The organism is Marinilactibacillus kalidii (genome assembly GCF_017599325.1).
Lineage (GTDB): Bacteria > Bacillota > Bacilli > Lactobacillales > Carnobacteriaceae_A > Marinilactibacillus > Marinilactibacillus kalidii.
This window is the reverse complement of record NZ_JAGFVM010000050.1, coordinates 1-41,964: the sequence shown is the minus strand read 5'-3', so window position 1 is coordinate 41,964 and position 41,964 is coordinate 1. Positions and strand designations below refer to the sequence as shown.

At 36.5% G+C, this 41,964-nt stretch carries 38 protein-coding genes; 2 read left to right on the top strand and 36 right to left on the bottom strand.

Annotated features, from left to right (window positions below; genetic code table 11):
• The 21 genes from J5J05_RS11915 to J5J05_RS11815 form a co-directional block, all read right to left on the bottom strand.
• Positions 1-749, bottom strand: a 749-nt coding sequence (locus J5J05_RS11915) for a flagellin N-terminal helical domain-containing protein (RefSeq protein WP_208560890.1), incomplete at its 3' end; no start/stop codon positions are given.
• Positions 750-896: 147 nt separating this feature from the next.
• Positions 897-1,736, bottom strand: coding sequence for a flagellin N-terminal helical domain-containing protein (locus tag J5J05_RS11910; protein ID WP_208560889.1), 840 nt, complete (start codon positions 1,734-1,736; stop codon positions 897-899).
• Positions 1,737-1,948: 212 nt separating this feature from the next.
• A complete protein-coding gene (gene flgL, locus J5J05_RS11905; protein ID WP_208560888.1) occupies positions 1,949-2,863 on the bottom strand; it encodes a flagellar hook-associated protein FlgL in 915 nt (304 codons plus the stop codon).
• A gap of 3 nt (positions 2,864-2,866) precedes the next feature.
• On the bottom strand, positions 2,867-4,354 hold the full coding sequence (flgK, locus tag J5J05_RS11900) for a flagellar hook-associated protein FlgK (RefSeq protein WP_208560887.1): 1,488 nt from the start codon (positions 4,352-4,354) through the stop codon (positions 2,867-2,869).
• A gap of 14 nt (positions 4,355-4,368) precedes the next feature.
• Entirely contained in the window at positions 4,369-4,734 is a 366-nt protein-coding gene (gene flgN, locus J5J05_RS11895; RefSeq protein WP_208560886.1) for a flagellar export chaperone FlgN, read from the bottom strand.
• 6 nt (positions 4,735-4,740) lie between these two features.
• Positions 4,741-5,025: a flagellar biosynthesis anti-sigma factor FlgM gene (flgM, locus tag J5J05_RS11890; protein WP_208560885.1), complete on the bottom strand. Its 285-nt coding sequence runs from the start codon at positions 5,023-5,025 to the stop codon at positions 4,741-4,743.
• A gap of 213 nt (positions 5,026-5,238) precedes the next feature.
• Positions 5,239-6,348, bottom strand: a complete 1,110-nt coding sequence (gene fliY / locus J5J05_RS11885; RefSeq protein WP_208560884.1) for a flagellar motor switch phosphatase FliY — start codon at positions 6,346-6,348, stop codon at positions 5,239-5,241.
• The gene (fliM, locus tag J5J05_RS11880; RefSeq protein WP_208560883.1) at positions 6,341-7,345 is read right to left on the bottom strand and encodes a flagellar motor switch protein FliM; all 1,005 of its coding nucleotides are present in this window, start codon (positions 7,343-7,345) and stop codon (positions 6,341-6,343) included. Before fliM ends, fliY begins: the two co-directional genes overlap by 8 nt.
• Entirely contained in the window at positions 7,345-7,761 is a 417-nt protein-coding gene (locus tag J5J05_RS11875; protein WP_208560882.1) for a chemotaxis protein CheW, read from the bottom strand. The genes fliM and J5J05_RS11875 overlap by 1 nt, the downstream gene beginning before the upstream one ends.
• A gap of 83 nt (positions 7,762-7,844) precedes the next feature.
• Positions 7,845-8,207, bottom strand: a complete 363-nt coding sequence (locus J5J05_RS11870; RefSeq protein WP_208560881.1) for a response regulator — start codon at positions 8,205-8,207, stop codon at positions 7,845-7,847.
• Between the two features lie 22 nt (positions 8,208-8,229).
• Positions 8,230-8,832 (bottom strand): chemotaxis protein CheC, encoded by a 603-nt coding sequence (locus J5J05_RS11865; RefSeq protein WP_208560880.1) that lies wholly within the window; start codon positions 8,830-8,832, stop codon positions 8,230-8,232.
• Positions 8,829-10,853, bottom strand: coding sequence for a chemotaxis protein CheA (locus J5J05_RS11860; RefSeq protein ID WP_208560879.1), 2,025 nt, complete (start codon positions 10,851-10,853; stop codon positions 8,829-8,831). The genes J5J05_RS11865 and J5J05_RS11860 overlap by 4 nt, the downstream gene beginning before the upstream one ends.
• Before the next feature lie 24 nt (positions 10,854-10,877).
• Positions 10,878-11,657, bottom strand: a complete 780-nt coding sequence (locus J5J05_RS11855; protein ID WP_208560878.1) for a CheR family methyltransferase — start codon at positions 11,655-11,657, stop codon at positions 10,878-10,880.
• A 4-nt stretch (positions 11,658-11,661) separates the two neighbouring features.
• Positions 11,662-12,672, bottom strand: coding sequence for a chemotaxis-specific protein-glutamate methyltransferase CheB (gene cheB, locus J5J05_RS11850; protein ID WP_208560877.1), 1,011 nt, complete (start codon positions 12,670-12,672; stop codon positions 11,662-11,664).
• Positions 12,673-12,715: 43 nt separating this feature from the next.
• Positions 12,716-13,198: a chemotaxis protein CheD gene (locus J5J05_RS11845; protein ID WP_208560876.1), complete on the bottom strand. Its 483-nt coding sequence runs from the start codon at positions 13,196-13,198 to the stop codon at positions 12,716-12,718.
• Positions 13,199-13,233: 35 nt separating this feature from the next.
• Positions 13,234-13,710 carry a chemotaxis protein CheW gene (locus J5J05_RS11840; protein WP_208560875.1) on the bottom strand — a complete coding sequence of 159 codons (477 nt, stop codon included), beginning with the start codon at positions 13,708-13,710 and terminating at the stop codon, positions 13,234-13,236.
• A gap of 26 nt (positions 13,711-13,736) precedes the next feature.
• The gene (locus J5J05_RS11835; protein ID WP_208560874.1) at positions 13,737-15,983 is read right to left on the bottom strand and encodes a methyl-accepting chemotaxis protein; all 2,247 of its coding nucleotides are present in this window, start codon (positions 15,981-15,983) and stop codon (positions 13,737-13,739) included.
• Between the two features lie 245 nt (positions 15,984-16,228).
• Positions 16,229-17,464 (bottom strand): GTPase HflX, encoded by a 1,236-nt coding sequence (hflX, locus tag J5J05_RS11830; protein ID WP_208560873.1) that lies wholly within the window; start codon positions 17,462-17,464, stop codon positions 16,229-16,231.
• Positions 17,465-17,468: 4 nt separating this feature from the next.
• Positions 17,469-18,404, bottom strand: a complete 936-nt coding sequence (gene miaA, locus J5J05_RS11825; RefSeq protein ID WP_208560872.1) for a tRNA (adenosine(37)-N6)-dimethylallyltransferase MiaA — start codon at positions 18,402-18,404, stop codon at positions 17,469-17,471.
• Between the two features lie 117 nt (positions 18,405-18,521).
• Positions 18,522-18,869, bottom strand: a complete 348-nt coding sequence (locus J5J05_RS11820) for a GRAM domain-containing protein (RefSeq protein WP_208560871.1) — start codon at positions 18,867-18,869, stop codon at positions 18,522-18,524.
• A gap of 104 nt (positions 18,870-18,973) precedes the next feature.
• Positions 18,974-22,258, bottom strand: coding sequence for a DEAD/DEAH box helicase (locus J5J05_RS11815; RefSeq protein WP_208560870.1), 3,285 nt, complete (start codon positions 22,256-22,258; stop codon positions 18,974-18,976).
• Positions 22,259-22,424: 166 nt separating this feature from the next.
• Between J5J05_RS11815 and J5J05_RS11810 the strand changes: the two genes are divergently transcribed.
• A complete protein-coding gene (locus J5J05_RS11810) occupies positions 22,425-23,066 on the top strand; it encodes a pentapeptide repeat-containing protein (RefSeq protein ID WP_208560869.1) in 642 nt (213 codons plus the stop codon).
• A 54-nt stretch (positions 23,067-23,120) separates the two neighbouring features.
• Here the strand turns inward: J5J05_RS11810 and J5J05_RS11805 are convergent, their stop codons facing one another.
• The 15 genes from J5J05_RS11805 to J5J05_RS11735 all read right to left on the bottom strand — a co-directional run bounded on the left by J5J05_RS11805 (position 23,121) and on the right by J5J05_RS11735 (position 40,320).
• Positions 23,121-24,398, bottom strand: coding sequence for a glycoside hydrolase family 27 protein (locus J5J05_RS11805; protein WP_208560868.1), 1,278 nt, complete (start codon positions 24,396-24,398; stop codon positions 23,121-23,123).
• 21 nt (positions 24,399-24,419) lie between these two features.
• A complete protein-coding gene (locus tag J5J05_RS11800) occupies positions 24,420-26,369 on the bottom strand; it encodes a glycoside hydrolase family 127 protein (RefSeq protein ID WP_208560867.1) in 1,950 nt (649 codons plus the stop codon).
• Between the two features lie 243 nt (positions 26,370-26,612).
• Positions 26,613-26,834: a hypothetical protein gene (locus J5J05_RS11795; RefSeq protein WP_208560866.1), complete on the bottom strand. Its 222-nt coding sequence runs from the start codon at positions 26,832-26,834 to the stop codon at positions 26,613-26,615.
• A 16-nt stretch (positions 26,835-26,850) separates the two neighbouring features.
• On the bottom strand, positions 26,851-28,452 hold the full coding sequence (locus tag J5J05_RS11790; RefSeq protein WP_208560865.1) for a xylulokinase: 1,602 nt from the start codon (positions 28,450-28,452) through the stop codon (positions 26,851-26,853).
• Between the two features lie 76 nt (positions 28,453-28,528).
• Positions 28,529-29,953: an L-arabinose isomerase gene (araA, locus tag J5J05_RS11785; RefSeq protein ID WP_208560864.1), complete on the bottom strand. Its 1,425-nt coding sequence runs from the start codon at positions 29,951-29,953 to the stop codon at positions 28,529-28,531.
• 26 nt (positions 29,954-29,979) lie between these two features.
• On the bottom strand, positions 29,980-30,675 hold the full coding sequence (locus J5J05_RS11780) for an L-ribulose-5-phosphate 4-epimerase (RefSeq protein ID WP_208560863.1): 696 nt from the start codon (positions 30,673-30,675) through the stop codon (positions 29,980-29,982).
• A 174-nt stretch (positions 30,676-30,849) separates the two neighbouring features.
• Positions 30,850-31,965, bottom strand: coding sequence for a GntR family transcriptional regulator (locus J5J05_RS11775; protein WP_208560862.1), 1,116 nt, complete (start codon positions 31,963-31,965; stop codon positions 30,850-30,852).
• A 173-nt stretch (positions 31,966-32,138) separates the two neighbouring features.
• Positions 32,139-32,375: a DUF6171 family protein gene (locus J5J05_RS11770; protein WP_208560861.1), complete on the bottom strand. Its 237-nt coding sequence runs from the start codon at positions 32,373-32,375 to the stop codon at positions 32,139-32,141.
• Between the two features lies 1 nt (position 32,376).
• Positions 32,377-33,825, bottom strand: coding sequence for an alpha-N-arabinofuranosidase (locus J5J05_RS11765; RefSeq protein WP_208560860.1), 1,449 nt, complete (start codon positions 33,823-33,825; stop codon positions 32,377-32,379).
• 22 nt (positions 33,826-33,847) lie between these two features.
• Complete coding sequence (locus tag J5J05_RS11760; RefSeq protein WP_244244740.1) at positions 33,848-35,482, bottom strand: glycoside hydrolase family 43 protein; 1,635 nt, start codon at positions 35,480-35,482, stop codon at positions 33,848-33,850.
• Between the two features lie 24 nt (positions 35,483-35,506).
• Positions 35,507-36,472: a glycoside hydrolase family 43 protein gene (locus tag J5J05_RS11755; protein WP_208560859.1), complete on the bottom strand. Its 966-nt coding sequence runs from the start codon at positions 36,470-36,472 to the stop codon at positions 35,507-35,509.
• Between the two features lie 16 nt (positions 36,473-36,488).
• The gene (locus tag J5J05_RS11750) at positions 36,489-37,109 is read right to left on the bottom strand and encodes a DUF624 domain-containing protein (RefSeq protein WP_208560858.1); all 621 of its coding nucleotides are present in this window, start codon (positions 37,107-37,109) and stop codon (positions 36,489-36,491) included.
• Between the two features lie 23 nt (positions 37,110-37,132).
• A complete protein-coding gene (locus J5J05_RS11745) occupies positions 37,133-37,969 on the bottom strand; it encodes a carbohydrate ABC transporter permease (RefSeq protein WP_244244739.1) in 837 nt (278 codons plus the stop codon).
• An 11-nt stretch (positions 37,970-37,980) separates the two neighbouring features.
• The gene (locus tag J5J05_RS11740) at positions 37,981-38,910 is read right to left on the bottom strand and encodes a carbohydrate ABC transporter permease (RefSeq protein ID WP_208560857.1); all 930 of its coding nucleotides are present in this window, start codon (positions 38,908-38,910) and stop codon (positions 37,981-37,983) included.
• A gap of 105 nt (positions 38,911-39,015) precedes the next feature.
• Positions 39,016-40,320: an ABC transporter substrate-binding protein gene (locus J5J05_RS11735; protein ID WP_208560856.1), complete on the bottom strand. Its 1,305-nt coding sequence runs from the start codon at positions 40,318-40,320 to the stop codon at positions 39,016-39,018.
• Positions 40,321-40,775: 455 nt separating this feature from the next.
• On the opposite strand from J5J05_RS11735, the gene J5J05_RS11730 reads away from it, so the two are divergent.
• A partial coding sequence (locus J5J05_RS11730; protein ID WP_208560834.1) for an IS256 family transposase occupies positions 40,776-41,964 on the top strand: 1,189 nt, incomplete at its 3' end.

The window sequence follows — 41,964 nt, the reverse complement described above, 5'->3', positions numbered from 1 at the left end:
GAATTCGCTTCAGACAAGTTTTCTTTAGTTGTTGTTAAGTTATTGATCGTGTGATCTAAACGGTTTTGGTTCGCACCTAAGTTTGAACGTTGTTCAGATACTTGTTTGATCGCTTCGTCTATAACTTGAATCGCTTCTGTGTGATTTCCAGTTACTGCTGGATTTCCACCCTCTGCCGCTTTATCAACAACGCTAATATCAGAAAGCTTAGTAGCTGTTGTTCCTAAGTTAGCAGAATCCATTGCTGCGATGTTTACAGTCAAAGTATCATTAGCGCCTGTGTTTGATCCAATTTGTAATTTGAATGTTGATTTTCCATCTGCTGGAGATACTTGTCCATCCAATAAAGTTTTACCATTGAATTGAGTTGTACTAGCAATACGGTCTACTTCTTTATTTAATTCATTGATTTCTGATTGAATCGCAGATAAATCATCTTCACTGTTTGTTTCGTTACCCGCTTGAACAGAAAGATCACGCATACGGTTTAGAATTGAATGTGTTTCGTTCAATGCACCCTCTGCTGTTTGGATCAATGAGATCCCATCTTGAGCGTTACGAGTTGCTTGGTTCAAACCTGAGATTTGGTTTTTCATTTTCTCAGAGATTGAAAGACCTGCTGCATCGTCGCCTGCTTTGTTGATTCTTAATCCTGATGATAGTTTAGCTAATGAACCACTCTTTGCAGTATTTGCTTGTGACAAACGAGAGTATGTATTCATCGCTGCTGTATTTGTATTTATACGCATGTTGTTTTCCTCCATTTATAATTAGGTTAATTTCTTTCTAATTACATAATCGGTTTAATACAATATAAGTTAAGCACTAAATGAAAATAAAAAAGATAAATAAAGTGTTTACTATTCAAAGCGTTAATCGTCCTAAAATTGATCATGTTACCCTAATAATTGTAAAACGCCTTGAGGTAATTGATTCGCTTGTGCAAGCATAGCTGTTGACACTTGTGAGAAGATATTTGCTTTTGTAAAACTCATCATTTCATCAGCCATATCGACATCACGAATACGTGAATGGGCTTCTGATAAATTTTGCATGGTTGAGGATAAAGTATTACTCGTGTAGTTAAGACGATTTTGATGTGCACCTAAATTAGTGCGTTGCTTCGATATTTGCTCGATTGCTTCATCGATAACGCCAATAGCTGATGATTGAACAATATCGAGATTCGCTATTTTTGCATTCTTTTCACCTAGATGTGACGTACCCATCGCAGAAATTTTAATGGTAAGCGTTTCATCAGCATCTGAACCAATTTGAAAGGTAAAAGATGAAATATTTTTACAACCACAAGTTTTTACTGTACCGTCTAAAAGATTTTTACCATTAAATTGCGTCGTACGAGTTATGCGTTCAATTTCTTTTTTTAAATCGTCTACTTCTGATTGAATAGCTTTTAAGTCGTTGTTATTATACGTGTCATTGGCTGCTTGAATAGATAAATCACGCATTTTATTCAAAATAGAATGCATTTCGTTCAACCCTCCTTCTGCAGTCTGAATTAATGAAATACCATCTTGAACATTACGTAAAGCTTGGTTCGAACCTGAGATTCGATTTTTCATCTTTTCAGAAATCGAAAGTCCAGCTGCATCATCGATTGCTTGATTGATTCTTAGACCGGATGATAATTTTGTTAATGAACCCTTTTTCGATTGATTTGCCTTTGTTAAATGCGCGTATGTATTTATTGCTACGATATTTGAGTTTATTTTCATTTTGATTTATCTCCTTAATTCTTATTATGACAGCCATTTAAATATACATTAAGTAAGCTAAACGCCTCAAATGAAATGCCTCGAATTCGTTCCTTATAGAGTAGACTACTAGAATTAAAATCAAATAAAAAAAGCATCATCGAAAGAATCGACAACACTTTTTAATATCAATAGCTTTGAAACATTAGATTAGAATCAAAAAAATCATAACCTTATCTAATGTAATCTAATAAATTATTTTGTAGAATTTTTGTACCCATTTGTAATGAAGCTTCGTAAGAAACCATTTCCATTGAATACTTCATGTACGTTTCAGCTAAGTCTATATCTTGAGTATTTGAAAAAGTTGTTTTTAAATTCAAATATTCTGATTCATTACGATCTTTAGCAGCTACTAAACGATTTTGAGTGGCACCTATATCCGTACGCAAATTGATAATATTGTTCATTTGTTTATCAACAGTGCTCAATAAATCTCCACCTAATTGCTCAGTATCTCCACTATCAAGTGCTGTTAACAAATCATTAAAGAAAGTCCCTAGATCGCTACCATCTTCACCCGTTAACATCAACTTGCTACCGTCAGTTTTAAGTTCTATTGTAACGCCACGAGCGATTTCTTTAGACGTATTATCAGCTGTACCATTGTATGTGACTTTAGGAATCGCGCCATCAACTGACGCTTCTTTTGTAAAAGGTTTAGTAGTTGTATTATTCCCAGCAAAGATATAACGGCCACCGAAGCTTGTATTCAATGAATCCATTAAAGTATCGATCTCATTTTCGACTTCAGCTTTTATAGCCTGTCTATCTTGATCGTTGTAGGTGCCATTGGCAGCTTGTTGCGTTAAAGTATAAATTCTTTGAATAGATGTAGTCGCGTTACCCAAGGCAGAATCTTGTACGTTAGCAAAATCGATTGAATCATTGATTGTTGTTTTATATTCATCATTTTGCTTGATTTCGTTATTTAAGTCTAACACTTTAGAGACTTTTAATGGATCGTCACTTGGACGACTTACTTGTTGCATGGTGGAAAGTTGTTCCTGATAGGTATACACATTTTTCATATTATTATTTAAATTACGCATAAAGCTTTTTGACATAAGAGCATTCGTTACTCGCATCGGTTACACCCCAGTTCTGTTGATCAAGGTATCCAGCATGTCTGATAATGTCTGAAGGACTCTTGAATTGGCTTGGAAAGCACTTGAATATTTAATCATATCAACAACTTCATCATTCACATCTACACCAGAAACTGAATCACGACGTTGTTCCAATAAAGCCATCAAACCTTCTTGCGTATCTAACATATTATCAGACTGTTGTTTGATGATCCCCATATTCGTAACCATACCATTATACTTACTAAATAATGTAGAGCTATTTTGACCTGATGATATCGTCATTGTATCTTTTGAATACCAGTCCGTATTGATAGAGATTGGTGTGTTTTTCAAACTAGAAATCAATTGCGCTCTAGAACCGTCACCTGCTATGGTATTATTCATATCTTTACCTGTTACGACCAGATTATTGTCTTTTTTGATTTCTTGATTGACTTGAATCGTACTAGCAGCATTTTCTTGCGATACATCGAAGAAGGCTCTTCCTTCTCCATCATTACTATGAATCGTATTCACTGCTGTAGCAAAGCTAAATACAAATTCATTCAAATCTTCTTGCATGCCATCAATAACAGCGAGTGCTTCTTGTGTACCTTTTACATTACCAGATTCCAGTGTGATAGGTTTATAAGTCACATCAGTATCTACTCCTGATTTAACAACAAATTGTCCTAATTCAGCGGGATCTTCAAGAACTGTTCCATCTGATAATACAGCTTGTCCAGATTCACTTAAGCTAGTAACAGTCATGATTTCATTTCGTGTGTTTGCATTTAGTAAATTCTGTCCATCCATTGATACGAATGCACGATTATATTTATCTCTCTCAACTGTAATGTTTCCTTGGCTTGCCAATTTATTTACTAGTTGATCTTGTGTATCAAGCAAGTCGTTAGGTGCAAATCCTCTAACAGAAGCTTGCCAAATTTGTTGGTTTAGGTCTTCTAATTGTTTTAATGTAGAATTCGCATCTACTGCAGATTTTTCTAACCCTTGAACCGTATCTCTTTTTAAAGCTGCCATTGAATTAGACATATGCTTCACGGTATCGACAAAGGTTTCACTTGTTTGGACAAGCATTGTTTTTGAAGCTGCTTGTTCTGGATTAGAAGCCAAATATGTCCACGCATTGAAGACTTCAGAAATTTGATTGGCTAATCCTGTAGAAGAAGGTTCGTTAAATGTTGCTTCAAGCTGACCGATCGTATCCGAAAGGGCTTGATGGCGACCAGTTGTTGAATTTCCGTTCATTAATTGGTTCATAACAAACTGGTCTTGCATACGTGTGATGCTACCAACTTGAACGCCTGTTCCAACTTGTCCAACACCAGGTATGTTTTGAGCAACGTTTGTCTGTAAATTCACTCGTTGTCTAGAGTAACCTGGAGTGGTCATATTTGATACGTTATGACCGATCGTTTGAAGAGCATTTTGTTGTGCACGTAAACCACTTGTGGCTGTTCCTAATGTACCGAATAATCCTGACATATGTATGGGCTCCTTTATAAAGACTGATCTAAAAATGCAGTCTGACCAGATTTCTCAAATGTACCTTTTTTAGAGTAGGTATTTTTCTTTGTGACATTTTTTTGAATATTTGAAATGAGTTGTTCTGTAAAACTCAATGATTGTTCTGTAAGCATGATATTCGTTTCTTGTAGTTCTTTGATTTCCTTTGCTGCTTCAACTAACTCATCAATGTTGATCTCATTTTCGTCAAATGAAGCGAGTTCTAGCATAAGCGCCTCTTTTTCTGAAACGAGTTCAAGCAGTCTTTCACCATCATTATGGATTAAGACTGCTCGCTCTTCTAACAGTAAGGTTTTAAGATCTGACATCTTCGTTAAAACGATTGTTGTCTTAGACATGCTTCGTTACCCCTTTTGTGATTGAATCGTGCGAACAAGCTCTGAAGAGATTTTACTTGCATCTACTTCATACTCACCATTTTGTATGGCAGCTTTGATTGATTGAACTTTTTCAGAAAAAGCTGTTTTATCTGCATCGTGTAATGCTTGTGCTTCTTTAGAAATATTCACTTCTACATGTGATTGGCTTTTTGCAGTGCCTTCAGCTTTTGTTTGTTTAGTGGATTGACCAGATTTTGTTTGGTTTACAGCATTTACGTAATTTTTATGTTGGTTATTGATTTTCATCATGATCGCCTCTTTTTATATTATTTTTAGTTAGATTCAGCGTGTTATATCTTTAGACTTTATTATTGTCTTATACATTATTTACTATCGGCAGTCTTTTATTTTTATTAAGGCTATTTTTTAAGTTATTAACTTTTATAGTATAGCTTAAACCTAAAGATAATTAAAGTGGACAAAAAAAGACACGAACAAAAGTCCATGTCTGGTAACGCTAGATTAATTCAAATGATTGATTCGTTGTTCTTTACTTAATATATTTGTGATACGGATACCAAAGCTTTCATTGATGACCACGACTTCACCTTCGGCGATCAACTTACCATTAACATAAATTTCTAATGGTTGATCCGTCATTTTATCTAATTCAACAACTGATCCAGTGCCTAAAGATAAAATATCTTTGATTGTTTTTTTACTTTTTCCAAGTACAACACTGAAATCAAGTGGCACATCCATAATCAAATCCAGATTTCTTGGAGAAGATTTCGCGCCAGTTTGTTCAAGATCCTGGAATTGAGGTTTTTGTATATTAACAGGCTCTTGTGGTTTCGAAGCTCTAGGTGCTTCTGGTTCAGGAGCTGCTTGTCTTGGTGCTTCGTTAACAGCTTCTTCCTGTGTGCGTCCTTGAAGAACTTCTGCTTCATCGCCTAACATGATCTCAACGATCTCATTTGCTGTTTTCATTGGTAGAATTTGCATGATTTCACTTTCAAGTAAACCTTCAACACTTAAGTGGAAAGAAGTTTTGCACATAAGCTCACCATCAGTGAGATTATCTAACTTGGCTTCTTCAGGACTTTCCCACATTTCAACGATTGGCGGTAAGATATCTATTTTTTTGCTAAACATCGTTGCCATTGCTGTTGAAGCGGCTCCCATCATCTGATTCATCGCTTCTGCTACAGCACTTAATTCTAATTCTGTAAATTCTTTGTCTTCTACATCTTTGCCATCATTTCCCATCATTAAATCTGCAATAATCACTGCATCATTAACATCAATCATCAATACATTATTTCCGACTAATCCTTCTTTAAATCCGATTGTCGTTACAACTTTTGGTACTTCACATTGATCTACGACTTGCTGCAAAGTGATTCCTGATACCACAGGTGTTGTGATTTTGATTGAACGATTTAATAACTGAGAAAGAGTGGTAGCTGCTTGAGACATCGAGATGTTTCCAACTTCACCGAGAATATCTTTTGTATTCTGATTAATTTCATCAGAATAATCAGGTGTTGTTGGTTCATCGGGTTCGCTAGATGAAGCATTACCATTTAACATTGCATCGATTTCTTCTTGTGACAATTGACCGCTACTCATCTGTACTCTCTCCTCCCATAAATTTCATTACCTCTACTGCTAATTTATTTTCAACTATTCCTGGTTTCACCTTGTAATATGGTTTATCTTCAACATACATGGTTAATGGTTTGGATGTCTTTTCATTCAGTTGAATGATGTCTCCCTCTTCCATACCAAGGAAGTCTGAGATTTTCATGTTTGATTCGCCCAATAATACTTCCAGATTCAAAGGAACTTGATCAAGATTTTTGGTCATCTGTCCACGTTCTGAAGCATCAAACTCTTTTCCAGAATGGAACCAATTACGGAAACTGAGTTTATCTAAGATATCTTCAAAGAATATATATGGTACACACATATTAATAAACGTTTTTTGATCATCCAGTGTGACTGAGAATGTTACCAGTAAAACAGGTTCATTCGGAGACATTGTTTGTAGTAATTGCGGGTTGGTCTCAGTGTTTTCTAAACTGACCGTTAATTCTACTATATCTTTCCAAGCAGTTTCGAAAGAGCGAATAAACACTTTCGTAACATCTTCTAATATTGCACGTTCGATATCTGTGAAGCTATCTTTATCCGATGGGAAATCATCTTCGGATACGACATTATAGCCGCAGAGTAATTCGATCATCTGCAAACTAAAATGCGGATTGATTTCGATGATTTGCATTCCACTTAGTGGTTTGCTCTGATAGATACCCATCATGGTAAAACTAGGGACCGAATGAACAAACTCGTCGAACGAGACTTGCTCAATAGCCGCAATTTTAATATCCACGGGTTTTCTCAATTGGGTAGACAATAAATTGACTGCGATTTTTGCAAAGTCTTCGAATACCATTGTAATCGTTGATAAGTATTCTTTTGACAAACGAACGGGTCGACGAAAATCATACGGTTTGACTTTAGGGGAATCCAGTTCCTCTACCATTTGTTCTGTATCAATTTCGCCACTGTCCATTGCATCCAACAACGCATCAATTTCTTGTTGTGACAGGACTGTTTGGCTCATTATACTTCCTCTTTCTCCTTAAAGATCTGATCAAGTTCAATAATGCTAACGATACTGTCATAGACAGATAGATAGCCAGAAATCACAGAATCTTCTTCCCCGTTAGACTGCACCTCATCTTCTTCTACATCCGTAACACCGATTACAGGCCCAACTTTTAAGGCTATCGGGTTATCTTCTGTATGTACAATGATTGTATTCTTGTACCACTCATCGTCCGTAGAACTAGGTTCATTCAAGCGTTTATCAAGATCGACAAGTGTCATGACCTGTCCTCTCAAGTTAACAAGACCAACTGTCCAGTCCGGTGAATGCGGTACATTTGTCGTTGTAAGGGTTGTTGTAATTTCTTCTACTTTATCAGTTGAAAATCCATAGGTTCTTTCTCCAAGACGAAATACGATAACTTGCATCATTTCATCCCTCCTTATTATACATAGTATAAAGCGGTGTAGGTGTGACAATATTATGACTGCACAGCTTCACCGCTTTAATTATTTTACTGACTTGCTTTATCTAAGGCTTTAATAACACGTTCTGTATCGAAAGGTTTAACGATAAAATCAATTGCTCCTGCACGAATAGCGTCCATTACCATTGACTGTTGTCCCATTGCTGAACACATCAATACCACTGCGCTAGGGTCTAGTGCTTTAATTTCTTTTAGTGCTTCTACGCCATCTTTTTCTGGCATAGTGATATCCATTGTTACCAAGTCAGGTTTTGCTTCTTTGAATTTTTCAACAGCTTCTACACCATTTTGTGCCTCTGCTGCTACCTCATATCCGTTTTTTTCTAAAATATCTTTTAATTTAATTCGCATGAATGCTGCATCATCTACAATTAATACTCGTTTAGCCATTTTTAAATTTCTCCCTTCGATTCTATACGCCTAAGTGACGCAATAATAATTCTAACACACCAGGCTTGGGTACAAAATACAAACTTCCTTCAATTTTGTGTCCAAGACTATAAAATTCATTTTTTATGATAAAAATGTTCTGATCATATTGTTCTTGTTCCATATAAACACTGCTGACGATTGATCCAAACATATCTTCCAACATGATCGGTACAGTGGAAATGATCATTGTGTCAATCACTTTCATGACTGCTGTGATAAAAGAGTGAACCAGTATATTTACTAATTCTGAAATGGAAGAGTCTATCAACTCATCCGTTAGCTCTATACCTTCAGGCATAATCATACTAGCCAATTGATCAGCATCACTAGGATCAACAACGAATAAGAAAATTCCGTATTCTTCTTCGTCTCCTAGTGCATTCATCAAGACCGCTTTGACTACTTCTTCTTCGCCGCGTATCTTTTGAAAAACCTCATCGTAATCCATGATCTCAAGTGTCGGAACATCCATTTCTACTTTTCTGTCAATCAGTTTTGAAAGACTTGTTGCTGCATTTCCGCCGCCTATATTGACCAATTCTTGTAATGCATCTAAGCGGAGTAAAGAATCGTCTGGTGTCATATATTAACTTCCTTTCTATCCTTACAAATAGATGTTAAGTCAAGAATTAAGCTAATACTCCCGTCACCCATGATTGTGGCACCTAGGAATTGATTCATATCTCTAAGCTCTTTTCCTAGTTTTTTAATCACGATTTCTTTTTGTTGAACGAGCTCATCAACAATGAGTCCATGTTTTTCGTCACCGATTGAAACGATAATGATGTGTGAGTTTCGATCATCCGTTTCTTCCATATTTAATGCTCTTGTCAAACGAGTGATTGGAATGGTCGCTCCATCATAACGATAGACTTCTCTCTGATGAACTTGTACCGCTTCTTCTTCACTAAAGCGATTAACTTTATCAATGATCGCTTGAGGTACAGCAAAGGTTTCTCCACCTGATTTAACTAACAATGCTTGAATAATAGAAAGTGTTAACGGTAGGATGATTTTAAAGGTTGTTCCTTTACCTACTTCACTAATGGTTTCAATCGTGCCGTTTAAGCTAGCAATTTTTTGTTTAACGGCATCCATTCCTACGCCTCGTCCAGATATGCCGGTTACTTGAGCAGCAGTTGAAAATCCTGGGTGGAAAATCAGTTGTTGCAACTCCTCATCAGAAAGACCTGCTGTCGGAATCCCTTTTTTCTCCGCACTAGCTTTTAACATTTGCGGATTCAATCCCTTACCGTCATCACTTAAAGTCACAACGACTCGGTTACCTTCTGGATAAGCGGCCAACTTAACTGTTCCTTGTCTTGGCTTACCTAATTTTTCTCGTTCATCCGGCATTTCGATCCCATGATCCGCTGAATTTCTCAATAAGTGGATAATAGGCTCGCCAATTTCTGAGATAACTGTACGATCGAGTTCGGTATCTTCACCCTCTGTAACGAGTTGGATCTCTTTACCCAATTCATTGGCTAAATCCCGTAGCATTCTTGGGAATCGTTGTAATACAACGTTGAATGGTTGCATCCGTAATTGCAAAACAAGTTCCTGAAGTTCAGTTGTGATACGGCCAACTTCTGTCAGTGGCTCTGTTAGTTCGTGAATTTTTTGTTTTTCAGTCAAATCTTCCAGTCTTGTTCGATGAATAACCAGTTCCGAGACTAAATTCATGAACTGATCCAGTCTTGTTAAGTCGACTCGAATCGTTTGTTTAGAAATCGATTTTTTAGGTGCAGCTGATTTTTCTTGTTCTGTTGATGCTACATTCTCTTCTACTGTTGGTTCGATCGTTTCTTCTTCAGAAGCAGCGCTAGGTGTTTCAACGAGTACTTCTTTTTTGAATTGCTCGATCAAGACTTCTTCTATTTCACTTGTTTCAAGAATTTGTTCTTTTAACTCAGCTTCTCCTTGCTTACTGAGTAAAAGCAATTTGAAATGTTCTTCAAATTCTCCTTCTTCGATTTTATCTGCAGAAGGTTCAGTGTGAATAATGTCCCCTTCTTGTTCCAATTTATTAATGACAAGAAATGCTCTAGCTGCTTTCATAAAGCTTTCGTTATCAACTTTAACAGCGATCGCATATGCTTTATACCCTGATTGTTCAGCTTGTTCAATAACAGTCAAATCAGAGAGATCTAAGTTTGACAATTCTAAATTCATACCTTCTTCTTGAACAGGTGCTGGGGCTTCTTTAGGTACCTCAGTATTTCGATCTGAAACGGCTTCTAATCTAGAAACAAGTGTTGAAATATCTAATTCGTCACTTTCTCCTGCTCTAAGGGCTTCTACAATATCCGTTAACGTATCTAAGCAGTCAAAAATCAGAGAGACTGTTCCTGTATCAACTTTGGCTGTTCTTGATTTAAATAATTCAAATACGTTTTCCACTGAATGGGTGAGTTTTGCCATCGTATTATATCCCATTGTAGCGGCCATCCCTTTCAAGGTATGGGCTGCACGGAAAATAGAATCTATGATTTCAGTATCATCTGGGTTTTGTTCAAGTCTCAAGACTTCTTCGTTTAGTATCTCTAAGTTTGTGTCTGTTTCTTCAAAAAACAGGTCACGGTAGGCACTATTATCTTCCATACTCATTTCCTCCTACATTCTTGGTTATTCTATTTTTTCATAAATAAATGAAGCAACTTTTCTTAGGTTATATTTTTCTGGTTGATAAATCGTTTCTGTAGCACCAGTAAATAGTAGACCGCCTGTAACAAGTGATTCAGACATTTTTTTATAGATCTCATCTTTAACATCAGATTTAAAATAAATCGTAACATTTCTACAGACAATTGCGTGAAACCCTTTTTCATAACGATCTTGAACCAAGTCATGTTGCTTGAATTGAATTTTTCGTTTAACTGATTCTTGAATATAATAATAGCCATCTTTCAGTTCGAAGTAAGTTGCTTTATCTGTCAAAGAAACATTTTTCAATTCATTTTCTCGGTAATACCCTTTAGCTGCTCGATCTAGAATCGTACGATCGATATCCGTAGCAATGATTTTTTGCTGAAGCTTAATGTCATTTTTCTGAATGATCATCCCTAATGAATAAGGTTCAGCACCGATAGAACAAGCTGCACTCCAAATTTTCAATTCTTTGAATCTAGGTGATAAATGAGTATTCAACATTAATTCAAAATTCTCAAAAAGATCTTTGTTTCTAAAAAATTCCGTTACATTAATTGTGATATAATCCAAAAATTGTTTCTTGATTGCTTCATCTGTGGAAATGATTTTTGCATACTCTTCAAGAGTCGTTGAACCTGACTGTTTCATAATTGTGCCAATTCTACGTTGTAATTGTTTTTCTTTGTACGCGTCAAGGTTGATATTTAAATTACTAAGAACCCATTCGTAAAAGAAATCGAAATTTAAAGTCGCCATGTCATCATCCAATCATATTTTTTAGTATATTTCCAATATCATAAAGGCTCGCTACGTTGTCAGAATACCCTTTTTCTTCGACATTCCTTGGCATACCATAAATGACTGAGGTCTCCTGATTTTGCGTAATCATATATCCGCCGCTTTCTTTGATTGCTTTACTGCCTATTGCGCCGTCATTCCCCATCCCCGTCAGTACTACACCGACAAGATGGTGACCGTATTTGATTGCTGCAGTTTCGAATAGATAGTCGACTGCCGGCCGAACACCGTGAATCTTATCTTCTTCTGTCAGCAAGATACGATCTTTATCAATTAGCATATGTTTCCCACCAGGAGCGAGATAAACGGTATCCTTCTGAATTCTTTGTCCATCTTCCGCCTCCACGATCGTTAAGCCTGATAAAGCATCTAATCGTTTTGCAAAAGAAGTGGTGAAACCTTTAGGCATATGTTGGACAATAAAAATGGGAATACCAATCTTCGCTGGCAACTCACGTACGACTTCGACCAATGCCTTTGGTCCGCCAGTCGAAGCACCGATAACGATCGCTTCAACTGGCATCGTAAATTGGTGATTTGTAGCTTTTCTCACCGTACTCACACGTTCAATTGGTTTGGTTTTCGATTTCACAAATAAACGAATCTTTTTTTCTAGCATTTCTTGAAAAACAGTCCAGTCTTTATTTAACTCCTGTGGTCTTAATAGAAAATCCACTGCTCCGACTTCAAGTGCTTTCATTGTTGTTTCTTTTTTACTATCCGAAGAGCTTATCATAATTGCTGGAATATTATTTTTTTGAATTAATTTTTTTAGGTCACCTGTTTCGGTCAAATCTGCTACTTGTGCATCAATCGTGATCAGGTCTGGTAAAGGGCTTTTTAATTTTGCGACTGCGTCTTTACCACAGCTGACTAAACTGTGTACTGCTACCCCTTCAAATTCTTGGAGTGTATGACTCATAATTCTACGCATGAATGCCGAGTCATCAATGACCATTATTTTTATCGACATTGTCCAGCTTCCTTTACTCGTATACTTTTTGCACACCTTTACTTTATAAAATATGAAGCTCTCGATTAACCATTCGAACAGTTACTTCAAACGTTTCTAAATCCACAAACATTGAACGTCCCATTTTGCCGCCAGTATGATCTCCAAGAATCGGAATGCCTAAATCCTTCAATGCTTTTTCAACTGCTAGTGTATTTCTCTTACCAATTTGCATCGTATCGTTTTTGTTATTAAAAGAGAACATGCTAGAACCGCCTGCGATTTTAGCAACGATTTTTTTCTTTCCTGTCTTTTTTTTCAATTCATCGACAACTTTTGGAATAGCTAAATCTGCAAATTTTTCCCACTTAGTGGTATCTTTAAATCCTGTACTTTCAGGCAACATGATATGAATAAGTGCACCGGCTTTCGTAACTGGTTCGTGTAAAGCAATACCAATACAAGACCCTAAACCGATTGTAACGAGTTGGTTGGGTGATTCTGAGATTTTATAGTCTGATATACCCACTTTCACTTGTTCAGACATGGTGTTTTCCTCCGTTATTCTACTAAGCGATTACTTTAGTTTTGTATATTGTTGATAGCAAGTAGCGCTTGCATTTCTTCAGCCTGAGCTGCACTGAATAGTGCGTGAGGATTTAGAATAGGAACAATACCGTCTTTCGTCTGAACAAACGCTGAAATATATGACGTAGAAGCACCATCAACTTTTTGCGTTGTTTGTTCTTTCTCAGAAATCTGTTCATCACTATAACTTTCTACTGAAAGAACTTCATTTACTGTCAATCCAACTTTTTCTTCTTTCCAGTTGACCACAACTGTATCAGACTGATCATAACTTTCTAATCGTTGATTGAAGAATCGTTCGGATAAGTCAATCATTGGTACAATCGTACCTTCGATGTCTTGCATACCGATAACGTAAGAAGATACATCGGGGACGATCGTATAATTCTCTACATGTACAACTCTGTCTGTGTCAGCAATTGAAATGGCATAAACTTGCTCACCAACTCTAAATAATATATGTTTATTCATTTTTTTCCTCATTCCTTCTTGTTTCTCTATGTGAGTTCAGGCATATACCCTTGTTCATCTATTTCGGATTCTTCAACTGGTTTTGTACTGTTGATCTCAAAGCGTTCAGCAGATTTTTTAAGTGTCTCTGCAACATCTTCCAGCTTATTGATATGGGTAGAGAAATCTTCCATTGTTGCTAAAATTTCTTCAGCATTGGCAGAAACCTCTTCCGTGCCTGCAGAGTTTTCTTCAGCAGAAGCTGCTATATTTTCCAACTGTGAAACGACTTCATCTTTACTTTGATTAATAACAGATGAAGATTGCATCACTACAATCATACTCGCAACTAATTGCTCAAGTGAACTTGCAACATTTTCAGAAGCTGTTAAGGCTTCTTCAATTTTCTGTGTTTGTATTTCACTGCCTTGGTTCGTATCTTCTAAGTGTTCAACCATATCTGTAGATTTTCCTTGAACCATATGAATAATCTGTTGGATATCTTTAGAAGACTGGGCACTTTGTTCAGCTAAACTGCGTATCTCTTCAGCTACGACTGCGAAACCTCTTCCAGCTTCACCCGCACGTGCTGCTTCTATAGAAGCATTTAATGCAAGTAAGTTGGTTTTCTTAGCGATATTAGTAATCGCATTGACGATTCCTTCAATGTTTTGAATATCTCCATCTACTTCTTCGATTTGAGATTTGAGATCGTTCATTGTGGTTAATGTCGTTTTCCAATTGGTATCCACATCTTGTGTCGCAAAAATGTTGCTACCATTTAATACCATTGTTGTATCTGCGTGTTCGCCCATTTTTCCGACAGCATCATTGATTTCATTTAATGCTTGCGATAAATCATTCATTTGACTAGCAGTGGTTTCGGTATCTTGTGTTTGTGTGCTGGTTGCTTCAGCGACACCTGTAATCGTTTCTGCCACTTCTGCTGTTGCCTGTCTTGTTTGATCTGATAATTCTGTCAAAGAAGTAGCCATTTCTGAAACTTCAAAGCTATTTCCTTGAATGAAAGTAATCGTTTCTTCAAATGTACTCATCGTTTCATTGAAAGCTAGTCCAATTTGATGAATCTCATTACCTTTAGGATCTAAGTCTTCTTTCTGTGCCATCGCTTCTTTTGCTTTTTTCTTAGAAAGCTTTTGCGTAATAGCCGTAAATGGGTTATTACCAGCAACCATTGTTTTGAAATCCAATCGATACGTTAAATTTCCTCTACGAATTTCGTTGAACGATTTCATTAGGGTTACGGCAATGGAAATAATGATACCTGTTGCAAAATAAGAAATAAACGCTGCTAAGATGATCGTGAAGATTGTAATGATGAGCACCATTTTATTTAATGCACTAATTTCAGTGTTCATTTCATTCTCGGTCACCATTCCGAAAACTTTAAGCCCTAATGAACTTATATTTTCAAAATAAATCCCAAATTTGTTCTTATTGACTGTTTCGTCATAAACAAATCCGTTAGCATTATCTGCACTCACTTCGTTTGCTGATTGAAAAAATGGTGTATCCTTAAAATTTTGCCCAATAATACTTTCTTCAGGAGAAGCTAATAGCGTCCCATCATTGGTGAAAATTTGAATAGATCCCGTTTCGGCGATTTCTGCACTTCGTACGTCTGCTTTAATCGTTTCTAAATCGAGATCGACCGCCAAAACACCTATAACTTCTCTACCAGCAACTAGAGGTCTAGACACAGTCATTCTTGTTTTATTCTTTAATTCATATGGTTGAGACCATTGAAGACCATTCGCTTCAGTAGCGGCTGTCAACCAAGGTAAGGTTTCCGAAAGATTATCTGTATCATCAAGTGTAAGCGTTGATATATAGTCAGGATTATCTCCGGTTGATATATAATAAGCATCTGAAATGTAACGATTACCTGTCGAAATATATTGCAATTTCGAACTCAAATCAGACTTGGCTGCTTCGATTCCTGATGAAACCTGATTGAGTGTCGCGTCCATTGCGAGTCTTTCAATCGTAGATTCTGCTGCTAGAGCGGCGTTATCGATTGTCTTTACGACGTTCGTCGTAATCTGTCGCTCTTGCTCTTGTATTCGTTGCGTTAAAATGTGAGAAGTTTGTATGTATGAAAATAATAATGTAGCCAGAACAGGTAGTAACATCGCAATGGTCAACCCTAATGTCACAGGCCATCTCACACTCTTATGATCATTTTTTTTATCCGATTTTCTAGATTTGGAACGCTTCATTTTTGACCAATCTATCTTATTAAACTGTTTCTTGACCTTGTTTCTCTTTTCCATTAATTTATCAATCTCCTTTTTTAGTACTATATGTACTAGAATGAATATGTTTTGGATAATGATTTATCTGATTACTAGTACTATCGGCTATCTTCACGAAAAGTTTAGTTTGAATTCGAAATAAAAAGCTTCCTAAAGTCATAGTTTGAACAATATGTGAATAATTTACTCATAACGCAAAAAAATTTAATGACCTAATAAAAAAACTCGATTGAACGAAGGTACTTCGTTCAATCGAGTTAGCATTAATAACGATTCCATTTAGATTCTCTTTTAGCATAGCCCTCTACAAAGTAATGTTGTTTCTCTTCATCATAGAGCTGTCTTTCAATAATCGTTTCGTTTCTTAGTTGAACAAGCAAATCTCCTCGTGCATGAGAAACTTCTATTGAATAAGGAACCATTTCTTCTTTGATGCTTTTTTCGATCTGCGTATACAAAACGTCGAGGTCATATGGATCTTTAGCAGATATCAAAACGTTTGGGTAAAGGGTTGGTTGAAATTGACCATCTGTCAAATCCTTTTTATTGTATATCGTTAAGCGCGGAATAGATTCCATACCCAAATCTTTCAAAAGATCTAAAACAGTTTGTTCGTGCCCTTGAATGTTATCTTCTGAAGCATCCACTACATGCAGTAATAAATCGACTTCCTTAGATTCCTCAAGTGTTGACTGGAAGGACTCAATCAACTGAGTCGGTAGATCTTGAATAAAGCCTACCGTATCGGTCATCGTCGCTTTCAAGCCAGAAGGTAATTCTACTTGCCTTGTTAATGGGTCCAACGTTGCAAATAATTGATTTTTCTCATAAGTGCCCGTGTCCGTTGTAATATTTAGAACGGTTGATTTACCGGCATTTGTATATCCAATCAGGCCAATTTGAAAAACATTACTTTGTTTTCGTAATTCTCTACTACGTTCACGATGAGATTCGATTTTTTTTAGTTCTTGCTTGATATCTGTCACTTGTCTTTGAATATGTCGTCTATCTGTTTCTAGTTTCGTTTCACCGGGTCCTCTTGTTCCAATACCTGCACCTAGCCTAGACATGTTCACACCTTGACCAGCGAGCCTTGGCAATAAATAAGAAAGTTGCGCTAGCTGAACTTGCAATCGACCTTCTTTACTCTGAGCTCGTAAAGCAAAGATATCTAAAATCACTTGAATCCGATCAATTACTTTTGCTTCGACTTCTTCTTGAATGTTTCTGACATTTCTAGGCGAGAGCTCTTGGTTGAACACGATCGTCGAGGCTTCAACTTCTTCACTTAACTGTTTCAGCTCTGTCATTTTCCCTTTTCCAATAACCGTTTTAGTATCTTGGCGATCTCGCTTTTGAGTCAACTCTCCCACAACTTGTCCGCCCGCATTTTCAACGAGTTGCTTGAGTTCGTTTAATGAATACCTAAATTGACTGTCTGTTTCTTTAGTCTGTATGCCAACAATAACGACTTTTTCATATTCTTCTTCTTGTTTCATACCATCACGTCCTTAAAAATCTTTTTATTTCTTCATTTAATAGTTCGATTTGTGTAGGATATTCAACGAGATCCCACCAACTATTGATTTCCATACGATTTCGGAACCAAGTCAACTGTCTTTTTGCATATCTTCTTGACTGCTGTTTAATCGATTCTACACTACTTTCAAAAGTACCTAAACCTTCTATATAAGGTAACCATTCTTTATAGCCAATGCCTTTAACGCTTTGAGCATCTTTTGAAACTTCACGAAACAATCTGCTGGCTTCGTCAAATAACCCTTGCTCCACCATAAGATCAACACGCTGATTGATTCTCTGATACAATTTTTCTCTGTCCGTACTTAAGCCAATCATATAGGCATCATATAAAGGTGCTTTTTGTTGTTTCTCTTTTTGCAAAGAAGAAAACCGTTTGCCAGTTGTTTGAAAAACTTCTAGCGCTCGAATGACTCTTCGCACGTTGTTAGGATGAATAGTAGCGGCTGCTTCAGGATCAACTTCATTTAACGTTTCCCATACTACTTGCTTCCCTTCCATTTCAACTTTTTTCTCTAAGCTTTCACGATATTGTAGATCTGGCTTAGCTTCGCCGCCATGTGAGACATTATATAGAAGAGATTCAATATATAATCCTGTCCCACCAGCAATGATCGGTACTTTACCGCGACCAATAATTTCATCAATTTTTTCTGAAGCTAATGTTTTAAAATCAGAGACCGTGTACGGTTCTTCTGGCTCTACAACATCAATCAAATGATGAGGGATACGCTCACGCTCAGAAAGGGTCGCTTTCGCTGTTCCTATATCTAGGGTTTTATATACTTGCATAGCATCACCGCTGATGATCTCCCCACCAATTCGTTCTGCCAATTCAATACTTAAACTCGTTTTCCCAACTGCTGTCGGTCCAACGATGATGATTAATTTATCTTTCACTATTTCCCTCCATTAGACGTGGCCTTATTAGACAGTATAACATAGGAATAGAAGCAAATCTTAGTCGTTTGAATGAAAGAAAAAGGCAGCAACCTCAGTAGAAGTCACCGCCTAATTTTATTTTTTCACTTCTTTGTTTCTTAATTGTGTTTCTAATGCATGAAAGAATGCCTCACGATTAGAGACAACAAAAACATGTTCCGTACCTTGTTGGTCTCCGATAATCATTCGGTTAGGTATGAGTTTAAAAGAAGACCCTTTCCTTAATACATGAATGTCTTTTAAGGGAACTCTTGTGATATCGTAAGATGTATTAAATTTATGAGGTTTAAAATATACCGCACCGTTCGTTAAAACTATTTTACCACCCAAATAATTAAACCATGTCTTTTTCTTGTTAGCTCGTTTTTCGAGTATGATTGATTCTTCAGGTGGTAACGCTAAACCAATTGTCTTGTTTTCCATTTTACACACCTTCTCTATACATTCATTCATAATGAATTACAGCCTTATCTTAGAACTTCTAAGAAAGTTATACAACCATTGACACTTATGACTCAGATACGACATTAATCATTTAATAGATTCAGCACTTCATCTTTAGATAAACTCGTAATCGTCTTCTCGTTGCCTGTTTCAATTACATCATCAATCAACTCACGCTTTTTAGCCTGTAATTCATTGATTCTTTCTTCAATTGTTCCGGTCGCTATCAAACGAATGACCTGCACAGCATTTTTCTGTCCGTACCGGTGGACACGGTCAGCCGCTTGATCCTCAATAGCTGGGTTCCACCAAGAATCATACAAGATAACAGTATCGCCACCAGTTAAGTTTAGTCCCGTTCCCCCAGCTTTCAGAGAAATCAGGAATAAATCTTTTTCGCCCATGTTGAATCTAGTTGTTAGTTTTAGACGGTCTTCATTTTTCGTTTGTCCGTCTAAATAATGATAATCAACGTCTATTTTATCTAAACGTTCTCTTATGATACTTAGCATAGAAGTAAATTGTGAGAAGAGAACAACACGCTTGCCGTTCAAACGAGCTTCTTCTAAATATTCTAGTAAGCGTTCCAGTTTTGAAGAATCTCCTTCAAAGTCAGAAGAAATCAATGAAGGATCACAACAAATCTGTCTTAATCTGGTCATGCCAGCAAGCACACGTATACGATTCTTCTCAAACGTATTATCTTTGATCATGCCTTTAACTTCTTCACGAATCATCGTTAATTGTGATTGATAAATCCGTTTTTGCTCTGGAGATAAATCAATGTATTCAGTGGTTTCCGTTTTGGCTGGTAGATCACTTAATACATCTCGTTTTAGTCTTCTTAAGACAAAAGGCCTTATTTTGGAAGCGATTCTCGTTTGTGTTGTTTGTTTATACGCTTTTCTACTTTTGAATAATCCTGGCTGAACGATTGAGAATAGAGACCATAACTCACCAAGGTTATTTTCTATCGGTGTACCCGATAAGGCGAATTTCGTATCTGACTTCAAGTGTAAAACAGCTTGTGTCGTTTTGGCAGAACTATTTTTGACGTTTTGCGATTCATCCAAGATAATCGTTTTAAAATCATGATCTTTGTAAAGAACAAAGTCTCTTTGAATCAATGGATAACTTGTAATCAGCACTGGAATATTCTGTTCTGACGATTGCTCAATAGCGGCTTCTCTTTCTTCAATCGAACCTGCGATCAGCATCGTTTTAATTTCAGGTGCAAACTTCTGAAATTCATGTTGCCAGTTATAAAGAACACTTGACGGACAAATGATTAAATATTGTCCCCCTACTTCTTTCACTTTCGATAATAAGAAAGTAATCGTCTGTAGTGTCTTCCCTAATCCCATATCATCAGCTAATACGCCTCCGAAACCATAATGATCGAGTGATTTCAACCAATTAAATCCTGTTTTCTGGTACGGTCTTAGGTCAGCGTTCAATTGATCTGGAATCTCAAAATCAAGACTCTGCGGCTCAAGAAGCTGTTGCGTCAATTTTCTAAACTGGTTCCCTTTGTTAATGATCGCATCTTCAAGTACAGTCAATCCTTGGAATAATGGGACAGTCATTTCTTCCTTAATATCTTCAGTGTCTATATCCATCTTTTGAACTGTTTCATTTAACTGTTTGAATTTTTCTTCTCTTAAATTAAGAATTTTCCCATTAGATAAACGGTAATAATGCTTATTATTATTCAGCTGTCTAATCAACTCTTTTAAGTCATCCGCTTCGATATCTTCTGCTTCAAAGTTAATGTCAAGCAAATTAGAATTACGATTCAATTCAATGGATATCGAAGGAGCTGTTCTTGGCTCATAAACAAGTTGTTTCGCATTCGTAGACATGAAAATCTCAAACTGTTCCGCCAAGATAGGCAGACTTTCGTAAAGAAATTCACTCAACTCATCGAGAGAATCTAGCACCCAGTGACCGTCTTTTACAACAGCAGTACTCAAGCATTCATGTGCCAACCTTAATAAGCCATCTTCACGAATCAATTGTCTAATAACCACTTTTTCCATAGACTCTTCTATCGGTTCATCTTTAAGAGGGAAAATCGTTAGTTCCCCATATTTAAATACAGGACTGATCAATAACTGGTCATCTAGCGTATCAATATAGCACTGCGCTACAAGATCTTCTCGGTATACGGTTTGTTTAACTTCATCTTTGACATCAATCTCCAAGAAAGAAGATAATTGAGAAAGGACAGTTGAAGCAAACTCAGTTAAATCTCTAGAACGCATGACGAGTGGTGCTTTATTATTTTTATTAAAAACTTCCATTAAGTTACTTAGTAGTTTATACTGCTCAGACGTCAAAAAGAAGAATTCATGATTCCATTCTACAACGTTAGCACCACGGTGAAAATTCATTTCTAGCTCTTCAGTATCTTCTTCAGAAATAGAAAAATGGTAAAGCTGATCTTTCTTTTCTAATTGGAATTTCAATGGAAAACGTTCAAACGATTCAGTAATCAACAGCTTATCCAAATCACTCAACTTCATGAGATGCTTAGGTGGTCGCCCAAACCTCACAAAGCCGCCATCTGTTCTTTCCAAATTTTTCAAGACTAATTTCAAACTTCTCGAAGGAATTTCTATATCACTCTTGTTCTGATAAGAATTTGTATAGCCAACAGGCGTGGCTGATCGAACAAGTTGATAAACATCATAAAGCACTTCGAGCATTTTACGATCTGCTGGATTTAGTCCATGCTGGTAAGGGTCATACGTAAAATTCTTACCGAATTCATAAGGACGGCCTTCTAGTATTTCAGAAATGACATGTGGAATATTTTTAACGACATAGAGTCTGTCTAAACCGACTTTCATGAATAGATCATAAGCATAGGCATAACCCGTTCCACTAATATTCAATATAAACTCAAATTTTAATGATTGATTTCGATAATCATTTGTTTGTCTTGAAATTTCTTGTTTAGATACTTGAATCAGTTGCTTTAATGCTTCTTCACTTTTTTTGTAGGAGAACATCGGCTCTTTTAATGCTGCTCCTGGATTCGAACGGATTGCTTTTTTCAAATCATCTTGTTGGACGAGATTAGCTTGTAGCATACTAGCTACAACATGCTTGCAAGCACCCGAATGTTTTTCGAATGGCACGCATGTACAATGATATTTTTTTGCTACGCCGTTTGGATAAAATCTTAGATTGATTTGCTCGTTTTTGTGATCTTCCACTGTAAAAGTCAAGGTACTTTCCTTATCATTCACCGAAACAAGTTTTACTGCCTGATCGGTTGAAAGTTTAACACCCTCAGCAAATACATTGGTATTGGTCGCGAGACTTTTAACTGTACTTTCCGGAAAAAATTGCTTTTTGAACATGCATGTCATCCTTTTAACCATTTTGAACGGTATTTATTTAAATAAAATCGTTTAACTGTGCTTACCTTTAACCATCTTTTTATTATACCAAACATTTCCTCTACTTGTAACACATTAGATAAAGAGATAAACTAATTTTACAGAAATCGTAAAAAAGGAGTCCAACATGGCAAAAAAAATTATCGAACCAACTATTCCAGATCATCTACCTGTAGGAGATTTCGAGGCACTGATCGATTATGAAGATCCTATACTAGAAAATGTACTTATTGAAAATTGTACGATTCAACTAAATTCTGTAAGAAATGTTGAGTTTAAAAATATGGTTTTCAGAAATGTGCAATTCGATTTTATCAATATCCCAAATGCTTATTTTAAAGATGTATTATTTGATCATTGTCAATGCATTAATGCAGAGATAAATGAGTCAGCACTTAAACAAGTTTCTTTTCAGCATTGCAGAATGAATGGTGTCTCTTTTGGTGATAGCTTTCTAGAGGATGTTCAATTCAATCAATGCGTTTTAGATTTAGCTGGCTTTGCTTATGCTAAGCATAAAAACGTTCGCTTCGATACTTGTCGGTTAAGAGAAGCAGACTTTTATGAAAACAAATTAAAAAATATGCAATTCGATCATTCTGAAATGACTGGTGTTCGCTTCTCAAACACTTCATTAAAAGGTGTAAATCTCAGAACGTCTACCTTTGAGAAAATAGTCGTCGATACAGAAAATATACGTGGCGCAATCGTCAATAGTGAACAAGCGCTAGGCTTTTTACAATTACTTGGGCTTGTCATTAAAGATTAGCGATTAAAAAGGATCAAAGAAACAGGTTCTCACTGTCTCATTGATCCTTTTCTATTAAATCGTTTTGAATAGTTTTACATCATGTGGTTCAATCATTAACTTAGTAGTATCCTGAACAGCTATTTGATTTTTCGACCAGATCTCTTCGAGCTGTTTAGCAGGATACTCAAGTAAGTCATTAGTATTCAGTTCTACGTTTCTCGTTTCGTCATTCAAGTTGAAAACGGCTATCCATTCGTGCGCTTCCGTTTTACTATACCAGATAACGATATCATCTGTTCTAGATACTTCATAACCCCCATGTCCCAATTCAATCAGCTCTTGCAAGTCTTTATTTTGAAGTAGCGACAAGGTCCAATCGTCATTATCTGGTAGATGCCCTCCGAACATTAATGGTGATTTAAATATCGACCAAAGTGACATCATAGATTTTTGCTCAGCTTTAGTAAAGCGAGTCATTCTATCTCCGCCACCACCATCTAAAGATCTCACACCAATATGACCTAACGGCAACATATCACAATCTGGCCAGTTTCCTGGTCTAACGAATGGAGACCATTTAGCACTCTTTTCAAACATTTCATAAAGCTGCCACCAATTATCCCAGTAATCATCCGTCAAGCGCCACATATTAGCGTGATTGTGAAGAAAACTACCATGTTCTAAAGATGCTGGTCCCGGTGATAAACTGAGTACGATTTCTCTACCCGACTCATCAATGACCTCTCTAATAAGCGCAATCTCATCAATATGACCACCATATAATTTCGAATCAGCAATGTCGTCGATTTTCAAGAAATCCACGCCCCATGAAGCATAAAGTTCTATTAAAGAAGCATAGTATTCTTTTGCCCCCGGTTTGCTTGTATCAACCCCATACATGTCCGTATTCCATGGAGAGATAGAATTTGGTTTTGCAATATCTCTAGCTGTATAAGTTGAATTTTTGATTGGTGTATTTTGATGAACAGCTTGTCTTGGAATCCCTCTCATAATATGGATACCAAATTTCAAGCCAAGCGAGTGAATGTACTCTCCAAGTTCTTTGAACCCAGCTCCTTCCTTAGCAGAAGGGAAACGATTGACAGCTGGTATCAATCTAGAATATTCATCCATTTCAAGATCTGTAAAAGGATGATAAACAGAAGAATCCGCATTGGGTTCATACCATTGGATATCGACCACGACATATTCCCATCCATAATCTAGTAAATGTTCTGCCATATATGCAGCGTTTTGACGGACATCCTCTTCCGTGACAGCAGCTCCAAAGCAGTCCCAGCTATTCCACCCTTTTGGTGGAGTCTGTGCCCATGTTCTAAATGCTTTCATTAAGAAACTCCTTATAGTCTATTATTTTTTCCCTATCCAAACACTCATCTCACCAACCGAACGATTAGCCCATAAATGATAAGGGATAAAGGTTAAGTCTTTTTCAGTATAGCTTGGTTGACGATATGGTCGATAAAGCGTATTTTCCCATTCATCATCAATGACTTGTTTTTCACCTTCGGCTTTAAGTGCAACAAAGTCACCAAGAACCGGGTCTGTCCTCTTCTCAGCAAAGACAACTTCTTTGATTTTATTCAAGTGCAAATCGTTTCCGTTATCTTCTTCTTCAAGACAGTAAACAAATGGGCCTCTTTGTAAAGCGACTTTTCCTAAATCGTCTCTTACTTTAGGATTTGCTTGGTGCATGATAACAGGGATAGAGAATGTAACGGTTAGCTTTGTCTTACCAGAGACATTTACTAAGGCATACCCATCTTCGATAGTATACTCAATCGTTTCTGTTTCATTTTTGATACTTAAATCATCCACCCATGTAGGTATGCGAATGCCCGCTACAAAATCAGATGGAGCATCTAATGAAATCTCTATAGAACCTTCTTCTTCAAAAGATACGACTTGTTCTACGTCAATTTTATGATCATTCAAGTCAACTGTACCAGTATGATCCATAAATAGATTAATATACAATTTATCAGACGTTGTGTCGTAAAGGTATTGCTCTAACGATGTCAATGTTCGAGCAATATTCGGCGGACAACAAGCACATCCAAACCAAGATGGTCTAGTCGCTTTTACATGACTCTTAGCTGGATCATATTGACTGGATTCTGGCTTGACTTCTAGTGGATTGACATAAAAGAAATGTTTTCCATCTAAAGCCATTCCGCTTATTACTGAGTTGTAGAGTGCACGCTCAAGAACATGTGCATATTCGGCATCTACTTCGTTTTTCATCATCGCTTTGGCAAAAAACATCAATCCGATAGCTGCACAAGTTTCGCAATACATCGTGTCGTTAGGAAGATCAAAATCAAACGTAAAGGCTTCTCCGTTAACGGTTGATCCTACGCCACCAGTGATATACATTCTCTTCTTCACAATGTTTTTCCATATTTTTTTAGCTGCTTTAAAAAGTTTATCGTTTTTAGTATGATAAGCGACATCGGCCATAGCCGCAGCCATGTAGACTAATCTCACAGCGTGTCCCACTGCTTCTGTTTGTTCAGTTACTGGTTTATGAGATTGATGGTAAACATTATTGATAATAATGGAGTCGCGATTATCTAATCCTCGTGCAAGATTTTCTTCCATCTGCTTTTTAAAGAAATCAGGATCTTGACCACGAACTTCAAGGAACCATTCACTTAATTTCAAATAAGATTCATCTTTTGTAACTTCGTATAACTTAACCAAAGCCAGTTCGATTTCTTGATGACCATCAGCACCATTGATTTTACCTTCTTCAGGTCCAAAATGAGTTTGGGTACATTCAACATATTTCTTAACAACTTCAATTAAGCGATCATCATCAGTCGCAAGATAATGTGCAACAGCAGCTTCAATTAAATGGCCGGCACAATAAAGTTCATGACTCTCAAATAATCTTCGGAATTTAAGTTGAGGTGCATCGATTTGATAAAACGTACTGAGATAGCCGTCATCTTCTTGCGCATCTTGAATGAGATCAATTACTTCATCCATCATTTGTTTCAAATGTTCATCTTTGGTTATTTTATAGACATTTGCAGCTGACTCAAGCCATTTGTACACATCTGAATCTTGAAATAACCAGCCGTAATGATGCCCTTCTGAGCGACCAGCAGCGATTCTAAAGTTTTCGATCGCATGACTTTTCTCGGATGGAATACTTGCGTCATCACGTTCTTTGTCAATTTTGATATCTTCTTGATCATGTAATACATTCCACTGGAATGGAATCATTTCAGTTTTGATTAAATCGATATAACGCTTCCAAAATTCGTCATTAATTGTTATTGTTGAATCTAACATACTTTATTCCTCCGATTAAAATGAATTATAAAATGATATTGTACGTATGAATTGATGTTAATCAAAATTACGTTGTAAACAAAAGGGTTATTTGTACGTACCTTCAAAACAATAGTATAACATCTTCTATCCTTAAGCAAGCGTTTTCTTAATTTTTAAGCATGATTAAAATGCCCCTTGAAAGATGAGTAAATACTCTATCTTTCAAGGGGCATCCATCTTAATATTAATCAATTAAGATAATTATTCGTGATTTGTATAGTCTTCTTTTTCTTTATTTAACTCATCGACTTTTTCTACATTAAATGATTCAAAATCTTCTGGCTTGGTATCTTTTTCTTTTTCCTCTTCATTCATCTCTTGTTCGGAATCGCTATAACGACCAGCTTCTCTAGCTGCCGCCAAACTAGCTGGACTATTTATTCCATCTGGATTAGCGTTTCCTTCTATAGGACCATTTTGCATACTATCAATCCTTCCATTATTTTAAAGATTGAACGGCTTGTTTCTCCACGTCCAACATCATTGTATACCTTTTCATGAATTCTTCAAAATCATTTGATTCAACTTTGGAAGGTTCTACTGTATTCGGTACCTCTGAAGAAAATACTTGTTTATCTAAGAATGCTTCAAGTGTCTCTCCATCCTGCTTCCTAAGCAAGTAAGCAGCCAATAGGGCCATGCCCCAAGGACCACCTTCTCCAGCAGTTTCCATTACCGTCACAGGTACATTTAAAGCGTCTGCCATCATTTTTTGACCAACGTATTTCGTCTTGAAGAAGCCACCGTGTCCTAGTAGTTGATCTACGCGTACATCTTCTTTTGATGTTAGAATGTCCATACCGATTTTCAAAGTAGCTAGTGCAGAATAAATTTGTGTTCTCATAAAATTAGGGAGTGATAACACACTATCTGGCATTTGTACAAATAGAGGTCGACCTTCTTCAAGTCCAGTAATCGGTTCTCCAGAGTAATAATTACAACTAACTAATTTTCCGCCATCAGAATCCGCTTTTAGTGATTGTTCAAATAGCGTTGTAAATAATTGGTTTTTATCAACGGACAATCCGAGTGCCTCGATTAATTCTCCAAATAATTTTGCCCACGCATTAATATCTGTAGTGAAATTATTGCAATGTACCATAGCGGTCGGTTTACCTGTCGGGGTAGTAACCATATCTATTTCTTCATAATAACTTGATAAAGCTTCTTCTAATACAATCATTGAAAATACAGAAGTACCGGCTGAAATATTTCCTGTTCTTTCTGCTACTGAATTTGTTGCAACCATTCCCGTTCCAGCATCCCCTTCTGGAGGACAAAATGGAATTCCAGCCATTAAGTGACCGGTTGGATCAATCAGATTAGCACCTTCTTCTGAAAGTTTACCCGCCACACTACCAGCAGCTAAAACTTTCGGAAAAATCTCTGTTATCGACCAATCAAATGATTTTACCTCTTCAAGTTCATTAAATTGAGCAACTCTTTTCTTATCAAAATCAATTATTTCACTATCGATTGGGAACATCCCTGCTGCTTCTCCAACACCAACGACTCTTTCTCCCGTCAACTTCCAATGAACATAGCCAGCAAGTGTTGTCACAAAATCAATCTCTTTTACGTGAGCTTCTTTATTTAAAATAGCTTGATATAAATGGGAAATCGTCCAACGGTGTGGAATATTGAACGCAAATAACTCAGTCAATTTTTTCGAAGCAGCATCCGTTGTCGTATTTCTCCAAGTTCTAAAAGGAACGAGTAACTCTGCGTTTTTGTTAAATGATAAGTAACCATGCATCATACCAGAAAAGCCGATAGAAGCTACCTTGGTTAATTTGACATCATATTCAGCTCTAACGTTTTCAAACAGCTCTTTGTAGGCAATTTGCAGGCCTGACCATACTTCATCTAAATCATAAGTCCAATAGCCGTCGATCAACTTATTTTCCCAATCATAAGCGCCACTTGCAATTGGTGCGAATTGATCGTTTATCAAAACGGCTTTAACTCGAGTAGAACCAAATTCTATACCTAAAGATAAGGTGTTCTGATCAATTACTTTATTATTTGTTTTAAATGACATTATAACCCCTCATTTCAATCTTCTATTTTATAAAAGAAAAGCTAACAAACGTATACGTTTATTAGCTCTCTCGTTCTTAATCTATTACGACTGTTTCAATATCTACTAATTTTGCCCAATCAAGAATGACATCTAGACTTAATACCAAGGTCGCTACAGTGTGGTGTCCCCCACCTGCTTGAATCCATTTTTTTATACCCGTTTTAAAGTCAGGATTTGGTTTCCAGATTACTCTGGCTACTGGTAAGTTCGGCGCATCTTCCTTAGGTGTTTCAGCAGTAAATGTATTTACCATTAAACGATAGTGTGTACCCATATCTAACATAGAAACGGTCAAACCTTCACCAGCTTTTCCATCAAAGACAAGACGCGCTGGATCCTCTTTATCGCCAATACCTAGAGGATTAACGACGACACGTGGTTTTGTTTCCGCAAAGGTCGGGTCAACTTCTAACATATGTGATTGAACAATATATTCATTTCCTTTAGTCATGTTATAGGTATAATCTTCCATGAATCCAGTAGAAATATTGTTTGCCATGACTTTCATCAAACGATCTAGTGCTGCGGTTTTCCAGTCACCTTCACCAGCAAATCCATAACCTTCTGCATTCAATCGTTGAACAGCCATACCAGGTAATTGTTTCATTCCATGAAGATCTTCAAAGTTTGTCGTGAATGCTGTATAACCACCGCGCTCAAGGAACCTTCTAAGACCAATTTCAATTCTAATTTGATCTTTAACATGTTCTTCAAAGAAGTCTTGATCATTATCACGGTATTCCATATCATACATATTACTGCATTCTTCAAATGTCTCTTGAATTTCTTCATCAGTAACGTGACTCATTTCTTCAACGAGATCACCAATACCATAATAATCGACTGTCCATCCAAATTGAATCGCCGCTTCGACTTTGTCACCTTCTGTTACCCCAACATTTCTCATATTGTCGCCAAAACGAGCAACTTTAATATTTTGGGATTCCACAAAACCAATTGCAGATAACATCCAATCAGACATTTCTTTGTGAACATCTGGATCTTGATAGTGACCAACTACAATTTTATTATTCAAACGCAAACGCGCATTGATAAACCCATATTCTCTATCCCCATGCGCACTTTGATTTAAGTTCATGAAGTCCATATCAATTGAATCCCAAGGAATCTCTTTATGATACTGAGTAGCTAAGTGTAACAATGGTTTTTGTAATAATTTGGTTCCAGGAATCCATAATTTTGCTGGTGAGAATGTATGCATCCATGTAACGACCCCAGCAACCTTATCTTGGTAATTGACTTCTTTCATAACGTCTTTGATTTCATCAGCAGTTGTTACCAAAGCTTTATACTCTAATGGATAAGGGAAATTGGCCTCTTTGTTTAGTGATTCAACCATTTCTTTAGTGTGATCTTCAACTTGTTCAAGTGTTTCTGGACCATATAAGTGTTGACTACCGACAACTAACCAGAATACTTTTTCTTCTGTTTTTAACATATAAAGCACATCCTCATTTTTATGTTTTATTTCTGACCATAATAGGCATTATCGCCATGTTTTCTTAAATAATGTTTATCCAACAAATCTTGACTCATCTCTATTTTATTTGGATTTAATTGAAAGCTATGATAAGTCATCTCAGCTACTTGTTCTAAAACAACTGAATTATGAACAGCTTCCTCTGGCGACATTCCCCATGTAAACGGACCGTGATCATTAACTAATACACCCGGAACTTTATCCGGATCAATAGACCTTGATTTGAAGGTTTCAATGATAACAGAGCCGGTCTTCAATTCATAATCTTTCGAAATTTCTTCTACCGTCATTTCTCTAGTTACCGGAATTGATCCGTAGAAATAATCAGCTTGAGTAGTTCCAGCTGCCGGAATATCTCTTCCCGCTTGGGCGTAGCTAACTGCCCATGGTGAATGTGTATGAACGATTCCACCGATATTCTTAAAATTTTTATACAATTCTAGATGAGTGGCTGTATCACTTGAGGGATTTAATTTTCCTTCAACAATATTGCCATCTAAGTCTACAATGACCATATTTTCAGGTGAAAGATTCTCATAAGCTACTCCACTTGGTTTAATAACGACTAAGTTCGAGTCCCTATCTATCCCACTCACGTTACCCCAGGTGAATGTAATTAATTTGTATTTCGGTAATTCCATATTCGCTTTATAGACTTGGTTTCTTAGTGCTTCAAGCAAGTTCTATCATCCCTTTCATAGATACAGTATCGCAAGATATAAATAGTTCTAAAATTCTTATTCAATTTATGTGTAACGCTTACAATTCTATTGTAAATTAAAGGTACGTACGTGTCAACTAAATAATAAAAATTTATTATTATTTTGTTCGTGACACGAACGTACCTCATTCGGCTATGAGTGAGCTACCTCACTAGTGTTGTTATCTTTTAATCGTTTCGTTGAATTTCGTACAACGAGCTCTGGATCAAAAATATAAGATTCTAATTGTGTACCTTCTTCAATTGATTTTACAAGCATCATTGCAGCTTGTTTACCTAAATTTTCTTTTGGATGTTCGACTGAAGTTAACTTTACAGAAGGAAGTGTTGTACTATAAAAACTATTGTCATGTGAAACGACAGAAAAATCATCTGGACAATTTTTTCCAATTGCATTGATCTCTTTAATCAACATAACCGCCACTTCATCGTTATAGCAAACAAAACTAGTCGGTACATTTTCTGATGAGAGTAAATCTCTAATCATCTGCGGCAGTGACTGTTTTGTCTCTGTATCGTAACGAATAATATGGTTATTATCGAACGAAAGCTTCGCATCATAAAGTGCCCTGATATAACCTTTCAGTCGATTCTTTCCTTGTAAATCGTCTGCTTTTGTAATGATTCCAATATTAGTATGATTCAAATAGATTAAATGTTCTGTTGCTATTCTTCCGGCTTTTACATCGTCTAACGCAACAACTGGAAAGTCTAGCTCCTCATAGGAAGCATTTAACATAATCATTGGAACAGGTCTTTCGGATAGATTGAGATAATAATTTAAGTTTGGATTCATTAAATTACTTTTGGTTGGTTCAACAATCAGTCCATCAACATTTTGATCAATCATACTTTCCAAAGACGATCGCTCATTGTCAACGTTATTGCGTGTACTCGACAACATCAGAGAGTAATCGTGTTTAGAGAGCTCTTCTTCAATCCCTCTAATGATTGAAGGGAAGATATAATCCGACAAGTAAGTAGTAATAACGCCTATCGTCCTTTTAGAAGAAGGGATTATTTCTTTTTTATATAAATCACTAACAAAAGTTCCCGAGCCTTGTTGTTTGACTAAATAACCTTCATTCACTAATTCTGATACAGCTTGTCTGATCGTATGTCGACTAACATCAAACTGTATACGAAGTTCCGCTTCTGATGGAATTTTGCTTCCCAATAAATAGTTATTATTTTTGATTTTTTGTTGTATCTCTTTTTTTATCGTTATATATTTAGGCTCATTCAACATTGATTTCACTCCTTACGATTTGTCCGTACGTAAATTGTACTATAAACAAGGGGGATAATTAAAGGCAAATTACGATTTGTATAGACAAATATTTAAATTATTATCTTCAATTTTAATATGTATATGAAGAAAAGGATGCAACAGCATCCTTTTCTTCATATCTCGTTCATTTTCTACCATTTCCCGATTGGACAATTTTTATAATTCAAACTTGCTCTGAACATTGCATAGCATCCACATTTTGTACAGGTTTGGTTTTGAAAGAATGGACATGATTCACAAACTGAAAGCCGCATTTCTTTAAGCTCATCTGAGGCAAGATCCACTTCTAAACTTAATTGCTCTTCAATAGATTCTAGAACGTTCTGACCCGCTAAAGCTTCTAATCTTTCACACGTTTTGCAAGACATCTTACTGCTCTTTGATCAACATTGTTGTAACACTCATTGCTGGTAATGTCATGGAAACTTTTGTACCCTCTATTTTAAATTCATCAAAGGAACGTTTAGAAACAACTTCTGGGTTTTCAAATGTATTATGTGCATCCATTTCATCACCTGAAACAATAAAGGCTTCCGCTTCACCTAGATTAAAGGCTTGTAAGTTGAAGGAAACTTCTTCGCTACCTTCTAAACCGTAATTACATATAGATATGGCGATTTGACCATCTTTTTTAGAGATCGTATAATCGATTGATTCTTGAGCTTCACCATAAGTGTCAATCAATTCAGCATCTTGGTGATACGTGTATAAATCAAAGACGTGATAAGTTGGTGTCTTGATCATTTTTTCCCCTTCAGTCAATAACATCGCTTGTAAAACATTCACCATTTGAGCAATGTTAGCCATTTGTACGCGATCTGCATGTTTATGGAAGATGTTCAGTGTCACACTTGCTACCATAGCATCTCGGATTGTATTTTGTTGATATAAGAATCCAGGATTTGTTCCATTTTCTACAGATAACCAAGACCCCCACTCATCTACGATCAGGCCGACTCTTTTTTCTGGATCATATTTATCCATTATCGTAGAATGTTTTGTAATCAGTTCATCCATTTTTTTCGCACTTTCAATTAAAGAGTGCCATTCTGATTCAGGAAATTTTGTTGCTGTTCCTTTATCTTCCCATGCTCCAGTTAATGCATAATGATGTAGACTGATACCATCCATGAATGGTGCAGCGATTTTCATAACTTGTTCCATCCAATTATAGTCGTCAATGTTTGGACCGCAAGCAATCTTGTAAATAGGCTTATCGGTATAATTTCTTACATAGGTTTGATAACGACGATACAGGTCTGCATAGTACTCAGGACGCATGTTTCCGCCACATCCCCAGCTTTCATTACCGACTCCGAAGAATTTCATTTCCCAAGCAGTCTCACTACCATTTTCTTTACGTAAGTTAGACATAGGTGATTCACCTTCAAAAGTGATGTACTCTACCCATTCTTGCATTTCTTGAACAGTTCCACTACCTACATTACCGTTAACATAAGCATCCGCTCCTAATAAGTCTAAGAGATGAAAGAATTCATGTGTACCGAAATGGTTATTTTCAACTACTCCACCCCAGTGCGTGTTAACAATTGTTTTTCTTTCAGCAGGTGTTCCAATGCCGTCTTTCCAATGGTACTCATCTGCAAAACAACCACCCGGCCATCTGACAACAGGTACTTTGATTGCTTTAAGGGCTTCTACAACGTCTAAACGAATACCCTCATTGTTAGGGATGTCCGAGTCTTTTCCAACCCATACACCTTCATAAATACAACGCCCTAAATGTTCTGCGAATTGCCCATAGATATATTTACTGATCGCTGGTCCTTTTTTATTCGTTAATACTTCAATCGTCATTTTTACACTCCTAATAGTAGAATTATGGTTTAATGCCCCAAATCATTTCGTTATTATCTCCAAAGGCAGAGAATACAATACGATTTTCTCCTAATTCGTCTACCTGTTCAGCTGCAATACCTTTAAAGGTTGTATCGTCAACTTCTATTGTGATCATATTCTTATCTGAAAGGTTCCATGATCCTTGGATATCTCCAGAAATTGTGCCATCCTCATTTAAGTCAATAGATAAAGGATCGATCATTTCTGTTGAGTTACCTGTACCGTGATTGATATATTCATAGTTACCGATAATCGCTTCCTCAGAGATATCCTCCGTATTTGCTGATTCACCTCTATATTCATATGGTAAAGGAACTAACCAGTCCTCTGAATTGTGCAACATTTGATGTGCTCTCACTTGATGCTCTTCCGTTCCTTCATCAAATCTGGTGTGGAAGACAAGTAGCCAATCATCATCTTGTGTCTGTACAGCTGAATTATGCCCTGGTGCACGATATCCTCTTTCGATTCCTGTCATATTATAATTACCTAATAGTTTAATACCATAGTCGGAGTTAACGTCTCCGCCTTCAAAAATAGCTGTTTGACCCTTTGCATCTACATATGGTCCATCAACAGTTTCAGATCTGAATACTCTCATGTTGTAGCCACCGTTTGCTGCTAAACCACCATAAGTTAGGAATAGATTATAGTAACCTGATTCTTTATCATAGACGATATATGGACCTTCGCCTGATTGATGGAAACCACCAAATAATTTCGTGCCAAAGTAACGATCGATCGTTCTACCATCTTCAGTCATACCGTCTTCACCTGGATAAATGGGTTTCCCTGTTTCGTCTTCCAATTCCAATAAATGAATCCCACCTGACCACGAACCGTAGACTAGCCAAAATTTTCCGTTTTCGTCATAGAATGGTGCTGGATCAATAGCATTCGGTGCATAATCCGTGTTATATTCACGACCACTCATTCTGACCCATTTCTCATTGAATCCAGAGACTTTCCCTTCATCGATCAATTCAGGAAGATGTGTTCCTTCATAATTGATATTTCGATCACTACCGTCTGTAGAATCTTCAGATGTAAAGCCGGAATATATGATTGTATCAATATACTTATAGGGACCTTCGATACTTGGAGATGCCATCAATACGATTGCTGATCTTCTCCAAGTTGAACTTGCTGAATAATACATAAGGTAAGCACCCTTTTTACCATTAGACCATTTGAAGTCTTCGTTATAAATGACATCGGGTGCCCATAAACCATAGCCACTTCCTCTGCTAGAGTCTGCATCATCATGCCCTGCCCACTCAAAGGTTTCTGCTAAATTTTCATCTGTATTCCCGAAAATAATATTATCGTCCATATTTTCGTATTCAGTTGAATTTGGCACTTCCCATGTTTTGAAGTCCTTTGTCTTTGCTTGAGAAACATGCGTTCCAAATACATAAAAAGTTTCTTCGCCATTTTCATCAATGACCGATCTAATAGCAGGATCGTGAACAGAAACTCTATCTCTTGTCTGTGTTGACCATTCTTTTGTTTCTGGTTGATCTATACCACTTGAATAAACCATATAACCACTCACTCCAATAACTAGGATAATAACAGAAGCTAAACCGATTAGAATTTTTTTATTCTTTTTCATTTAATGCTCCTTTCTTATCTTTAATTAAATCGTTGCATCTTGTCCAGGAACACCGAATTCTGGATACCCAGAATCATTCCATTTAAACACTTGAGCATTTGCATGACGGTTAGGATTGTCTAAAGGATCACCTTCTTTATTTTTTTCTGGTCTTGCATGATAAATCAGTACGTCTTCTTTACCATCCTCTGATTTCGTAAAGGAGTTGTGTCCTGGACCATAGAGACTATTTTCTTCTGAAGAAGCAAATACGGGTTTCTCAGATTTCTTCCAAGAATAACCATTTAACAAGTCACTATCCTCATCTGCTGATAATAAGCCCATAACATAATTCTCATCAGTCGCACTAGCAGAATAAGTAATAAAGATTTTTCCATTATTTTTAACGACTGCTGGGCCTTCGTTAACGAGGAACCCTACTTTTTCCCAACCATATTCAGGAATCGTCAGTAGTGTTGCATGTCCTTTTAAAGTCCATGGATTTTCCATTTCAGAAATATATAAGTTTGAATTCCCAGGAATGGCTGGATCTTTTTGTGCCCATACATAATATAATTTATCTTTATGTTCAAATGTTGTCGCGTCAAGACAAAAACTATCGATATGTGTAACGACTTGTCCTTTTTCTTCCCATTTTCCAGTTAAGGGATTCTCATCTTTACATTCGATCGCATACATGCGATGTTGGAAAATATTATTTTTGGGCTGATCAGATTGTGCTGCTGCAAAATAAATATACCAAGCACCCCTAATAAAATGAATTTCTGGCGCCCAAATTAATTTACTCATTTCGCCCTCTTCGTGCGCATGCCAGACACTGGCTTTTTCTCCATCTTCAAGCTCATTTAACGTTTTTGCTCTTCGAACTTCAATCTCCTGATAACCAGGAACGGATCCTGTGAAATAATAATAGCCATCCGTATGTTTGTAAACCCACGGATCAGCTCTTTCTAATACGATAGGATTGTTATAGTTGTTTTGCTTTGTCATTTGATACACCCCTGATTTAAATATAGTCAATTACTAAGTGTTTCTTTTGAAGTTTATTTAAGTTGATAAAAAGAATACCTGTGATAAATAGTGTCACACTAATCAAGACAATTGTAATCGGCATAACATAAGTAATGAAGGAAACTAAGCAGAGAAAAATGATATTAAACATGAACAAGCTGGGCATGATTAATGGAGAAAGCAACGTCAGTTTAATTTTCTCTTTCAGCGTTCCTTCTGTATAGATTGAAACGACCATTGAAGTAAATAAAGTAGATAAACAATACAGCCCCATCAGAATAATCGGAATGATAAAAATGGACTGAAGTATCTGATTCAACATGACGATTCTATAATTGATGATCAAGATGGAAATAGTGATCAAATAAATCAAGAATACGCTATTCGCTTTTAAAAAACTCATTTTGTATTCTTTTGCATAGACAGAAAGCAACTTGAACAAAGAAGCTTGGTTTGTGAATAACTCTTTTTGAGAAATTGTTTTCGCTAGAGCATAGCTAGCCGGACCTATTCCAAAAATACCCAATCCGACGATTGTTCCCAGTAACCAGAATACATTCAACAAACAACCATACATTATTTTTTCAAGCACTGTCATTAATTTATTTGATATCATTATTTCACCTTCATTTTATATTTTTATCCTTTAACCGCGGATAGCGCTACAGACTCAATAATTTGTTTCTGGAAGATAATAAATACTGTTAACACTGGGATAAGCGAGATAACAGATCCAGCCATAATCAACGGATAATCTGTTTGAATTGCATAGGTTGAATTCAAGTTAGCAATAACTACTTGTAACGTTTGTTTTTCGGGACTTCTCAAGTAAATCAATGGTGCAAGGTAATCATTCCAAGAAGCCATAAACCATAAAATAAATTGAGCAGCCACTGCTGGTTTAATCGCTGGCATGATTAATCTAGCATATATCGTGAAGTAGGAAGCGCCATCAATTTTAGCTGCTTCAATGATTGAATCTGGAATGTTTGATAAGTATTGTCTCAAAAAGAAGATCATTACAACGTTACCGAATAAACCAGGCACGATCAATGGAAGCAAGGTGTTGATCCAACCAAGATTCGAAAAGATCACGTATTGAGGAATCATGATCGTAGGATATGGAATCATTAATCCAGCAAGTAAAATTAAGAAAATAAAGTTTTTATAGGGCAATTTAAGTTTAGCAAAAGAAAAAGCTGCCATACTTGATGTAAGTGTACCAATCGTCGTAACAGTCAATGTTACAATCATTGAATTTTGAATACCTGTTCTCAACGTACTCATATCAAACAAACGAATATAAGCATCTAATTGGAATGGATCCGGTATCCATTGTGGGGGTAAGGAGAATACACTTGATCTATCTTTAAATGAAGTTGTTACCATCCATAAAAGTGGTGCAACCATCGTGATGGCGCCAATGGAAAGTAGGATAACGATAAGAATGTTGCTCATTTTTTTCTCTCTGTTCATCTGCTTACCTCCTAATCTAATTTATATTGAGATCTAGAATTAATGTAGAATTGAATGGCCGTAATAATGAAGATCAAAAATCCTAATATTGTGGCAATTGATGATGCGTAACCCATTTTCAAGTTACTGAAAGCTTGTGTCCATGTATACCATACTGTCGTCGCTGAAGAATATTGAGGACCACCAGTAGGTGTCATAATATTGATTTCCGTAAAGATTTGAGATCCTGAAATAATACTTGTGATAATCAAGAAAAATGTGATGGGTTTGACCATTGGCCATGTAATATTTTTAAAACTCTGGAACGGACTTGCACCATCTAATTCAGCTGCTTCATAGAAGGTTTTTGGAACGCTTTGAATAGCAGCTAAGTAAAGTAACATTGAATGACCTAAACCTTTCCATACAGTCATGATGATGATGGCAGGTTTTACAGTTTCGGTGTTATCTAACCAGTTAGGCCCTTGAATACCGATGATATCGAGTGCTTGGTTTACAAGACCATAATCTCCGTTGTATGCCCATTGCCACAAAATTGATATTGCTGCTAATGAAGAAACAACTGGGATGTAATACAAGACACGAAAGACTTGTCTTCCGGCAATTTTACGATTCAATGCTACAGCTAATAGGAATGATAAAACTAAGCCGATTGGGATACCAATCATTAAGAAAAAGGTATTATATAGTGTTATCCAAAAATACGGATCATTGAAAAGCGTTACATAGTTTTCAAATCCGATGAATTCCATCACACCTAAACCATTCCAATTTGTAAATGAAGCATACAAACTAATTAAACCTGGTATAATCGAAAATGTTAAAAACCCTACAACTGGTATAATAATAAATAAAAATGCTGCTTTATACTCAGATCTAAAGAGTTTACTCGTTGGTTTTTTATTTTTTAAATCATTTTTAGATACGCTTACGTTTTTCAATTTACTTCCTCCTCTGATAAAACTTCTTTGAAACGAAATACCTGAAAAAATTAAAGGTATTTGAAGATAGTCGTTAGACTATCTTCAAATACGATTAGGTCCTGCTTATTTAGCGTTATCTAAAAGTTGTTGCATTTTAGGTTGAACTTCCTCTAAATATTCTTTAACATCTTGATCTCCATCTAGTACTGGTTGAATATTAATGAAGAATTCGTCATACCACTCTGCGGTATATGTTCTAGCCGCTGGTAAATTTCTACCATAATCTTGAACGATATCGAGAAATTCTTGTTTATTGTTAGGAACTGTTTCAGTATCGGATGCCCATTCTTCAGCAACATCGATAAGGTTCGGCACCTGGATCAAGCCATCCACTAATTTTTGTTGTCCTTCGATATTAGCTGATAGATAACTTGCCAACTCTACAGCCTCGTCAGGATTTTCAGATGATTTCGCAACAGCGATTCCTAAAGAGCCAATGAATGCTGCAGGTTCTCCAGTTGAACCAGCTGGCCAAGGCATCAAATCATATTCGAAGTCTAAATCGTTAAATGTACTTACATCCCATGGTCCTGCTGGGAAGAATGCTAGTTCTCCATTCATCCATCTTTGGTAAGTGTCTAATGTTTGTGCTTGTTCAGTTGAAGGTGTCAAATTATGTTTGTTTTCAATATCTACAAAGTACTGTAAAGCTTCAGCGAATTCAGGTGTATCAACAGTGACTGTTTTACCATCTTCACTTAGCCAATCTGCTCCGTTACTCCATATAAAGGAATGAATTGACCAGTTAACGTTCATACCTGTCGCCCATTGGTCTTCACCATTCGTCAATTTCTTACCGACTTCAACAAATTCGTCCCATGTATAAGGTACATCTTTGTCTGGCATTTCTAAGCCACTTTCTTCAAAAATATCTTTATTATACGCTAAAGCAAAAGGTCCAACGTCTTTTGGTAGTGCGTAAAGTGGGCCTTCACCGATTTGTTCTCCATCATATCTGTAACTGTCAACGCCGTATTCCCAGATATTATCTAAATCTACGCCGAGTTCGTCTACTTTTTCTGTCATATCTAATAGTATATTGTTATCAACATAAGCCATTACTGATCCTTGTTCTAAGAAAAATACATCTGGAACATCGTTTCCTGATATAGAAGCTTGTAAGCTTGTCATGTACTGATCAGGATCTGTAGCGATAACTTCAACCTTTAGTCCTGGATTATCTGCTTCATATTCTTTTACAACTGATTCATAAATCTCTCTTTCATCAGGTCCACCTCTGAACATGAAAGTAAGATTAGTTGTGTCGTCTGACCCTTCTGAACTGCTATCTCCAGAATCGTTTCCACAACCAGCTAATAATAGCGCTACCATTGCAGAAGAAGCTAAAACGTGTTTTTTGTTAATCATGATGATTCCTCCTAGTTTTATAAATCTATAATTATGCTTTACCTACTTGGCAATCATACGTACTAATTATTCGATTTTATTTCTTATAAAGAAAATAATAACAGTTTACTAAAATGATTTCGCTTACATTGAGCTTTAAAAAAAAATCATCTGCTATTATTTGGTTTTAAAAGTCTCTAATCTTAAATTAGTACGTACGTATCGCTTGAAAATAATATACCACGTTCAACACGTACGTGCAATAGTTTTTACAAATATTCTACAATATTTCATATTAAATAAACGAAAACCACTTATGATATTATAATTACTCAATAGAATAGCCATTTGTAAGGTATTGATTAAATAAATATTCTCTAAGGAGAGTGTAAAATATCTTGTGTAAATAGAAAAAAGGAAGCCCCTTCTGTAGAATAGAGTTACCACACTACATTCACAGAAAAGAGGACTTCCCTATGAACAATCTTACTACAGATATCTTACAGACTCTAGCTACAAAAGGTGATTTAAATGAATTATTTCGTTCTCATCTAGAATTGGCCGTTAATACACTCTTAAGAACGGAATTGACCGTCTTTTTAGATTATGAGAAGTATGATCGTATTGGTTTCCATTCAGGTAACTCTCGCAACGGCACCTATGACCGTACGGTCAAAACAGAATATGGTGAACTTCAGCTTCAGATTCCACGTGATCGTAATGGTGAATTTAAACAACAGACGCTTCCTGCATATAAAAGAACCAATGAAACGCTGGAAGAAACGATTATTCATCTCTTTCGAAAAGGGATTACGATGTCTGAAATTGCCGATTTGATCGAGAAAATGTATGGTCATCACTATACGCCGCAGACGATGTCCAACATGACAAAAGTCTTTTCTGAAGAAGTGGCTGCTTTTAAAAAACGTCCACTAAATGATCATTATGCCGCTATATATCTTGACGCTACCTACATTCCCTTAAAACGTAAAACTGTAGACAAAGAAGCCATTCATATAGCAGTTGGAATCCGTCCAGATGGTGCCAAAGAAGTACTCGGTTATGCCATTGCCCCCAATGAATCTACTGTTACATGGAAAGAGCTATTAGAAGACTTGATTAGCCGTGGTGTTAAATCCGTTCTCCTCTTTGTGACCGACGGTCTTAAAGGAATAAAAGATACGATTCATCAAGCATTTCCTCAGGCTGCTTATCAACACTGTTGTGTTCATGTTTCTCGCAATATCGCTAGTAAAGTACGTGTAGTTGATCGCAGAGAAGTATGTGAAGACTTCAAAGCTGTTTACCAAGCAGACTCACGGGAAAAGGCGATCGAAGCTCGGCTTGATTTTACAGAGAAATGGCACACCAGTTACACTAGAGTAACCAAAGCGGTCTTAGAGAACGACAGTTTACTGACGTTCTATGACTTTCCTGTTTCGATCCGTAGGAGCTTGTATTCCACTAATTTGATTGAGTCTTTTAACAAACAAATCAAAAAATACAGTCGGCGTAAAGAACAATTTCAGAATGAAGAATCCATGGATCGCTTTTTAGTCTCAAATTTTGATCTGTATAACCAAAAATTTTTAACCCGAAGCCACCGCGGTTTCCAACAAGCAGAAGCAGAACTATGGGAAATGTTTGGAATACTAGCAGAGAGAT

Coding starts and splice junctions, on each gene's coding strand:
- J5J05_RS11910 (WP_208560889.1), bottom strand. CDS start 1,736: ATGAAAATAAACTCAAATATCGTAGCAATAAATACATACGCGCATTTA.
- flgL (WP_208560888.1), bottom strand. CDS start 2,863: ATGCGAGTAACGAATGCTCTTATGTCAAAAAGCTTTATGCGTAATTTA.
- flgK (WP_208560887.1), bottom strand. CDS start 4,354: ATGTCAGGATTATTCGGTACATTAGGAACAGCCACAAGTGGTTTACGT.
- flgN (WP_208560886.1), bottom strand. CDS start 4,734: ATGTCTAAGACAACAATCGTTTTAACGAAGATGTCAGATCTTAAAACC.
- flgM (WP_208560885.1), bottom strand. CDS start 5,025: ATGATGAAAATCAATAACCAACATAAAAATTACGTAAATGCTGTAAAC.
- fliY (WP_208560884.1), bottom strand. CDS start 6,348: ATGAGTAGCGGTCAATTGTCACAAGAAGAAATCGATGCAATGTTAAAT.
- fliM (WP_208560883.1), bottom strand. CDS start 7,345: ATGAGCCAAACAGTCCTGTCACAACAAGAAATTGATGCGTTGTTGGAT.
- J5J05_RS11875 (WP_208560882.1), bottom strand. CDS start 7,761: ATGATGCAAGTTATCGTATTTCGTCTTGGAGAAAGAACCTATGGATTT.
- J5J05_RS11870 (WP_208560881.1), bottom strand. CDS start 8,207: ATGGCTAAACGAGTATTAATTGTAGATGATGCAGCATTCATGCGAATT.
- J5J05_RS11865 (WP_208560880.1), bottom strand. CDS start 8,832: ATGACACCAGACGATTCTTTACTCCGCTTAGATGCATTACAAGAATTG.
- J5J05_RS11860 (WP_208560879.1), bottom strand. CDS start 10,853: ATGGAAGATAATAGTGCCTACCGTGACCTGTTTTTTGAAGAAACAGAC.
- J5J05_RS11855 (WP_208560878.1), bottom strand. CDS start 11,657: ATGGCGACTTTAAATTTCGATTTCTTTTACGAATGGGTTCTTAGTAAT.
- cheB (WP_208560877.1), bottom strand. CDS start 12,672: ATGTCGATAAAAATAATGGTCATTGATGACTCGGCATTCATGCGTAGA.
- J5J05_RS11845 (WP_208560876.1), bottom strand. CDS start 13,198: ATGTCTGAACAAGTGAAAGTGGGTATATCAGACTATAAAATCTCAGAA.
- J5J05_RS11840 (WP_208560875.1), bottom strand. CDS start 13,710: ATGAATAAACATATATTATTTAGAGTTGGTGAGCAAGTTTATGCCATT.
- J5J05_RS11835 (WP_208560874.1), bottom strand. CDS start 15,983: ATGGAAAAGAGAAACAAGGTCAAGAAACAGTTTAATAAGATAGATTGG.
- hflX (WP_208560873.1), bottom strand. CDS start 17,464: ATGAAACAAGAAGAAGAATATGAAAAAGTCGTTATTGTTGGCATACAG.
- J5J05_RS11820 (WP_208560871.1), bottom strand. CDS start 18,869: ATGGAAAACAAGACAATTGGTTTAGCGTTACCACCTGAAGAATCAATC.
- J5J05_RS11815 (WP_208560870.1), bottom strand. CDS start 22,258: ATGTTCAAAAAGCAATTTTTTCCGGAAAGTACAGTTAAAAGTCTCGCG.
- J5J05_RS11810 (WP_208560869.1), top strand. CDS start 22,425: ATGGCAAAAAAAATTATCGAACCAACTATTCCAGATCATCTACCTGTA.
- J5J05_RS11805 (WP_208560868.1), bottom strand. CDS start 24,398: ATGAAAGCATTTAGAACATGGGCACAGACTCCACCAAAAGGGTGGAAT.
- J5J05_RS11800 (WP_208560867.1), bottom strand. CDS start 26,369: ATGTTAGATTCAACAATAACAATTAATGACGAATTTTGGAAGCGTTAT.
- J5J05_RS11795 (WP_208560866.1), bottom strand. CDS start 26,834: ATGCAAAATGGTCCTATAGAAGGAAACGCTAATCCAGATGGAATAAAT.
- J5J05_RS11790 (WP_208560865.1), bottom strand. CDS start 28,452: ATGTCATTTAAAACAAATAATAAAGTAATTGATCAGAACACCTTATCT.
- araA (WP_208560864.1), bottom strand. CDS start 29,953: ATGTTAAAAACAGAAGAAAAAGTATTCTGGTTAGTTGTCGGTAGTCAA.
- J5J05_RS11775 (WP_208560862.1), bottom strand. CDS start 31,965: ATGTTGAATGAGCCTAAATATATAACGATAAAAAAAGAGATACAACAA.
- J5J05_RS11770 (WP_208560861.1), bottom strand. CDS start 32,375: ATGTCTTGCAAAACGTGTGAAAGATTAGAAGCTTTAGCGGGTCAGAAC.
- J5J05_RS11765 (WP_208560860.1), bottom strand. CDS start 33,825: ATGACGATTGAAGTATTAACGAATAAAAAAGGACCAGCGATCAGTAAA.
- J5J05_RS11760 (WP_244244740.1), bottom strand. CDS start 35,482: ATGAAAAAGAATAAAAAAATTCTAATCGGTTTAGCTTCTGTTATTATC.
- J5J05_RS11755 (WP_208560859.1), bottom strand. CDS start 36,472: ATGACAAAGCAAAACAACTATAACAATCCTATCGTATTAGAAAGAGCT.
- J5J05_RS11750 (WP_208560858.1), bottom strand. CDS start 37,109: ATGATATCAAATAAATTAATGACAGTGCTTGAAAAAATAATGTATGGT.
- J5J05_RS11745 (WP_244244739.1), bottom strand. CDS start 37,969: ATGAACAGAGAGAAAAAAATGAGCAACATTCTTATCGTTATCCTACTT.
- J5J05_RS11735 (WP_208560856.1), bottom strand. CDS start 40,320: ATGATTAACAAAAAACACGTTTTAGCTTCTTCTGCAATGGTAGCGCTA.